This window comes from Acidomonas methanolica, from assembly GCF_004346035.1.
Lineage (GTDB): Bacteria > Pseudomonadota > Alphaproteobacteria > Acetobacterales > Acetobacteraceae > Acidomonas > Acidomonas methanolica.
Genome location: NZ_SLZN01000010.1, coordinates 56,192 through 107,184 on the forward strand (window position 1 = coordinate 56,192; position 50,993 = coordinate 107,184).

General features: G+C 67.4%; 52 protein-coding genes (1 of these 52 cut by a window edge). 31 read left to right on the forward strand and 21 right to left on the reverse strand.

Features of this window, described 5'->3' with window-relative positions:
- From EDC31_RS09325 to EDC31_RS09345, 5 genes are all read left to right on the forward strand, one after another.
- Positions 1-127: the final stretch of a class II 3-deoxy-7-phosphoheptulonate synthase gene (locus EDC31_RS09325; protein ID WP_042056296.1), read on the forward strand. The gene continues 1,265 nt to the left of window position 1, outside the view; only the last 127 of its 1,392 coding nucleotides appear in the window; its start codon lies beyond the left edge, outside the window; it ends in the stop codon at positions 125-127.
- A 32-nt stretch (positions 128-159) separates the two neighbouring features.
- A complete protein-coding gene (locus EDC31_RS09330) occupies positions 160-1,341 on the forward strand; it encodes a beta/alpha barrel domain-containing protein (protein ID WP_239641546.1) in 1,182 nt (393 codons plus the stop codon).
- Positions 1,338-1,778 carry a hypothetical protein gene (locus tag EDC31_RS09335; RefSeq protein ID WP_239641540.1) on the forward strand — a complete coding sequence of 147 codons (441 nt, stop codon included), beginning with the start codon at positions 1,338-1,340 and terminating at the stop codon, positions 1,776-1,778. Before EDC31_RS09330 ends, EDC31_RS09335 begins: the two co-directional genes overlap by 4 nt.
- 82 nt (positions 1,779-1,860) lie before the next feature.
- Positions 1,861-3,195 (forward strand): glutamate--tRNA ligase, encoded by a 1,335-nt coding sequence (gltX, locus tag EDC31_RS09340; RefSeq protein WP_042056294.1) that lies wholly within the window; start codon positions 1,861-1,863, stop codon positions 3,193-3,195.
- A gap of 36 nt (positions 3,196-3,231) precedes the next feature.
- On the forward strand, positions 3,232-4,197 hold the full coding sequence (locus EDC31_RS09345; protein ID WP_052511638.1) for an ion channel: 966 nt from the start codon (positions 3,232-3,234) through the stop codon (positions 4,195-4,197).
- Position 4,198: 1 nt separating this feature from the next.
- Here the strand turns inward: EDC31_RS09345 and EDC31_RS09350 are convergent, their stop codons facing one another.
- From EDC31_RS09350 to EDC31_RS09360, 3 genes are read right to left on the reverse strand one after another with little or no spacing between them, the layout of a single operon-like run.
- The gene (locus EDC31_RS09350) at positions 4,199-5,053 is read right to left on the reverse strand and encodes a CDP-alcohol phosphatidyltransferase family protein (protein WP_042056292.1); all 855 of its coding nucleotides are present in this window, start codon (positions 5,051-5,053) and stop codon (positions 4,199-4,201) included.
- A gap of 10 nt (positions 5,054-5,063) precedes the next feature.
- Entirely contained in the window at positions 5,064-5,741 is a 678-nt protein-coding gene (locus EDC31_RS09355; RefSeq protein WP_042056401.1) for a phosphatidylserine decarboxylase, read from the reverse strand.
- A 57-nt stretch (positions 5,742-5,798) separates the two neighbouring features.
- Complete coding sequence (locus EDC31_RS09360) at positions 5,799-6,560, reverse strand: class I SAM-dependent methyltransferase (protein WP_042056288.1); 762 nt, start codon at positions 6,558-6,560, stop codon at positions 5,799-5,801.
- Positions 6,561-6,630: 70 nt separating this feature from the next.
- Between EDC31_RS09360 and gloB the strand changes: the two genes are divergently transcribed.
- A complete protein-coding gene (gene gloB / locus EDC31_RS09365) occupies positions 6,631-7,347 on the forward strand; it encodes a hydroxyacylglutathione hydrolase (protein WP_042056286.1) in 717 nt (238 codons plus the stop codon).
- On the opposite strand, the gene EDC31_RS09370 is transcribed toward gloB, so the two are convergent.
- From EDC31_RS09370 to EDC31_RS09390, 5 genes are all read right to left on the reverse strand, one after another.
- Positions 7,331-8,317 (reverse strand): hypothetical protein, encoded by a 987-nt coding sequence (locus EDC31_RS09370; protein WP_042056283.1) that lies wholly within the window; start codon positions 8,315-8,317, stop codon positions 7,331-7,333. The genes gloB and EDC31_RS09370 overlap by 17 nt on opposite strands.
- 256 nt (positions 8,318-8,573) lie before the next feature.
- A complete protein-coding gene (locus EDC31_RS09375) occupies positions 8,574-9,320 on the reverse strand; it encodes a lysophospholipid acyltransferase family protein (RefSeq protein ID WP_042056281.1) in 747 nt (248 codons plus the stop codon).
- Between the two features lie 52 nt (positions 9,321-9,372).
- Positions 9,373-9,975, reverse strand: coding sequence for a YdcF family protein (locus tag EDC31_RS09380; protein ID WP_081797416.1), 603 nt, complete (start codon positions 9,973-9,975; stop codon positions 9,373-9,375).
- On the reverse strand, positions 9,972-10,898 hold the full coding sequence (locus EDC31_RS09385) for a cell division protein FtsX (protein ID WP_042056278.1): 927 nt from the start codon (positions 10,896-10,898) through the stop codon (positions 9,972-9,974). The genes EDC31_RS09380 and EDC31_RS09385 overlap by 4 nt, the downstream gene beginning before the upstream one ends.
- A complete protein-coding gene (locus EDC31_RS09390) occupies positions 10,895-11,578 on the reverse strand; it encodes a cell division ATP-binding protein FtsE (RefSeq protein ID WP_042056274.1) in 684 nt (227 codons plus the stop codon). The genes EDC31_RS09385 and EDC31_RS09390 overlap by 4 nt, the downstream gene beginning before the upstream one ends.
- A 134-nt stretch (positions 11,579-11,712) precedes the next feature.
- On the opposite strand from EDC31_RS09390, the gene EDC31_RS09395 reads away from it, so the two are divergent.
- Positions 11,713-12,249: a zinc-ribbon domain-containing protein gene (locus tag EDC31_RS09395; RefSeq protein WP_052511636.1), complete on the forward strand. Its 537-nt coding sequence runs from the start codon at positions 11,713-11,715 to the stop codon at positions 12,247-12,249.
- Here the strand turns inward: EDC31_RS09395 and EDC31_RS09400 are convergent.
- Positions 12,215-12,628 carry a hypothetical protein gene (locus EDC31_RS09400; protein WP_042056272.1) on the reverse strand — a complete coding sequence of 138 codons (414 nt, stop codon included), beginning with the start codon at positions 12,626-12,628 and terminating at the stop codon, positions 12,215-12,217. The genes EDC31_RS09395 and EDC31_RS09400 overlap by 35 nt on opposite strands.
- A 98-nt stretch (positions 12,629-12,726) precedes the next feature.
- Between EDC31_RS09400 and EDC31_RS09405 the strand changes: the two genes are divergently transcribed.
- The 5 genes from EDC31_RS09405 to EDC31_RS09425 all read left to right on the forward strand — a co-directional run bounded on the left by EDC31_RS09405 (position 12,727) and on the right by EDC31_RS09425 (position 19,128).
- Positions 12,727-14,679, forward strand: coding sequence for a response regulator (locus EDC31_RS09405; protein WP_239641538.1), 1,953 nt, complete (start codon positions 12,727-12,729; stop codon positions 14,677-14,679).
- Positions 14,680-14,695: 16 nt separating this feature from the next.
- Positions 14,696-16,681 (forward strand): response regulator, encoded by a 1,986-nt coding sequence (locus EDC31_RS09410; protein ID WP_042056267.1) that lies wholly within the window; start codon positions 14,696-14,698, stop codon positions 16,679-16,681.
- Between the two features lie 115 nt (positions 16,682-16,796).
- Positions 16,797-17,375 carry an ATP-dependent protease subunit HslV gene (gene hslV / locus EDC31_RS09415; protein ID WP_042056264.1) on the forward strand — a complete coding sequence of 193 codons (579 nt, stop codon included), beginning with the start codon at positions 16,797-16,799 and terminating at the stop codon, positions 17,373-17,375.
- The gene (gene hslU / locus EDC31_RS09420; protein WP_042056261.1) at positions 17,375-18,682 is read left to right on the forward strand and encodes an ATP-dependent protease ATPase subunit HslU; all 1,308 of its coding nucleotides are present in this window, start codon (positions 17,375-17,377) and stop codon (positions 18,680-18,682) included. The genes hslV and hslU overlap by 1 nt, the downstream gene beginning before the upstream one ends.
- Complete coding sequence (locus EDC31_RS09425; RefSeq protein ID WP_239641537.1) at positions 18,679-19,128, forward strand: SufE family protein; 450 nt, start codon at positions 18,679-18,681, stop codon at positions 19,126-19,128. Before hslU ends, EDC31_RS09425 begins: the two co-directional genes overlap by 4 nt.
- A gap of 30 nt (positions 19,129-19,158) precedes the next feature.
- Here EDC31_RS09425 and EDC31_RS09430 read toward each other — a convergent pair whose 3' ends face one another.
- Positions 19,159-19,395 (reverse strand): hypothetical protein, encoded by a 237-nt coding sequence (locus tag EDC31_RS09430; protein ID WP_042056258.1) that lies wholly within the window; start codon positions 19,393-19,395, stop codon positions 19,159-19,161.
- A gap of 355 nt (positions 19,396-19,750) precedes the next feature.
- On the opposite strand from EDC31_RS09430, the gene rpmI reads away from it, so the two are divergent.
- The 5 genes from rpmI (at position 19,751) to lpxB (ending at position 25,225) form a co-directional block, all read left to right on the forward strand.
- On the forward strand, positions 19,751-19,954 hold the full coding sequence (gene rpmI / locus EDC31_RS09435) for a 50S ribosomal protein L35 (RefSeq protein ID WP_026397856.1): 204 nt from the start codon (positions 19,751-19,753) through the stop codon (positions 19,952-19,954).
- An 11-nt stretch (positions 19,955-19,965) separates the two neighbouring features.
- Positions 19,966-20,337, forward strand: a complete 372-nt coding sequence (rplT, locus tag EDC31_RS09440) for a 50S ribosomal protein L20 (RefSeq protein ID WP_042056254.1) — start codon at positions 19,966-19,968, stop codon at positions 20,335-20,337.
- 151 nt (positions 20,338-20,488) lie between these two features.
- Positions 20,489-21,559: a phenylalanine--tRNA ligase subunit alpha gene (gene pheS / locus EDC31_RS09445; protein ID WP_042056252.1), complete on the forward strand. Its 1,071-nt coding sequence runs from the start codon at positions 20,489-20,491 to the stop codon at positions 21,557-21,559.
- A gap of 5 nt (positions 21,560-21,564) precedes the next feature.
- Entirely contained in the window at positions 21,565-24,027 is a 2,463-nt protein-coding gene (gene pheT, locus EDC31_RS09450) for a phenylalanine--tRNA ligase subunit beta (RefSeq protein ID WP_042056249.1), read from the forward strand.
- Between the two features lie 13 nt (positions 24,028-24,040).
- Entirely contained in the window at positions 24,041-25,225 is a 1,185-nt protein-coding gene (gene lpxB / locus EDC31_RS09455) for a lipid-A-disaccharide synthase (RefSeq protein WP_042056246.1), read from the forward strand.
- 46 nt (positions 25,226-25,271) lie between these two features.
- On the opposite strand, the gene hisI is transcribed toward lpxB, so the two are convergent.
- Both hisI and ygfZ read right to left on the reverse strand, forming a co-directional pair.
- Positions 25,272-25,685: a phosphoribosyl-AMP cyclohydrolase gene (gene hisI, locus EDC31_RS09460; RefSeq protein WP_042056244.1), complete on the reverse strand. Its 414-nt coding sequence runs from the start codon at positions 25,683-25,685 to the stop codon at positions 25,272-25,274.
- Positions 25,682-26,491 (reverse strand): CAF17-like 4Fe-4S cluster assembly/insertion protein YgfZ, encoded by an 810-nt coding sequence (ygfZ, locus tag EDC31_RS09465; protein ID WP_042056242.1) that lies wholly within the window; start codon positions 26,489-26,491, stop codon positions 25,682-25,684. Before ygfZ ends, hisI begins: the two co-directional genes overlap by 4 nt.
- 141 nt (positions 26,492-26,632) lie before the next feature.
- Between ygfZ and EDC31_RS09470 the strand changes: the two genes are divergently transcribed.
- From EDC31_RS09470 to EDC31_RS09490, 5 genes are read left to right on the forward strand one after another with little or no spacing between them, the layout of a single operon-like run.
- Positions 26,633-28,948: an adenylate/guanylate cyclase domain-containing protein gene (locus tag EDC31_RS09470; protein WP_042056239.1), complete on the forward strand. Its 2,316-nt coding sequence runs from the start codon at positions 26,633-26,635 to the stop codon at positions 28,946-28,948.
- A complete protein-coding gene (locus tag EDC31_RS09475) occupies positions 28,945-29,751 on the forward strand; it encodes an MlaE family ABC transporter permease (RefSeq protein ID WP_052511634.1) in 807 nt (268 codons plus the stop codon). The genes EDC31_RS09470 and EDC31_RS09475 overlap by 4 nt, the downstream gene beginning before the upstream one ends.
- 5 nt (positions 29,752-29,756) lie before the next feature.
- A complete protein-coding gene (locus EDC31_RS09480) occupies positions 29,757-30,458 on the forward strand; it encodes a P-loop NTPase family protein (RefSeq protein ID WP_042056237.1) in 702 nt (233 codons plus the stop codon).
- Complete coding sequence (locus EDC31_RS09485) at positions 30,458-31,411, forward strand: MlaD family protein (RefSeq protein ID WP_042056235.1); 954 nt, start codon at positions 30,458-30,460, stop codon at positions 31,409-31,411. Before EDC31_RS09480 ends, EDC31_RS09485 begins: the two co-directional genes overlap by 1 nt.
- Entirely contained in the window at positions 31,408-32,175 is a 768-nt protein-coding gene (locus EDC31_RS09490; protein ID WP_132127013.1) for a hypothetical protein, read from the forward strand. The genes EDC31_RS09485 and EDC31_RS09490 overlap by 4 nt, the downstream gene beginning before the upstream one ends.
- Here EDC31_RS09490 and EDC31_RS09495 read toward each other — a convergent pair.
- The 3 genes from EDC31_RS09495 to EDC31_RS17705 are packed head-to-tail and all read right to left on the reverse strand — an operon-like array spanning position 32,163 to position 34,185.
- Positions 32,163-32,429, reverse strand: coding sequence for a hypothetical protein (locus EDC31_RS09495; protein WP_042062558.1), 267 nt, complete (start codon positions 32,427-32,429; stop codon positions 32,163-32,165). The genes EDC31_RS09490 and EDC31_RS09495 overlap by 13 nt on opposite strands.
- Positions 32,426-33,865, reverse strand: coding sequence for a PepSY-associated TM helix domain-containing protein (locus tag EDC31_RS09500; protein WP_042062561.1), 1,440 nt, complete (start codon positions 33,863-33,865; stop codon positions 32,426-32,428). The genes EDC31_RS09495 and EDC31_RS09500 overlap by 4 nt, the downstream gene beginning before the upstream one ends.
- Positions 33,865-34,185: a hypothetical protein gene (locus EDC31_RS17705; protein WP_165920200.1), complete on the reverse strand. Its 321-nt coding sequence runs from the start codon at positions 34,183-34,185 to the stop codon at positions 33,865-33,867. The genes EDC31_RS09500 and EDC31_RS17705 overlap by 1 nt, the downstream gene beginning before the upstream one ends.
- Before the next feature lie 135 nt (positions 34,186-34,320).
- On the opposite strand from EDC31_RS17705, the gene EDC31_RS09505 reads away from it, so the two are divergent.
- The gene (locus EDC31_RS09505) at positions 34,321-36,561 is read left to right on the forward strand and encodes a TonB-dependent receptor (RefSeq protein ID WP_081797820.1); all 2,241 of its coding nucleotides are present in this window, start codon (positions 34,321-34,323) and stop codon (positions 36,559-36,561) included.
- Between the two features lie 21 nt (positions 36,562-36,582).
- On the opposite strand, the gene bioB is transcribed toward EDC31_RS09505, so the two are convergent.
- Complete coding sequence (gene bioB, locus EDC31_RS09510) at positions 36,583-37,596, reverse strand: biotin synthase BioB (RefSeq protein ID WP_042061162.1); 1,014 nt, start codon at positions 37,594-37,596, stop codon at positions 36,583-36,585.
- Between the two features lie 128 nt (positions 37,597-37,724).
- On the opposite strand from bioB, the gene EDC31_RS09515 reads away from it, so the two are divergent.
- From EDC31_RS09515 to EDC31_RS09540, 6 genes are all read left to right on the forward strand, one after another.
- Positions 37,725-38,546, forward strand: coding sequence for an acyl-ACP desaturase (locus EDC31_RS09515; protein ID WP_042061164.1), 822 nt, complete (start codon positions 37,725-37,727; stop codon positions 38,544-38,546).
- Between the two features lie 121 nt (positions 38,547-38,667).
- Positions 38,668-39,291 (forward strand): Dabb family protein, encoded by a 624-nt coding sequence (locus tag EDC31_RS09520; RefSeq protein ID WP_186819987.1) that lies wholly within the window; start codon positions 38,668-38,670, stop codon positions 39,289-39,291.
- Between the two features lie 106 nt (positions 39,292-39,397).
- Positions 39,398-41,476 (forward strand): M13 family metallopeptidase, encoded by a 2,079-nt coding sequence (locus EDC31_RS09525; RefSeq protein ID WP_042061165.1) that lies wholly within the window; start codon positions 39,398-39,400, stop codon positions 41,474-41,476.
- Between the two features lie 83 nt (positions 41,477-41,559).
- The gene (locus tag EDC31_RS09530; RefSeq protein WP_042061167.1) at positions 41,560-42,282 is read left to right on the forward strand and encodes a glycine betaine ABC transporter substrate-binding protein; all 723 of its coding nucleotides are present in this window, start codon (positions 41,560-41,562) and stop codon (positions 42,280-42,282) included.
- Between the two features lie 2 nt (positions 42,283-42,284).
- The gene (locus EDC31_RS09535) at positions 42,285-43,097 is read left to right on the forward strand and encodes an MBL fold metallo-hydrolase (RefSeq protein WP_042061169.1); all 813 of its coding nucleotides are present in this window, start codon (positions 42,285-42,287) and stop codon (positions 43,095-43,097) included.
- A gap of 86 nt (positions 43,098-43,183) precedes the next feature.
- Entirely contained in the window at positions 43,184-44,062 is an 879-nt protein-coding gene (locus EDC31_RS09540; protein ID WP_042061171.1) for a class I SAM-dependent methyltransferase, read from the forward strand.
- A 9-nt stretch (positions 44,063-44,071) separates the two neighbouring features.
- Here EDC31_RS09540 and EDC31_RS09545 read toward each other — a convergent pair whose 3' ends face one another.
- From EDC31_RS09545 to tsaD, 4 genes are all read right to left on the reverse strand, one after another.
- Positions 44,072-44,782, reverse strand: a complete 711-nt coding sequence (locus EDC31_RS09545) for a TylF/MycF/NovP-related O-methyltransferase (RefSeq protein ID WP_158310353.1) — start codon at positions 44,780-44,782, stop codon at positions 44,072-44,074.
- 162 nt (positions 44,783-44,944) lie between these two features.
- Positions 44,945-45,916: an NAD(P)H-dependent glycerol-3-phosphate dehydrogenase gene (locus tag EDC31_RS09550; RefSeq protein ID WP_042061173.1), complete on the reverse strand. Its 972-nt coding sequence runs from the start codon at positions 45,914-45,916 to the stop codon at positions 44,945-44,947.
- Positions 45,913-46,740, reverse strand: coding sequence for a 23S rRNA (adenine(2030)-N(6))-methyltransferase RlmJ (locus tag EDC31_RS09555; protein ID WP_042061175.1), 828 nt, complete (start codon positions 46,738-46,740; stop codon positions 45,913-45,915). Before EDC31_RS09555 ends, EDC31_RS09550 begins: the two co-directional genes overlap by 4 nt.
- Positions 46,737-47,852 (reverse strand): tRNA (adenosine(37)-N6)-threonylcarbamoyltransferase complex transferase subunit TsaD, encoded by a 1,116-nt coding sequence (gene tsaD, locus EDC31_RS09560; RefSeq protein WP_042061178.1) that lies wholly within the window; start codon positions 47,850-47,852, stop codon positions 46,737-46,739. Before tsaD ends, EDC31_RS09555 begins: the two co-directional genes overlap by 4 nt.
- A gap of 94 nt (positions 47,853-47,946) precedes the next feature.
- Between tsaD and hemC the strand changes: the two genes are divergently transcribed.
- Together hemC and EDC31_RS09570 are read left to right on the forward strand one after the other, a co-directional pair.
- Positions 47,947-49,068, forward strand: coding sequence for a hydroxymethylbilane synthase (gene hemC, locus EDC31_RS09565; RefSeq protein WP_042061180.1), 1,122 nt, complete (start codon positions 47,947-47,949; stop codon positions 49,066-49,068).
- A 28-nt stretch (positions 49,069-49,096) separates the two neighbouring features.
- Positions 49,097-49,813 (forward strand): uroporphyrinogen-III synthase, encoded by a 717-nt coding sequence (locus EDC31_RS09570; protein WP_165920201.1) that lies wholly within the window; start codon positions 49,097-49,099, stop codon positions 49,811-49,813.
- 120 nt (positions 49,814-49,933) lie between these two features.
- Here the strand turns inward: EDC31_RS09570 and bla are convergent, their stop codons facing one another.
- Positions 49,934-50,827 carry a class A beta-lactamase gene (gene bla / locus EDC31_RS09575; protein WP_158310369.1) on the reverse strand — a complete coding sequence of 298 codons (894 nt, stop codon included), beginning with the start codon at positions 50,825-50,827 and terminating at the stop codon, positions 49,934-49,936.
- Positions 50,828-50,993 lie beyond the last annotated feature (166 nt).

Consider the following 50,993-nt stretch of genomic DNA (forward strand, 5'->3'; position numbering starts at 1 on the left):
CGATCTGACCGGCCGTTACGAGACCTTCTGCGATCCGCGCCTGAACGCGGAACAGTCGCTGGAAATGGCCTTTCTCGTGGCCGAGGAACTCACCCGCCAGTTCCGCGCCGGGGCTGACGCCGCGTGACGGCGGGTCCGTTCGCCGCGATCGAGGCGGGGCTGGCGCGTGCCGCCGGGCCGAAACAGGCCCTCGGCCGCGAGGATGTCGCGCTGCGGACGGATGCCTATTTCAACCGCACGCAGGCGATCGTCGCGCATTTCGGCGATGCGCGCGTGACCTACGCGGTGTTCATCCGCCGGCCCGTCATCGCCGCGACGGGGCTGATGCGGCGATGGCTGGAGAACGTCACGCGCGAGCGCGGCATCGTCATCGAGTGCGAGCAGGTCTATCCCGACGGCGCCTGGGTCGGGGCGGGCGAGCCGCTGCTCTACCTGACCGGCTCCTTCATCGAACTGTCTCCGCTGGAAACCCTGCTGCTCCAGCGGCTGGGCGCGTGCTGCGTCGCCGCGCACCACGCCTACCAGATGGCGCTCACCCTGCCTCATGTCGCCTTTCTCGCGATGGAGGCGCGGCATTGCGCCGGTTTCGAGATGCAGGAGATGATGGATTACGCGGCGGCTGTGGGCTCCGCGGCGGCGCGGCAGGAGGGGGCGAAGGGCTTCGTCGGCTGCGCCAATGACGTGACGGCGCCGTTCTTCGGGATCGAAAAAGGACTGGGCACCATGCCGCACGCGCTGATCGGCTATGCGCGTGGCACGGTACGGGCGGCGGAGATGTATCACGAGGTCTATCCGCATGATCCGCTGACGGTGCTGGTGGATTATTACGGGCGGGAGGTTACGGATGGTCTGGCCGTATGCCGCCGCTTCCCCGAACTCGCGGCGGCCGGGCGTCTGAACCTGCGGCTGGACACGCATGGCGGGCGCTTCCTCGAAGGGCTCGACCCGCAATCCTCCTACGCCGTGCTGGAGCGCAACTGCCCGGCCGCCATCCGCCGTTATCGGTCGGACCAGGAACTGCGCGATCTCGTCGGCACCGGCGTCTCGGCGGCGGCGATCTGGCGGATGCGCGAGGTGCTGGACGAAGCCGGATTCCCGTCCGTGGGTCTCGTCGCCTCCTCCGGCTTCGGGCTGGAGAAATGCGCCGCCATGGCCGATGCGCGGGCCCCGGTCGATGTGATCGGCACCGGCTCCTTCATCCCTGCCCGCTGGAGCGAAACCTATGCGACCGCGGATATCGTGGCCTATGACGGGGAGTCGCGGGTGAAGGTCGGGCGGGAGTTCCTGCTCGCCAAATCTCGCATCGCCCCCTTGCCGCCTTCTGAAAGCGCCGAGCCATGACCGAGACGACCGAAACCGACGCCACGCCCGAGAAGGAATGGCCCGAGAAGGAATGGCCCGAGAAGGAATGGCCCGAGAAGGAATGGACGGTGCGGATCATCGACCATTCAGGCGCGTCGGAAGAGGATGACAACGTGGTCGAGACGATCGCGGGCTTCCTGGATCTGCCGCATGCCAACGCCTTCGCCCGCGCCTATGTGCGCGACAGCATCGAGCGGTGCCGCGAGGGCGGTGCGACGGGCCGCGCGGTGCTGGAGGCGTGGTACGCTTTCGGCGAGGATGCGACGGTCGCCGATTCGGGCGTGGAGGGCTGGACATCCGCCGACGAGCTGGACCATTTCTCCGAGGAACCGGCCACGCCGATGGAGCGGGACTGGCGCGCCCTCGATCCGCGCCGTCTGGTTCAGGATGACGAGGACGACGCGCCGGAGGAATGATCGGCGGAAGAGGGAGCGCCTCGCGAAGCGCGCCTGCCGATAACGCTGGAATCCATGCGTCCGCCGAGGCATATGGAGCGGCATGAAACTGCGCTTCGCTCCCAGCCCGACCGGGCATCTCCATGTCGGCAACGCCCGGCTCGCCATCGCCAACGCCCTGTTCGCGCGCCGTCATGGCGCGGTGTTTCTCCTACGGATCGACGACACGGATCGCGACCGTTCGCGCGAGGAGTATGAGACGGGAATAGAGACCGATTTGCGCTGGCTGGGAATCGGGTGGCAGGAAAAGGCGCATCAATCGGCGCGACTGGACCGTTACGCGGCGGCGGTCGAGGCGCTCAAGGCGTCCGGGCGGCTTTATCCGTGCTTCGAGAGCGAACTCGAACTGTCCGCCAAGCGCGAGGCGCGGCTGCGCGCGGGCAAGCCTCCGGTCTATGACCGCGCGATGTTGAAGATGACGCCGGAACAGCGCGCCCGGGCGGAGGCGAACGGCAAGGTGCCGTATTGGCGCTTCAGGCTGAGCGACACGACGCGGCGCTGGAACGACCTCGTCATGGGAGAGTGCAGCGTCAAGCTGACGGCGATTTCCGATCCCGTGCTCCTGCGCACGGACGGGACGGTGCTCTATACCCTAGCCTCCGTTGTGGACGATCTGGAGCTGGGCGTCACGCATATCGTGCGCGGCGAGGATCACCTCACCAATACCGGCGTGCAGATCGACCTGATCGAGGCGCTGGGCGGAAAGCCCGGACAGTTCGCCTTCGGCCACATGCCGCTCCTGCTGGATGAGGGGGGCGCCAAGCTCTCCAAGCGTCTCGACGGGCTGTCCCTGCGCTCCCTGCGTCATGACGGCATCGAGCCCGAGGCGATCGTCTCCTATCTCTCCCGCCTCGGCACGGCCGACGATCCGGCGGCGATGAGCTTCGACGAGGCGGCGGCGGGGTTCGACCTCTCCCGCGTCTCGCGCTCGGCCGCGCGCTTCGACATGCGGCAATTGCTGGGGCTGAACCGCAAGCTGCTGCACCAGAAGAGCTTCGCGGAAATTCAGGACCGTTTGCCCGAGGGCGCGACGGAAGATTTCTGGAATGTCATCCGCGGGAATGTGGACCTCACCGGCGAGATCGCCCATTGGTGGCAGGTTGTCGCAGGCGAGATCACGCCTCCCGGTTTGTCCGACGAGGCGTCGTTCCTCGAACAGGCGCGGGAGACGCTGCCGCCCGCGCCTTGGGACGAGGGGACATGGAAGGCATGGATGACGGCATTGCGCGCGGTTTCCGGCCGGAGCGGGCGGGCGCTGTTTCATCCGCTGCGCCTGGCGCTGACGGGGGAGGAAGCCGGGCCGGAACTGCACGCCCTGATCCGGCTGATGGGGCGCGAGCGCGTGCTCGCCCGGTTGCAGGACGCGGCGTTCGCCTGAGCGCATTCCGTCGCCCTTACGGTCGAGGGTGACGCGATGATGAAGACTCGTTGGCGGCGCGGGGGAAAAGGGCTTCGCCCGCCCGTCGCCCTGGACCCGGAGCGCCGCTTTCACGCCCATCTGATCCAGGAGCAGAGCGATGGCGACGTCCAGCGCATCGGGCTGGCGGACAGCATCTGGACCGACATCTACCACCACCTGCTGACCATGTCCTGGCCGGGCTTCATGCTCTGGTCCGTCGCGCTCTATTTTGTGGTGAATTTCATCTTCACCCTGCTTTACGCAGCGACCGGCGCGACGGTCGGCGGTGTGCGGCCGCACCGGCTGGACGATCTGTTCTTCTTCAGCGTGCAGACCTTCTCCACCGTCGGATATGGCGCGATGGCGCCCGAGGGCCCGACCGCCAATATCCTTTCCACCGTGGAGCTCTATGTCGGCATGCTGGTGAACGCGCTGGGCACGGGCGCGGTTTTCGCCCGGTTCGCCCGCCCGCGCGCGCGGGTCATTTTCTCGCGGCATGCGGTCATCAGTTCCGAACACGGCATGCCCGCCCTGTGCGTCCGCATCGCGAACTGCCGTCGCAGCGCGCTGCTCTCGGTCGGCGTGGAGGCGGCGCTGGCCCAATATGTGATGGGGGAGAACGGGCATCCCGTGCGGCGTTTCGTGCCTCTGCCGCTGCTGCAACCGCATATTCCGATTCTGCGGTTCGCCTTCGTGCTGGCTCATGTGATCGAGAAGGACAGCCCGCTGGCGGAGCATTTGTACAAGCACCTGCTGGGCGAGCAGGCGGAGGTGATGCTGACGCTCACCGGCACGGACGAGGTGACGGGCCAGACGATGCTCGCCCGTGCGTCCTATCGCTTCGAGCGGATCAAGGCGGGCCATCGTTTCGTCGATATTCTCGACCTGCGGGAAGGCGGCGGCATCGCGGTGGATTATCGCCGCTTCCACGACATCGAGGAAGACGCGCGCGGGAAAGGCCAGGAGGCGCGGACGGGGTGACCTACTCCACGAACTCCGATATCGCCTCCGCCTCACGCCGCAGGCGATGATAGGAGCGGCGGGAAAAGGGCAGCATCGCGAGATAGATCAACCCGGCCGCGGCGAGCGCGCCCCATGGATCGGCGATCAGCACCGCGGCGAAGCCGCACGTGCCCAGCATCACCGGCAGGACATAGGGCGTGGGGATCTTGAAGTTCTTGAAAGACCAGACCGGCAGGGTCGAAACCAGAAGCGCCGCCGTGACGACCAGACACAGCACGGTCGCCAGCGGCGCGTGGGAGAGGGCTTCCACCGTCGTCCATCCCATCTTGTTCGCCTCCAGCCCCAGGAAGACCGGGAAGAGCACCAGCCCTGCTCCAGCCGGCGCGGGAACGCCGGTAAAGAAGCTGGAGGAATAGGCGGGCTTGTCGTCGTCATCGAGGCTGGCGTTGAAGCGGGCCAGTCTCAACGCCATGCAGACGGTGAACATGATGCAGGGGATGAAGCTGTAGCGTCCGGTATGCTGCAACGCCCACATATAGAGCAGGATTGACGGCGCGACTCCGAAGCAGACGAAATCCGAGAGGCTGTCGAACTCCGCGCCGAAGCGCGACGTGCCGTGCAGGAGCCGCGCAATCCGCCCGTCCAGCCCGTCGATGCAGGCCGAGATGAGGAGCGCCGCCGCGGCGTAGGCGAATCGCCGCTCGATGGCGAACTGCATGCCGCTCAGCCCCGAGCAGAGGCCGAGCATGGTGAGGATGTTGGGGATCAGCCGGTTGAAGGACGGGCCGCGAACGCGGACGCGCCGCGGACGCCCGAGGCGGCGCAGGCGGCGGATGCGTCGTTTCGGGCGCGCCGGGGGAAGGGAGGGGTCCATCGTGCTCCGCTCAGAGATGGGCGATGACGGTTTCGCCGCCGATCATCGTCTGGCCCGCGAGCACCAGGGGTGCTACGCCCGGCGGCAGATAGAGATCGGTGCGCGAGCCGAAGCGGATCAGTCCGAAGCGGTCGCCCGCCAGCACCTCGTCCCCTTCCGCGACCTGGCAGACGATGCGCCGCGCGATCAGCCCGGCAATCTGCACGACGGCCATCCGTCGCCCGTCGGGCAGCGTCAGGGCGATCTCGTTGCGCTCGTTGAGTTCTGACGCCTTGTCGAGACTGGCGTTGACGAACTGCCCCGGATGGTAGGCGATTCGCGTCACGCGCCCTGCGGCGGGCATCCGGTTGATATGCACGTCCAGAACGGACAGGAACGTCGCCACGCGCCAGACCGGCTCCGTCCCCATGTCCAGCGCCGCCGGCGGCGTGGCCAGCTCGACGGAGACCACGCGCCCGTCCGCGGGCGCCAGGGCGACATCCGCGCGCGGGGGCGGAACGCGCCTGGGATCGCGGAAGAAATAGAGGCAGAAGCCGAAACCGGCCAGAGCGAGATTGCCGATCAGCCGTGTGGGCCGCCATGGCGTCGCGCGGCCCAGCAGGGCGATCCCTCCCGTCAGTGCGAGGAAGGGCGTCGCCGCGCGATGGGGCGGGGAGAGGACGGAGCGGAAGGACTGGATGATCGACATGCGCGGCAGTCTTACGACGCCCGCCTGCCGGGTCAAGCGTCCCTGTTCCGGTCTCCCTTATCCCAGCCCCGCTCCCATGACCGTCCGTGCGAGGCCGGCGGGTTCGGCCGTCAGCGGCAGGCCGGCGTAGAGATCCTTGCGGGCCACGACGATATGCACGCCGCCGAACTGCCGCCCCGGCCAGCAGGCGATCCGGTCCAGCCCGGCTGCCGCCCGTCGTCCCGTCCTCAGGGCCACAGGCGGCACGGCGAGCGCGGCGCGCGTCGCCTCGGGGCGGAACAGGGCGCGCGCCAGCAGCCGGTCGAGCTGTCCCGCAGAATAGGGAAGGCCATGCCCGAAGGGCGTCGATTCGTCATGCGCCCAGAAGCCGGTGCGATTCGGGACGATCAGCACCAGTTGCCCGTCATCGGCGAGCGCCTTCCAGATCGCGCGCAGCAGCGGGGCATTTCCGGCGAATTCGAGCCCGTGCAGCATGATGACGCAATCGAGGCTCAGATCGTCGAAAGGCAGCGCCTCGGCGCTGACGACGCAGTCCCGCCGCGAAAGGCCCTGCGGCTGGCTTCCGGACGGATCGACGGAGGGCGCGCGGCGCGTCAACGGGGCGTTCAGCCGCGCGGTGCCCACCCATCTGGCCTGGTCGAGGCCGGGCCAGCGATCGAGAATCGGGCGCGGGTAGCCGAGTCCGAGAATGCGCCGCCCTGCGGGGGAGGGGAGCAGGGGCGTCAGCCGCGCGGCCAGCAAATCGGCGGTGCGGCGGCCACGCCGCGTGGCGTAGAAGCTCGCGGCATCGTGTGGCGGCAGAGAGCGGGGAGAGAGCATAATGGAGACGGTAGCGTGTGGCCGCGCTCAAGGTAAGTTCCGGATTGTTTAGACGCAGGAAGGTTTCGGCATGCTTCGGATCAGCCCCATTCCCGTTCTGTCCGACAATTACGCCTGGCTGCTGGAGGACGGCGTGACGCGCTCGCGCGCCGTCGTCGATCCGGGGGAAGCCGCTCCGATCGAAGCCGTGTTGGGAGAGGATGGGCTCGACCTGATTCTCCTGACCCATCACCACGCGGATCACGTCGCCGGCGTCGAGGCCCTGCGGGAGCGCACAGGGGCGGAAGTCGCCGGAGCGGCGTCAGAGGCCGCGCGCCTGCCGCCTCTCGATCTGGCGCTGAAGGATGGCGATGTCGTGACGTTCGGGGCCGAGACCCTGGAGGTGATCGCCACGCCGGGTCACGCGGACGGGCATCTGGCGTATTACGCGCCCTCCGTTCCGGCCCTGTTCACGGGCGATGCGTTGTTCAGCCTCGGATGCGGACGGCTGCTGGAAGGCACGGCGGATGAGCTTTTCCACAGCCTGCGTCGCTTCGATGCGCTGCCCGACGAGACGCTCATCTGCTGCGGGCATGAATACACGCTCTCCAATGCCCGTTTCGCGCGGCATCTCGACCCGGATAACGAGGAACTGGCGGCCCGTCTGCTGGAGGTCGAACGTCTGCGCGACGAAGGAAAGCCCAGCGTTCCGACGACGCTCGGGGATGAGCGTCGTCTCAACCCGTTCCTGCGCGCGCCGGATGTCGCCGCCTTCGCCCGGATTCGCGCGCTCAAGGACCGCTTCTGACCGTATCCCTGTCGAGGAGCGTCGCAAGGCGCGACAGATCAATATCCGGCGCGCCCTGCCTGATCCGCAGTCCGAGATCGAAATGCTCAGGCAGGCGATCGATCCTGCCGCGCGCCGAGTCGAGCAGACGGGCGAGGGCGGCGGCCTGCCCCTGACGCAGGGCGGGAGGCGGGTGATCGAGTTCCTGGCGCAGTGTCGCGCGCACCCCCTCGCCATGCAGGGTGAGGTCGCCGTCTCCTGACGGCCAGTGCAACGTCCCGCCGGCGCGAATCGTCAGCGGGCCCAGCGTGGCCTCCGCTCTCTGCACCAGAATGCGCCGGTCGAGAGTCCGCGCCTGAACGGGCGCGAGCACGGCCAGCGTCAGGGAGACGTTCCGCGGCGGCCACGCGGGGGCGAAGGCGGCGAGCGGCGGCGGGGGGAGGAGGGAGAGCGTATCGGCGTGCAGATCGAGCCCGAACCTTGTATCGCCCGGCGGCGGATGAAGCCGGAGAACGACGCGGCCTGTGACGGTCTCGAACGATATGTTGCGACCCATGCCGATGGTGAGCGAGGGGGTGCGAAATCGTCCGGCAAGTGTTCCTGCGTGCCGCGTGAGACGTGCCTGGAGCGACACGGCGGCGAGGCTGCCCCATCCTTCGCGCAGAAGGCCATTTTCCGCGGAGAGCATCAGGCTGGCGGGATGCAGGAGGACGACGCCTGCGGTCAGCCGCTCCGCTTGCCAGACCGTTCCGTCCGGCCCGGTCAGCCTCGGCGCGCTCATCTCGACCCGTGCGCCGAGCAGCGTCCAGCGTCGCCTGGTGTCGGCATAGCCCAGCGTCGCCCCGTTTGCCGTGAGCGCCTCATGCAAGGCAGCAAGGCGGCGGTCGAGCAGTGCGGACGCCACGAGCGGGGCGGCGACGAGCGCGATGATCAATGTGACGCCTGCCAGGGCGAGACCCGTCCCCGCCGGCCGCCGCCGGACCGGTCTCATGCGGCGGCTCCCTGCATCATTCTGGGGAAAAAGCAACTTATCCCCATCTTGCCGGAGTCTTCGGCAACGCCCTGAATCCGCTCGAAATTCGTCGCGCGATGACGGGGCACTCGCGTGTCGAGGCATCGGGAGCGGGCTCTAAAGCCGAGCATTGGCGGCCTTTTCCGCGAATGATCCGCGTCGCGGCGGGATTCGGGGTGGGATGGGCGCGGGAGGGGAAGGGTCCGGGAAAAAACAAGGTTTCCCCAAGACGCCATCAGAAAACCCTCATATCGCTCACAGAGTTGTCCACAGGCAGCGGCAGGTTGTGGCGCGTGCACAGTTCCTCCCACTGGGCCGTGATGGCGGCGATCAGCGCGCTGCGCCCTTCGGTCGGGGGCAGAGGGTTGCCGATGGCCACCGTGATGATGCCGGGCGTCTTGCTCCAGCCGCTTCGCGGCCAGAAGAGCCCCGAATTGGTGGCCACCGGCACGACCGGGACCGGACTCTGCTTGGCCAGCGCGACGATTCCGGGCTGAAGCGGCACGCGCGCGCCGGGAATGGTGCGCGTGCCTTCTGGGAAGATGACGATCTGGCGCCCTTCGGCGAACGCCTCCTGTGTCGCGGCCATGAGACTGCGCAGGGCTCTCGCCCCGGCGTGGCGCATGACCGGAATCATGCCGGCCAGAAGGAGCATCGGCCCGACCAGCGGGACGCGCGTCAGCTCCTGCTTGATGATGTAGGCGGGCTTCGGGACGAGGTTCATCCAGACGAAGCCGTCGAAGAAGGACTGATGCTGGCTGGCGATCAGGCAGGGACCGGCGGGCAGACGCTCGAGCCCCTCCACCACGATGCGGATGCCGCAGAGACGCAATCCGGCCAGCACGAGGCGGGACCAGAGCTTCGCATAGGCCAGGGCCGTCCGCTCCTGACGCAGCACGCGGATCGGCAGCGCGCCCAGCCCCATGGCGAGCGTCAGCAAGAGGAAGTAGAGCTGGAACAGGGCGGAGCGGAACGCGGTCATGGCGTCTTTTCGCCCGAAGGACCGTCGCGGCGCAATATGGCGAGGGGCACGATCACGGGAGCAGTCCCGTGCCGCGGGAGAGCCCCAGTTTCGAGCCGAGCCATTTGTCATATTCGCGCGCAATGAGGAGCAGGCTCGCGCGGTTGAAGGGACGCCGCAGCGCGGGCGGGCGGACGCGGTAGGGATAGAGCTTCAGATCGGGCGCGGCGCGCTGGATCTCCGTCATCGCGCGGCGGATATGATAGCCGGCCGTGACGACGATCACGCTGTGAAGGGCGTAACGCCGCGCCCATTCGGCGGTCTCGACGCTGTTGCCGATCGTGGTGATGGCGCGCCGCCCCAGGGTGATGCGATCCTCCATTCCGGGCGGGATGGACGCGCTGAGCTGTCGCAACGTCGCGTGCGGGCCGACACCGGAGATGAGCAGCCGTTGCCCGTACCCCTCGCCCAGCAGACGCAGGGACGTCTCGATGCGATCCTGCCCGCCGGTCAGGGCGACGATGCCGTCGCAACGCGGCGGCGGCTTCGGCGGCTGGAGCGTATCGAGCCCGAACCAGACGAGTCCGAGCGTCCAGAGCAGTGCGCCCGCGCCGAGACAGAGGGCGGCCCAACGGACGCCCCGGACAATGGCCCGGCGGACGAGGCGGCGCGTCATGGCAGACGGCGGAGCCAGAGCCGCGCGCTGATCTGGCCGGCTATCCAGCCTGACAGGCTGATCAGCAGGGGTAGGGTGGCGAGGGTCCAGAGCAGCGGGGCGGGCAGGGTGACGACGCTCGCCGCCCAGTCCGCCAGTCCCGAAGGCCAATGCGTATCGGTCGTTCCCGCCGCGCCGAGGCGGAAAGGAGCGGTGGCCTGGAACAGGAAGACCAGCGCGGGAAAGGCGAGACTCGCGCCGCACAGCGCCCCGGCGAGGGCGGTCAGCCCGCCCTGCAACGCGATGCGTCCGGCGATGAGTCCGTCCGTCGCGCCGAGTTCATGCAGCAACACCACCGCGCGTCGGCGCGCGGCAAGTCCCGTCACCACCGAGACGGCCAGCACGAGCGCGCACGTCACCGCCGCCAGCGCCGTCGCGATCGCGGCGCAGAGTTGCAGGCTCGTGCCGAGCATGGCGAGGCGGTCGCCCCAGAGGGCGTTTTCTTCGATCACCGCGTCGGGCGCCTTGTCGTGCACGATCTGGCTGATCTGCTCCAGGGAGACGGACGGACTATGCGTCAGCGTGATGATGACGGGGAGAGAGAGCGCCAGATCGCTGCCGTTGCCCAGCCAGGGCTCCATCAGCCGTGTCGCCTCCCCGGCCGGGAGAAGGCTGACTTCGGCGAGGCCGGGCTGATGCGACAGGATTTCGATCAACGCCGGGACCGAATCGGCAGGGGCCGACCCGCTCGTCGACCGGGGGAGTTCGACCGTCACGACATTCGTGCCGTCCGTGCGCCAGGCCGTCGAGAGGGCGCTGGCGCCGAACCATCCGGCCAGGGTGAACACGCTCAGGGCGCTCATCGCGGCGATCACGGCGAGAACGGCGCCGCGCCCGGCGCCCGAGGCGGGAGAGAGCAGGCGGGCGGTAAAGGCGCGGCTCATGGGTCCGGCGTCTCCTCCCGGATATGGCCGCCGTCGAGCGCGAAGGTTCTGGCCGGGAAATCACGCAGCAGCGTCGCGTTATGCGTGGCGACGATCACGGTCGCGCCGGAATGGGCGAGATGCTGGAAGAGACCGATCAGGCCGCGCGCCTGCTCTTCGCCCAGCGCGTTGGTCGGCTCGTCGGCGAGCAGGAGATCGGGGCGGGTGACGAGCGCGCGCGCGATGGCGACGCGCTGGCGCTCTCCGCCGGACAGCCGGTCCGGCAGGACGTCTTCCCGCCCGTCCAGCCCGAGCCAGTCGAGAATGGCGCGCGCCTCGCGCAGGGAGTCGCGCTCCGATTGCCGAGCGATGCGCAGAGGCAGGACGACGTTGTCGAGGACGGAAAGTTCGCCGAGAAGCCGGTAATCCTGCGGGATCAGCCCGATGCGCCGGCGCATGCGGGCGAGGCGGCCACGGCTGGCGCGGTCGGGCGCGACGCCGAAGATTTCCATCCGCCCCGCGGCCGGACGCATCGAGAGGTGAAGCAGGCTGAGCAGGCTGGATTTCCCCGCGCCGGATGGGCCGGTCAGCCAGCGGAAGGCGCCGTCCGGCACGCTGAGGCTGACGTTCCTCAGGATCGTCGCACCCGGATTGCGCCGGGTTCCGCCGTGGCGGAGTTGAATATTCTCAAGGAAGATCACCGCGTCACCATGCGACTGGAAATGTATTTCGCCGATACTGCATGATGATTAATTCCTCATTAAGGAGTTCGCGCTAGTTTTTCCGGGCGGCGCGGTGTGACGCGCGTGACACAGAGTTTTCTTGGCGGGAATGGATGCGGATCGTCTGTCCGAAATGTGATGCGGTTTATGAAGTTCCCTCCGTGCTCGTGTCGACATCGCGTCGGCTGCAATGTTCCCGGTGCGGCGCGGGATGGTTCATAACGCCGGAAGAGAAAGCGGGAGGCCGGGAACCGGAGTCGCTCATCGCGGAGTCCGTGCCGCCCCAACTGGAAGAGCCGGGGCTGGAAGATCAATCCGGGGCCGAGGACGAGCCGGAATGGGCGGGGCCGATAGAGGCGGAAGAACATCCTGAGGAGCAGGAACCTCCGCCCGTCGCCGCGGCTGTGACGCCGCTTTTCGCGGAACGGCCGGTCTCGCCCGATTCCCGGCCGATCGCGCCGCCAGCCGCCCCGCCTTCGCGGCAGCCTCTTGGCGGCCCGGTCTTCTGGTCCGTCGCGTGGTCCGCCTCACTCGCCGGTGTCGCGGGAGGGCTGGCGCTGCTGTGGCACGCGCGGAACTGGATCGAGACGATCTGGCCGCCCGGGGCGCGGCTTTTCACATATTGCGCGCACTTATTGCCGACAACGTAGCGCCCAGTGCGGCCAGTCCCATGAGGAGGAACCCATCGAGAATCAGCCCGGTCGGCGTCAGCACGTGACCGGCCACCGTCAACTGGCTCGGGATCGCCGCCACCACATGCGACATGACGTCGCGCGCCTGCGGGTCGGCATTCGCGGCGCTGGTGGTCACGGCACGCACGATGGTGGGCAGCGCCGCCCAGCCGAGTCCGATCACCAGCAACAGCGGTGCGAGGATTTCCGCGATCTGTTGGGCGAGATAGAAAGCGAAATAGCAGACCGACCAGATGCCGGTGCGCAGAATCGCCCACTGGCGGGCCGTCGCGTCCGCCCGGTTGGCATCGCGCGAAGTCAGCAGACGCTGCGCGGCGGGGGGCGGTGGAAATTCCATCGTAAAGGGTTTCCTGATGCTGCTGCCGGGCCATGTTCGGGGATGCCGCGGGCCAAGTCTGGGCCTGTTTCCGGACAACCGCCTTGCATGAGGTAGCCGTGGAGCTCTCAAAATGCAATCTTGCCCTGTCTTCGGGATGCGGAGGGCGAGTAGGGGGCGTCACGGGAGCGATGGAAGCGAACAAGGGAACGCCGCGCGTTCTGCTCGTGGAAGGGTCGGACGTTCAGGCGATCCAGCTTCAGCGGATGCTGACGGAGAATGACTTCGTCGTGCAGCGGGTCGGGAGCGGCGAAGCGGCGCTCGCGACCCTCGAGGAGGCGCTGCCCGATCTTGTGGTCTCCGACTATCACCTGCCCGGCATGACCGGCGGGCAGATGGCGCGGCAATTCCGCATGAACACCAGCACGCGCTCCATTCCCGTGCTGATGCTGACCGAGGACGTCGCTCCGGGCCTCGAGCGCGAGGGGCTGGAAAGCGGGGCGGACGCCTATATTTCGAAATCGGCCCATCCCGATCTGCTGGTGCTGCGCATTCGCGCGTTGTTGCGGGAAGGCTCGACCCTGTCCTCCGACGAGGATGCCGGGCGCTTCCGCCGCGCGCGGATCGTCATTGTGACGGGGCCGCGTGACGACGATGATGAGAATGACGAACAATGGGCCGCCTGCCATGGCTGGGAGCGCGATTCCGAGGGGGCATCCCTCGGCGAGATGCTCTGGCGTGACGGCCATACGGTGACGACCGTCGCCGGGTCGGGCGAACTCGTGCAGGGGGGGTGGCTGGGCGGCGAGGACGGTCCGGATTGTCTCGTGCTCGATCTGACCTCGGCGCGGCTCGACGGCGTGGGCTTCTGCCGACGGCTGGATGCGCGGCGGCAGGATGTGGTCGATGCGGGCGGCTCGCCGTTCCGCATTCTGGGGATCGTCGATGCGGACCGTTTCCGGCGACGTTCGGCGGCGGATCTGTTCGACGCCGGGATCGACGATCTGGTGCCGAGCGATATCGGGCCGGACGTGCTGGCGCTGCGTATTCGTGTCATGGTGCGCCGCAAGCTCGCGCAGGACGAGGTGCGGCGGCAGGAAATCAAGCGGCAGGTGCGCGAGGTCGCCTTGCAGACGGCGCAGAGCGAGGCGCGGGCGATCGCCGCCAAGGCCAAGATGGCCGAGGCGCTGGCCCATGCGAACGCGGAACTCGCCGAGGCCAATGCCCGGCTGCTGGATACGCAGGCCAAACTGGTGCAGACCGCCAAGATGGCGTCGCTGGGCGAGCTCGTGGCCGGCATCGCGCATGAGATCAACAATCCGCTGGCCTTCACTCTCGCGCATGAGGAGACCGTCGCCCGGGCTCTGGGCGAGCTCTGCACGCTCGACGAATCGTCCGACGACTCGGCGGAAGCCTTGGTGAGGCGCGCGATACTGCTCGACAAATGCAGCAAACGCATCGGGTCCATGCGGCTCGGTCTGCAACGCATCCAGAATCTCGTGCTCAGCCTGCGGCGGTTTTCGCGGCTGGACGAAAGCGCCTTCCAGGATGTGGACATCGTCGAGACGATCGACACGGCACTGGCGCTGCTCGCGCATAAATTCGGGCAGGAGATCACGGTGGAACGCCATCTCGGCGCGCCACGGATGCTCGTCTGCCAGCCCGCGCTCGTGCATCAGGTCGTCATGAACATCGTCAGCAACGCGGCGGACGCCATTCGCGGCGACCGGCAGGGCGAGAAGGAAGCTCTGCCGGGGCGTATAGTGATCGAGACCGCGCTGGTTCAGGACGATCAGGGCTCGTTCTACGTTCTGAGCATTGCCGATGACGGTCCGGGCATTCCGCCCGAAATCCGCGCCCGCGTCTTCGAACCGTTTTTCACGACCAAGCCGGTCGGCGCGGGCACGGGACTCGGCCTGGCGATTGCATATGGCGTGATCGAGGCGCATGGAGGCAGCATCGAGATCCGTGACGCGTGGCTCCCCGGCGGCCATGGGCCGGGGGCGCGCTTCACCCTTTCGATCCCCGTCCGTATGACGATGACGGGACCAGTGACAATCGGACGCCAGTGACGATCGGACGCACGTCATGAGAGAGCATTTCGGATACGAGCCCAACGAGCGCAGCCGCATCCTGCTGCTGGATGACGAGGCGGAAATCCTCGTCGCCCTGACCGATTTGCTGGAGGATGAGTTCGACATCCTCAGTTCGACCGATCCGGTCGAGGCGCTGGAGACGCTGCGCCGGACTCCGGATGTCGCCGTGATCGTCTCCGACCAGCGGATGCCGGGCATGACGGGAGATCAGTTCCTGCATCAGGCGCGGGCCTTCTCCGATGCGCATGGCATCCTGCTGACGGGATACGCGGATCTCGCCGCCGTGGTGGCGGCCCTCAATCAGGGGCGTATCCGTTTCTACGCGCACAAGCCCTGGGATTCGGATGCCTTGCGGGCGATGATCCGGGAGGTGGCGTATAATTGCCGGGTGGAGCGCGCCCTGCTCACCGAACGCGCCCTGTTGCGCGGATTGATGGAGGCATCGCCGCTCGGCCTCAGTTTCAGCGATGCGAACGGTCGGTGCATCCGACGGAATATCGGCCCGGAACGGGGAGGCGATGCGCGGGCGACGGTGCATGAGCGCGATCTTTTCCCCCATATCTCGGACGAAACGTATCGGGAGATGTGTCGCCGCACGGTGGAAAGCGGGCATTACGAGCATCTCTGCGAGATCGAGCGCGGGGGCAGCCGGAGATGGCAGGAATTCATCCGGTCCACCCTGCCCTGGCCGCGACGTCCCGATGGTGAGATCGTGCCGCCCGCCGAACGCTGGCAGGTTTGCATGGTGCGTGACGTGACCGAGCGCATGGCGCTGGAAACCCGGCTGCGGCAGGACGACAAGATGCGTGCCCTCGGCACGTTGTCGGGCGGGATCGCGCATGATTTCAACAATCTGTTGACGGCCATCCTCGGGTCGCTGGAGCTTCTGGCCGATATGGTGCCGCCTGAGGGCGTGATGGCGGCGCGGCTGCTGGAGAACGCCAGCGAAGCCGCCAAACGCGGAACCCTGCTGACGCGCCGGCTGCTGGAATTCGGGCGGCCCAAATCCTCCGCCCTGCAACCCGTGGCGGTCGGCCCGCTCATCCGGGGGATGCAGGACCTGCTGGTGCAGAGTCTCAGCCGCCACATGACGGAGGACGGGCGGCCGACCGGGCGCTGCACGCTCGATATGTCCGGCGTCGCGGAGAACGGCACGCTGCCGATGGTGATGAGCGATCCCGGCCAACTCGAAATGGCGCTGCTCAATCTCTGCATCAATGCGCGCGACGCCATGCCGCAGGGTGGGAGCGTCGCCATTTCCTCGCGCGCCGAGCGGGCGGTGCCGGACGGGCCGGTCAATGTGGTCATCACCGTGGCCGATCAGGGGTGTGGCATGACGGCGGACACGACGGCGCGCATTTTCGAGCCGTTCTTCACCACCAAGGGGATCGGGAGCGGCACGGGGCTCGGGCTTTCGACGATCTACAGCTTCCTGCGTCGCTGCAACGGCGATGTGCGGGTGGACAGCAGGCCGGGCGAAGGCACGCGCATGTCTCTCTGGCTGCCGGTCTGCGAGTCCTGCCGCGCGCTGGACGCCGTGTCGGAGACGGTTCCGAGGGCCGTCCTGCCGCCGTGCCGCATTCTGGTGGTGGATGACGAGGATTCGGTGCGTCTGGTGACGGAACATTTCCTCCGTCAGGACGGTCATGAGGTCGTCACGGCAAGGGACGGGGCCGAGGCGCTGGCGCTGGTCGAGAACGGAGAGCGCTTCGATCTCGTCGTGCTGGATCTGATGATGCCGGGCATGAGCGGCCGGGAATGCGGCGAGGCTCTGGCGCGGGTCGCGCCGTCCCTGCCGGTGCTTTACGTGAGCGGCTATGCCGATCCCGGCAGCCTGCCGGGCGACGCCTTCGTGCTGGACAAGCCCTTCACGCCCCAGACCTTGCGCGCGGCCCTGGTCGAGACCCTGTCGGCGCCGGGCAGGGGGACACCGCACATGGCCGCCGCATCGTCTCCGGCGCGCATCGGGGCCGGTTGAAACGGACGGGCCCGGGATAAATCAATGTTCCGGCGGCCTGCGGATCTCCGAAATCTCGAAGACGGGACAGGAAGGCCACTTGCCGAAACCCGGCCGCGACCTATCTTCCATCTCCATGAACCTTGTATCGCAAAATCACGACCCGGTCGGCTGGCATGGCACGACCATCCTCTGTGTAAGGCGCGACGGGCAGGTCGCCATGGCCGGGGACGGTCAGGTGACGCTCGGTCAGACCGTCATCAAGGGCAATGCCCGCAAGGTGCGCCGCATCGGGCCGAAAAACACGATCCTCGCCGGTTTCGCGGGCGCGACGGCGGATGCCTTCACCCTGTTGGAGCGGCTGGAAAGCAAGCTCGAACGCTATCCCGACCAACTCGAACGGGCCTGCGTCGAACTGGCCAAGGACTGGCGGACGGACCGCTATCTGCGGCGACTGGAGGCCATGATGGCCGTTGCGGACCATGAGCGGTCTTTCACGCTGACCGGCAACGGCGATGTGCTGGAGCCTGAGGACGGCATCATCGCCATCGGCTCGGGCGGCAATTACGCGCTTTCCGCCGCGCGAGCCCTCATCGAGGTGCCGGGGCTGACGGCGGAGGAGATCGCGCGGCGCGCCATGAAGATCGCCGGGGACATCTGCGTTTACACGAACCATGCCCTGCGCGTGGAACTTCTCGGAGCGGAGGCGGTCTGATGGATGTGCCGAATTTCACGCCGAGGGAAATCGTCTCGGAACTGGACCGTTTCATCGTCGGGCAGGACGACGCCAAGCGCGCGGTCGCCATCGCGCTGCGCAACCGCTGGCGGCGCGCGCAGCTGGGCGAGATGATGCGCGAGGAGGTCGTGCCGAAGAACATCCTCATGATCGGCCCCACCGGCTGCGGCAAGACCGAGATCGCGCGCCGTCTGGCGAAACTCGCGCAATCGCCCTTCCTGAAGGTCGAGGCGACGAAGTTCACCGAGGTCGGTTATGTCGGGCGCGATGTGGAATCCATCGTGCGCGATCTGGTCGAGGTCTCCATCACCATGCTGCGCGATCTGCGGCGCAAGGACGTGCAGGCGCGCGCCGAGGCGGCGGCGGAAACGCGGCTGGTCGATGCGCTGGTGGGGGAGACGGCGTCCGCCGACACGAAGTCGAAGTTCCGCCAGATGCTCCGCAAGGGCGAGCTGGAGGACAAGGAGGTCGAGCTTCAGCTTTCGGGCGACGGCGCGCCGCCGGATCTGTCCGGCATGACGCCCGGCACCGTCATCAATTTCAACGACATGATGAAGGGGCTGATGAACCGCATGCCGCAGCGCAAGCGGCTGACGGTTGCCGCCGCCCGCGAGATGCTGGCGCGCGAGGAGGCGGACAAGCTGCTGGACACGGATGCGCTGACACGTGAGGCGGTGCAGCACGCGCAGGATCACGGCATCGTCTTCATCGACGAGATCGACAAGGTCTGCTCCCGCTCGGCCGAGGGCGGATTCCGGGGCGGAGACGTGTCCCGCGACGGGGTGCAGCGCGACCTGTTGCCGTTGATCGAAGGGACAACGGTTTCGACCAAATACGGGCCGGTGAAGACGGATCATATCCTCTTCATCGCCTCGGGCGCGTTCCACCTCGCCAAGCCCGCCGATCTGCTGCCGGAACTGCAAGGCCGCCTGCCGATCCGCGTGGAGCTGAACGGGCTCACGCGGCAGGATCTGCGGCGCATCCTCAGCGAGCCGGAGCATTCGCTTCTGCGTCAGTACGAGGCGCTGATGCGGACGGAGGGGCTGGATCTTTCCTTCACCGAGGACGCCGTGGATGCGCTGGCGGATGTGGCGACGGACATCAACGAGCGGGTCGAGAACATCGGCGCGCGGCGGCTGGCCACGGTGCTGGAACGGCTGCTGGAGGAGGTGTCCTTCAACGCCTCGGAGCGGGGCGGCGAGGCGATCACCATCCGGGCCGCCGATGTGCGCGAGAGGGTCGAGCCTCTGGCCCACAAGGGCGATCTGAGCCGGTTCATTCTGTGAGCGCCGCGGTGACGGCGGAGGCGGGTTTTGTCCAGCCGAGGGACGAAACCGCGGCGGCGGCGATCGAGGAGATCGGCGCCGAACTCGCCATGTTCGACGACTGGATGGACCGTTACCAGTATATCATCGAACTGGGACGTTCCCTGCCGGAGTTCCCGTCGGAATGGCGGAATGACGCGCATCGCGTGCCCGGCTGCCAGAGCCAGGTCTGGCTCGAGGCGCGGGAAGAGGGCGGCAGGATCTTTTTCGCCGGAGCGTCGGACGCGGCGATCGTCTCGGGCCTCGTGGCGTTGCTCATGCGCGTCTATTCGGGGCGCAGCAGGGAGGAAATCCGCGCGACGAGTCCGGTTTTCCTGCATGAACTGGGGCTGGTGAAGGCGCTCTCCACCAATCGCGGGAACGGCGTCGAGGCGATGGCCCGCGCCATGATCGCGCGGGCCGGGTAAGGACGCCTCGAAACGGCGGAGGTCGAGGGCTCAGTTCGGCGTGGCGGGAGCCTTGGTGGGTGCCGCTTTCGGGGCGGGAGCGCTCTTCGCCGCGTCACATGCGGTGAAACGGCCTTTCTCGTCGCGGCATTTCTTGGGCGCGGGGGCCTCGCATTTGGTGAAGCGGCCCTTGCCGTCGCGGCAGGGCGCCTTGGCATGGGCCAGGGGGGCGAGAGGGGAGAGCGTGAGGCCGAAAGCAAGCGCGGCGAGAGCGAATTTACGGATCATGACGATGCACTCCTCAGTGCGTCTGGAAACCGTGAGCGCGTTCCGGCGATGCGGCGGTCCGGGCTTTCGGCGGATTCATGCTTACCTATGAATCAAGGAAAAAAAAGGTCCGCCGGATGGCGGAACCGGCATAATTTTTCGCGTCGCGCCGCGTCCCGGCGCGGGTAAAATCCCGGCCCTCCGCAAAAGACGCTTGAGCGCGGGGGCGAGTTCGTCTAAAGCCGCCGCTTCATCGCGCGAGTCCGGGCCTGTAGGGCATGCCCGGCCGCGCGCCGTGCGGAGGCGGACATGCCGGCCCCACACGGCATCGGGCGTCCCGCTTGCCGGACGCCGTATCGAGGACAGGAGGACCGAAATGCCCAAGATGAAGACCAAGTCGTCGGTCAAGAAGCGGTTCAAGATCACCGCGACCGGCAAGGTGTTGTGCGGCCCGGGCAACAAGCGCCACGGCCTCATCAACCGCCCGCAGAAGATGAAGCGCACGAATCGCGGCCCGCAGACCATGACGGACATGGATGCGAAGACCGTGAAGCAGTGGGCCCCCTACGGGCTGGCGTGAGGAGATAGGCAATGGCACGAGTCAAGCGCGGCGTCACCACCCACGCCCGTCACAAGAAGGTTCTGGATCTGGCCAAGGGTTATCGCGGCCGGTCCTCGACGAATTACCGCATCGCGCTGGAGCGCGTCGAGAAGGCGCTGCGCTATGCGTATCGCGATCGCCGCAACAAGAAGCGCGACTTCCGCGCCCTGTGGATTCAGCGCATCAACGCCGCCGTGCGTGAGCACGGGCTGACCTACAGCAAGTTCATCAATGGTCTCTCCAAGGCCGGCATCGAGATCGACCGCAAGGTCCTCGCCGCCATCGCCTATGACGACGCCGCCACGTTCGGCGAGATCGTCAAGGCCGCCCGCGAGGCGCTGGACGCCGCTCCGGCCGTCTGAGCGCCGGTCGCGCGAGGGCGAAAACTTTTCCCTGCCGGTCGCGGCGGGGGTTTGATAGGAAGCGGGCCGTCCTGTATCAGGACGGCCCGTTTTCTTTTTTCGGCGTTGATGCGTCAGGGGACGGCAGGTCTGTGAGCAGGGAGCAGGGGTGATGAGCGACGATCTTGACGGTTTGCGCGAGGAGACGCTGGCGGCCTTGCGCGGGGCGCAGGATCATGCGGCCTGGGATGCCGTGCGAGTCGGCACGCTGGGCAAATCGGGCAGGCTGACGCTTCTGCTGAAGGAACTCGGGCGGATGGACCCCGAGACGCGCCGCCAGCGCGGCCAGGCGCTGAATCGCCTGCGTGACGAACTGACCGCCGCCGTCGAACGGCGCGGGGAGGAGATCGCCGCCGCCGCGCTCGACGCCCGGCTGCACGCCGAGCGCGTGGACGTGACCATGCCGCCGCCGCAGACGGAGTCGGGGCTGCTACACCCGATCATGCGCACGATCGACGAGATGACGGCGATCTTCGGCGCGATGGGCTTCTCCGTCGCCGAGGGGCCGGATATCGAGAGCCAATGGCATAATTTCTCCGCGCTGAACACGCCGGACCATCACCCCGCGCGCACGGAGCACGACACGTTCTACCTTCCGCCTGCCGTCGAAAGCGGGCCGGAGCGCGTGCTGCGCACGCAGACCTCCGGCGTGCAGATCCGTACGATGCTGACGCGTGAACCGCCCTTCCGCATCATCGCGCCCGGCCGCACCTATCGCGCCGACCACGATGCCACCCATTCGCCGATGTTCCATCAATGCGAGGGGCTGGTGATCGAGAAAGGCGTCACGCTCGGCCATCTCAAGGGCTGCCTGATCGAATTCCTGCGCGCATTCTTCGGCAAGCCCCAGCTTCCGGTGCGGTTCCGCGCTTCCTATTTCCCCTTCACCGAACCCTCGATGGAAGTCGATATCGGCTGGTCCCGCCAGACGGGCGAGATCGGCGGCGGCATGGACTGGCTGGAAGTGCTGGGGTCCGGCATGGTGCATCCGCGGGTGCTGGCCAATTGCGGGCTGGACCCGGCGGAGTGGCAGGGCTTCGCCTTCGGGATGGGGATCGAGCGCCTGACCATGCTCAAGCACGGCATTCCGGATTTGCGCTCCTTCTATGAGAGCGACCTGCGCTGGCTGCGTCATTACGGCTTCCCGGCGCTCTCCGCCGTCAGCCTCGCGGAAGGAGTCTGACTCCCATGAAGTTCACGCTCTCCTGGCTGCGCGATCATCTCGATTTCACCGCCTCTCTCGACGAGATCCTGGCGAAGCTGAACGGCATCGGGCTCGAGGTCGAAAGCGTTCACAATCCCGCCGACAGCCTCAAGGGCTTCCGGGTCGCGAAAATTCTTGAGGCGCATCGTCATCCGGATGCCGACAGGTTGCAGGTCTGCGTCGTCGCGGCGGGCGGCGGTTTCGAGAAGGTGCAGGTGGTCTGCGGCGCGCCGAACGCGCGGGCGGGGCTGCATGTGATCTTCGCGCCGCCGGGCACCCATATTCCGGGCTCGGACATCACCATCAAGGCCGGAAAGATTCGCGGGCAGGAGAGCAACGGAATGCTCTGCTCCTATCGCGAGTTGGCTCTGGGCGAGGAGGCGGACGGCATCGCCGAACTGGCGGAGAACGTCGTGCTGGGTCAGGCCTTCGCCGAATATGCGAAGGTGGACGATCCGGTGATCGAGATTTCCATCACCCCCAATCGCGGCGACGCGCTGAGCGTGCGCGGCATCGCGCGCGATCTCGCGGCAGCGGGGATCGGCCGTCTCAGGCCCTGGCTGGTGGAGACGGTCGAGGGGACCTTCCCCAGCCCCGTCTCCTGGCGGATTGATTATCCCGAGGCGTGCCCCTATGTGGCCGGACGGCTGGTGCGCGGTGTAAGGAACGGGCCGAGCCCGGACTGGCTGCGGCGGCGGCTGGAGGCGATCGGCCTCAAGCCGATCTCCGCCCTGGTCGATGTGACCAACTACCTGACCCATGATCTGGGCCGTCCGCTGCATGTCTTCGATGCGGCGAAGATCGCGGGCGGGACGCTGACCCTCGCCCGCGCCGCGCGCGAGAGTTTCACGGCGCTGGACGGCCGCGACCACGTGCTGGGCACGGATGATCTGGTGATCGTCGATCATGCGGGCGTGCAGTCGCTGGCCGGGATCATGGGCGGTGCCGCGACGGGCGTTTCAGAGGAGACGACCGACGTCTTCCTCGAGGCCGCGCTGTTCGATCCCGTCCGCATTGCGCTGACCGGGCGGCGGCTCGGCATCCATTCCGACGCGCGCCAGCGATTCGAGCGCGGGGTCGATCCGGCCCTCGTCCTGCCGGGGTTGGAGGCGGCCACGCGGCTGATCCTCGATCTCTGCGGCGGCGTCGCCAGTGAGATCGTGCAGGCGGGGGAGCCGCCCGGCTGGCAGCGCGACGCCTGGCTGCGCTTCGGGCGCATCGCGGGGCTCGGCGGGGTGGAGATCGCGCCGGACGATGCCGTGCGGACGCTGGAGCATCTCGGCTTCGAGGTTCTGGACCGCGAGGAGACCCGCGCGCGCTTCGCCGTGCCGTCATGGCGCAACGACATCGCCATGACGGTCACGCTCGATCAGGCGCCGCATCTCGATCCCGAGCGCGCGCAGACGGCCGCGGCGGAAGTGCATGCGATCGAGGCGGAATGCGATCTGATCGAGGAGGTTCTGCGCCTGCACGGGGTGGACGCCGTTCCGCCGGTGATGCTGCCGCGTGCCGCGATGGTTCCGGCGGCGACCGTCGCGCCGGGTCAGGCCCGCAACGGGCTGGTGCGGCGTCTCTGCGCCGCGCGCGGATTGATGGAGACGGTCGGATTCTCCTTCGTCGCGCATGAGGACGCCGCCCTGTTCGGCACGGCCACGGACGGCCTGCGTCTGCTCAACCCGATCGCCAGCGATCTCGACCAGCTTCGCCCGTCGCCCCTGCCCAATCTCGTGCGGGCCTGGCAGCGCAATGTCGCGCGCGGGCTGGAGGGGGCCGGGCTGTTCGAGATCGGTCCCTCGTTCAGCCCGACCGGACAGACTCTGATCCTCGCCGGTCTGCGCGGTGGGCTGACGCCGCGTTTTCCGGGCGTTCCGGCGCGCGAGGCGACTCTGTGGGACGCGAAGGCCGATCTGGACGCCGCGCTGGCGGCGCTGGGCGTGCCGGGCGAGGCCGTGAGTGTGACGGCGGATGCGGCGGGGCATTATCATCCGGGCCGCTCGGGGCAGGTGCGTCAGGGGCCGAAGATCGTGCTGGGCGCGTTCGGCGAGTTGCATCCCGCCGTGTTGCGGGAGATGGGCGCGGACGGGCCGCTCGTGGCATTCGAGCTGTTTCTCGATGCCGTGGCGTTGCCGAAGAACCGCCGCCGGGCCGCGCTGGCCCTTTCGCCGTTCCAGCCGGTACGGCGCGATTTCGCCTTTCTCGCCGGGCCGGAGGTCGAGGTGGGCGCGGTGTTGCGTGCCGCGCGGGGAGCGGAGCGCGGGCTGATCGGCGAGGCGCGGCTGTTCGATGTTTACGAGGGCACGCCTCTGGAGCCCGGTTTCCGTTCGCTCGGCGTCGAGATCGTCTTGCAACCGGCCCATGCCAGTCTCACGGATGCGGAGATCGAAACGGTCTGCGCCAAGGTGGTCGCGGCGGTGGAAAAAGCGACGGGCGCGCGGCTGCGGCGCTGAGGCGGCACGGGCCATGAGCGGGACGGAAGGAGTCGGCGCCGGGCGAGTGGTCTGGCTGCTGGCCGGCGAGGCGAGCGGCGACATTCTCGGCGCGCGGCTGATGGAGGCGTTGCGCCGCGCCGACCCTGCTCTCGCTTTTGTCGGGGTGGGCGGCGCGCGGATGGAGGCGTTGGGATTGCGGAGCCTCTTCCCCATGCAGGATCTCGCCGTGATGGGGCTGGTCGAGGTGCTGCCGCGCCTTCAGTTGCTGTCGCGGCGGTTGGACGAGGTGGTGCAGGATATCGAGCGTCGCCGTCCGGACATGATCGTGACGGTGGACAGTCCCGGTTTCTCCCTGCGCCTGCTCAGGCGCACCGGGGCGATGGGCATCAGGCGGGTGCATTTCGTCGCGCCGCAGGTCTGGGCCTGGCATCAGGAGCGGGTCAAGGATTTCCCCGGCCTCTGGGACAGGCTGCTCTGCCTGTTGCCTTTCGAGGTGGAATGGTACGCGCGGCACGGGCTGGATGCGACGTTCGTGGGGCATCCCGTGCTGCAATCGGGCGCGGATCGCGGAGACGCGGCGCGATTCAGGATGCGGCACGGTCTGGCGCCGGACGCGCCCGTCGTGGTGCTGATGCCGGGGAGTCGCCGCTCCGAGGTGCCGCGCCTGCTGCCAATCTTCGGGGCCATGTTGCAGGTGTTGAAGGCGCGCATTCCGGACATTCATCCCGTGATCCCGATTTCGTCGCTCGTCGCGGCGCGGGTGCGGAAGGGGGTGGCGCGCTGGCCGGTCCCGCCGCATATCGTCACGGATCTGAACGACAAGCACGATGCCTTCGCGGCGGCGGGCGCGGCGTTGACCAAGTCCGGCACCTCAACGCTCGAACTCGCGCTGGCCGGCGTGCCGATGGCCGTGACCTATCGCGTCAATCCGCTGACGGCGTTCTTCGCGCGCAGGATGATCAAGGTGCCTTATGTCGCCATGGTGAACCTGCTGGCGGGACGGGAGGTCGTGCCGGAACTGCTGCAACAGGATTGCGCGCCGGAGAAATTGGCCGACGCCGTGCAGGGGCTGCTTTTCGATCCTTCAGCCGCTGCTCGCCAGCGCGCGGCGTTTCGCGAGGTGATCGACAGCCTCCGGCCCCCTCCCGGCTTTCCCACGGCGGCGGACGCGGCGGCGGCGGACATTCTGGAGGTGATGTCGCGGCCGGTGGGGTAGGGGCGTTTCCTCCTTCCAGGAAAGGAGCCGGGACGCGCTCGGGGCGTCAGGGTGTCGGCGTTTTCCGGCCGTAAAGCTCGTCCGGGCTCACGCGGGGCGCTTCGGTGTCCCGGAACCCGTCGGGGCGCATCTCGCGATAGAAGCAGCTCAGCCGCCCGGTGTGGCAGGCGACGCCGGTCTGGCGCACGAGGAGGAGCACGGCGTCGCCGTCGCAGTCGAGGCGGGCTGAGACGAGTTCCTGTCGCTGACCCGATGTTTCCCCCTTGCGCCAGAGCTTGCCCCGGCTGCGCGAGTAATAGCAGACCTTCCCCGTCGAGAGCGTTTCGGCCAGCGCCTCGCGGTTCATCCAGGCGAGCATCAGGACCGTCCCATCCTCGGCGGACTGGGCGATCGCGGCGATCAGCCCGTCGGCGTCGAAAGCGACGTCGTCGAGCATGGAGGCCAGGGAAGCGGCGCTCATGCGGGCTCTCCCATGTTCAGCCAGGAGGGAGGGACGGCGCGCAGGGATACGCCGTCCGCAAGGAGCGGGACTGCTTCCCACACCTCGCGCCGCAGAAGGGCGAGGCCGCGCGTTCCGCTGACCGAGCGCAGTTCGCCGACATCCTGCCCGTCGCGCGTGACCGGCGTGCCGAAAGGCGGCAGATCGGACTCGCCCTCGACTGGAAGCAGGCGGCGCTTGAGCAGCGCGCGGTAATGGGTGCGGGCGGTCACTTCCTGCCCCATATAGCAGCCCTTGGTGAAGGAGACGCCGTGCAGCGCGTCGAAATCCGCTTCCAGCAGCAGCGTCTTTTCCACGTCGCAATCGACGGGAGAGGGGAGGCCGAGGGCGATGCGATGCGCTTCATAGGCCGCGAACTCGTCCAACTCCGCCTCCGGCATGGCGACGAGCGCGCGCCAGCCCGCTCCGGGCAGGCGCGGATCGGGCGCGGCGAGGGGGTCGGAGGGCTGGGGCGTCCCGCCCCATCCGGCGGTCACGCCCAGATCGGCGGGCGCGATCGTCACCTCCGCCCGGAGGCGGAACCGGGCGAGTTTCGTCGTGAGCATCTCGGCCTGTCTCGCATCGCAATCGAGGAAAAGCCGCTCTCCGTCTGAAAAGATGAAGAAATCCGCCAGGTATCGTCCCTGCGGTGTCAGGAATCCGGCCCAGACGGCGTGTCCGGGCGCGGCCTCGGCCACGCTGTTGGACACGAGTCCGTCCAGAAACCCCACGCGGTCCTTGCCGCCGAGGGCGAGAACCCGCCGGTCGGGCAGGATGGTGCCGGGCATGGTCGTTCTCCCCCGCTCGCTCAGAAATGACGTTCCGATGAGCAAGCATGTCCGTCAGTCGGAGGCAAGACGGGAACTTTGCATCTCGCGGCGCGCCGTGACAGAACCGTAAGACGTGACGCTTCGTAACGAGGACTGACTTTGCGTTCTGTCGAGATCGTCGATCCTACTGGAACGAAACCGCGCCAGCGCCGCCGGACGCTCGTCCAGGTGGGCGGCCCCATTCTCGGCGTGCTGCTTGTGGTGGTGGTCATCCTGGTCGTGGCGCTGCGCTCCTATGTAACGAATCGCGACGGTGTGCTGAGTCTGACGCGGCAGATGTTCCTGATTCAGGAAGACGAGATTTCCCTCCGCGTCTCGAATTATCTCAGTCCCGCCCCGGCGACGGCGATCATCGCGCATGACCTGCTGGCCACGGAGTCGCTGGTCTCTCCGCCGAAGATCTTCCAGGCCTATGCGCGTTCGATGCTGGTGCATGTGCCGCAGATCGAGAGTTTCTATCTCGCGGACGATACCGGCGCGTTCTGGTATGTCGGGCGCAACCCGCATCTGCATTTCGCCGGGATCGAATATGCCCATTTCGAGACGATCGGCGGGCGCGACGTGTTCCACCATTGGTATTACGACGCCAGCGGCAAGCTGACGGGCGAGAACGACACCGACGCCGCCGGTTACGATCCGCGCACTCACGCCTGGTACCGAGGGGCGATCAGGCTCGACCATCTGCTCTGGACCGATCCCTACGCCTTCCGCGACACCGGCAATTTCGTGGTCACGGCCGCGACGAGCATGACGTACACCAACGGCCATGCCGGCGTGTTCGCGATCAACATCTCGCTCAACCGGCTGACGGCGTTTCTGGAAAGCGTTCATCTGGGCAAGTCGGGCCGGGCCATCATTGTGGACGGCGACGGGCATCTCGTCGCGGGCGCGGGGATCGAGCTGGCGGCGAAGGCGGCCGACTGGGATTTCGCCCGGATGAAGCTGACCGCCGCGCGCGAGCCCGTCTTCGCCCGCGCCTTCGCGATGTACAACGTCTTCGGGCCGGGGCCGCAGATCATTCATGCCGACGGCCGGGATTACGTGACCGTCGCAGCGCCGCTGGATCACGGGAAACAGAAGAAATGGATGGTGATCCTCGAGGCGCAGGAGAGCGATTTCGCGGCGTTTACCCGTGCGGCCGGATGGCAGAACCTGATGTTCTCGCTGGTCGTCGTGCTGCTCGCGGCCCTGCTCGCGGGGTTCCTGGTGCGCCAGAACCGCATGACGGAAAAGGCGCGGCGAATTCTCATCGCCGAGCGGGCGCGGCGCGAGGAGGAGACGGAGGTGCTCGCGCGGCTCGCCGGCGAGCCCGATCTCTTCGAGGCGGAGCACGAGGTGCCCGCCCTGACCGAGATTCTGGCCGAGGCGACGGAAGCGCGGGCCGTCAGTCTCTGGCGTCTGGTCGAGGACGGTGATCGCCTGTTGTGCGAGGATGCCTATGATCGTGGCGAGGACGCTCACAGCACCGGGCTGGAGCTGGGGCGCGACGATGTGGCCGGGTTGTTCGGCGTGATCGAGACGGGCGAGTCCGTGGCGGTCGCGGAGGCGGCGACGGATGATCGCACGCGCTCCTTCCACCGGCTCTTTCTGCGCAACCATGGCGGGATCGGCGTGTTGCTCGTGCCGATCATGATCAGGGGGCGGCCTTTGGGCCTCGTGGTTCTGGAGGATGTGCGGCGGCCCGGTTCGGCTGCGGTTCTGGGCGAATTCGTGGCCGGAATCGCGGCGGTGCGCTTCACCGCGTCCAGTCATGTCGCCAGCGGCGAGGTGCATGACAGGCGGAGCGAGGGAGCGGCCGGGGCGCTGCGGGTGGAGGAGGTCTTTCTCCTCGCTCCGGGCGGCGATGCCGACGCGCCCCTGCCCGCGGGGCGCTATCCGCTCGTTTCTGCGGCCATGGTGGTGTTTGGCTTCACCTCATCGCCCACCATCGACAGCGATGTCGATCTTCTTCCCGTCGTGCAGCGTCTTGCCGCCCAGATGCAGACCATCGCGCGCGAGCACGGCCTGTTCTCGGTGCAGGCGCTGGGCAACCGCATTCTGCTGGTGGGCGGATGCGGGAAAGAGGAGGACCGCGCCGCCGCCCTGCGTCTGGCGGATGCGGTTCTGGCGGTGCGCGAGCTTTGCATGGTGACGCTGGCCGAAGCCGAGCTGATGACGAATTTCCGCATAGGGCTGCATATCGGTCCCGCACTCGGCGCGGTGCTGGGCGACGAGCCGGGCGTGTTCAACCTCTGGGGCGAGGCCGTGCAGTTCGCGGAACTGCTGGCCGAGACGATGCCGGACGCCGCGACCATTCAGGTTTCGGAAAGTGCCTATGCGGTGCTCAAGGAGGCGTTTCTTTTTCGCCCGCGCGGCGAATTCTACCTGCCGCGCACCGGCATCACCCGCAGTTTCGTTCTGGCGGGGCACAGATGAGCGCGCTGGCGGCCTACCCGCTGACCGCGCTGCGCTGGATCGGGGCGGGTGCCCGGCGGCAATTGCGCTTCACGCTCATGCTGGTCGGCGCGGGCTGGGGGGTGGTGCGTGACGGGGTGCGCCCCAATTCCTGGCGGCGCACGGTGCGGATGGAATATCGCAATGCCTTGCGGGACGCCGCGGGAGGCGGCTTCCTCTCGACGCTCGTGGTGGCGGCGCTCGTCGGGTTCGGCATCGTCGCGCAGACGGTGTACTGGCTCAGCGTGCTGGGGATGCAGGCGACGACCGATTCGCTGCTGGCGACCGTGCTGGTGCGCGAGATCGCGCCGGTTCTGGTGGGCGTCATCCTTCTCGGGCGGAACGGGATGCTGGCGCTGACCGAGATCGGACTGCTCACGCTCGGCGGGCAGATGCGCGCCTTCGAGGCGGAAGGGGTGGACCCGTTCCTCTTTTTCGTCGTGCCCCGCGCGCTCGCCACGACGGTGGCGTCCTTCACGCTCGGCATCCTGTTCAGCGTGGTGTCGCTCTCGGTCGGCTATATCGTCTGCTGGGTGGAGGCCATCGTCACCCAGCCGATCTGGGCGTTTCTCTATGATGTCGTGGGGGCGCTGCGGCCGATCGACTATGCCGGCGTGCCGCTGAAATTCCTCCTGACCGGATTCTTCGTCAGCCTGTCCTCCACCCTGACCGGGATGGACGTGACGCGTGACGACGACATGGCCCGGCTGATGCCGCGCGGTTTCGTCCGGGGGATGATGGTGCTCATGGTCATCAACGTCGCGCTCACGGTCGCCATGTCATGAGGCGCATGACGACCCCCAGGGACGTGCCGGTGCTGGAGCTGCGCGAGGCGCGTCCGGCGCTGGAGAGCGAGGGGCTGCTTTCCAGCGCCTATGATTTGCGGCTGATGCCGGGGGAATGCGCGCTCATCCGCTCGCGCGACACGGTGCGCGCCGGCCTCTTCGCCGATCTCTGCACCGGGATGGTCGGGCTGCGCGACGGCAGCGTGCGCTGTCAGGGGCTCGACTGGGCGACGATGGACGAGCGTGAGCGCTGGGCTCTGCGCGGACGGATCGGGCGCGTGTCGCAGGTGGGATCGTGGGTCGATCTCTTCGGCACGCATTTCAACATTCTCACCCCCGTTCTGCATCATACCCGCATCCCGACGGAACAACTGATCGCCGAGGCGACGGAGCTTGCCGTGCGCTTCGGCCTGCCGGGCCTGCCGGTTCAGGCGCCCGGCAGGCTTTCCCCTCTGGATCTGCGCCGCGCCGCGCTGGTGCGGGCCTTTCTGGGGGAGCCGGCCCTGCTCATTCTCGAAGATCCGGTGGAGGTCGATATGACCGATCTGCTCACGCCCTTTCTCGGCATGCTGACCCAGGCGCGCGATCAGGGCGCCGCCGTGCTGTGGATCACGCGCAGCGCCGCGCTGTGGGGCGGCTATCGCGACGCGGCGACGAGCCGCTATCGTCTGATCGACGAAGGTCTCTTTCCGATGCGAGGTGCGTGATGCTGCGTCTGCGCCACCGTGAAACCCAGGCTCCCCTTCTGCGCGTGCGCTATGCCGACGAGCTGGTCGGCGCGCTCGTGCTGGCCTGTCTTGCGCTCTTCATCGCCGCCGTGGTCGAGGCCGGGGTGCTGCATGAGTGGCTGACTCCGGCGGCCCGGTTGCGCCTCATCCTGCCGGAATCGGGCATTGCGGGGCTGGCCGTGGGGAACGACGTCGAACTGATGGGCACGCGGATCGGCGCCATTCGGGCCGTCCATCTCAACCAGAACAGCCAGATCTACGCGGTCGCCGATATCGACCCGCAGTTCAAGAACTTCATCCGGCAGGATTCCACGGCGACGATCAAGCGGCGTTTCGTCGTCGCGGGCGCGTCCTATATCGATCTCTCGCGCGGCAAGGGCGAGAAGATGGATTGGGAGTTCGCCGAACTTCCGGCCAAACCCGAGCCCAACCCGGCGGACATGATCACCCACATGCTCGCGGAGATGCAGAAATCGATCGTCCCGGTGATGAAAAACGCCGAGGCGATGACGGCGGATCTCAAGTCCGTGGTGGCGGGACTCAAGGCCGGGCACGGCACGGTCGGCCGGCTTCTCGTGGATGACACGCTGATCCGCCAGGCGGATGCGACGGTGGCGCAGCTCAACGAAGTGATCCAGGCGTTGAAGCCGATGGAGGCGCAGGTCGCCGGCGTGGTGAAGAAAGCGGATGGCGCGATGGGCAATGTCCGCATCATCAGCGGGGATTTGAGAAAGATGACCCCGACGGCGCGTGAGACGATGGCGCATCTCGACACGGCGTCGGCGGAGCTTCCCGGATTGCTGGTGCAGGCTCAGGCGACGGCGGACAGTCTGAAAAAACTCTCCGACCAGCTCCGCGGATTGTGGATTCTCGGCGGCAAGGGCCAGCACGGGGAGTCCCGTCGTCTGCCGGAGCAGGCGGTGACGCCATGAGACGCGCGGCGGCGCTCCTTCTGCTTCTCGCCGGATGTTCCTCATCCGCGCCGTCCCGCCCGCAGGCCGATCCGGCGATGGCGGAAGCGATGGATCTCGGGCGGAGCGCCTTCGGTCTCGCGCGGTTCGACCAGTCGCAGACGCAGTACGAGACGGCGTATCGCCGCGCTCTGCTCAGCAATGACGCGGCCGGGCTGCATGATTCGGCCTATGACCTCGCCGTCGCGCGGCTGGCGCGCGAGGATGCGAAGGGCGCGCTGGTCGCGCTCGACCGGGCGCGGGCCGATCTCGCCTTGCGCGGGACGCATGATCTTCCGGATTTCGATGTGGTCGAGGCGGCGGCATTCTATCGTCTCGGCGACTATGGCCGCGCATTCGATCTCGCGGCGCGGCGAACGGATCAGGGCGGCCTGTTGGGCGAGCGCGCGGTCTTTCTCACCGGGATGGCGGCGGATGGGCTGGGGCGCGGGGATGTGCTGGCCCGCTGCGTCGGTCGTCTGGGCGATGCGCCCCGGACGCCTCTGGTCGAACGCGCCGATCATGCGGAACTCGCCGCGCGCCTGCATCTGCGCGCGGGCGAGGCGTCCGAGGCGCTGACCCAGGCGGTCGCGGCGTCCGAGCGGCGCCGCGCGGCGGGAGAGTATCGCGGCATGGCGCGGGCCCTGCGGCTGGCGGCGCAGGCCGCGCGGGCGGGGGGGCAGCCGGGCGTCGCGGCGTCTTATGAGCGGATCGCGGCCCAAAGTGAGGCGGCTCAACGCAAGTGATGGCGTTGCATCGTGCGGGTAAGTCCGGCGGTGACGAGCAGCCCCGCCAGTGAGGCCGTGCCGAACCAGCCGACGAGCCCGCGCCAGCCTTCCGCCCCGACCGCCAGGGCGAGGGCGGTGAGGATCGGCAGGATGACGGCGAGACGGGGCGGCGGCGCGCCGGTGAAGTGCAGCAGGCGGCGGAACTTGACCTGACGCAGCGCATGGGCGAGCAGCGCCGCGCTCCAGAGCAGGGTTTCGGCCAGCAGGATCATGCCGCCTCCCTGAGTCTGCGCTGCGTTAGGAAGGCTGCGGCGGCAAGGGCGAGGGCGACGCCGTCCACGGCGATGAAGGCGTTCGCGCCGAGATGCCGGGTCCAGCCGGGCCGGGTGGCGAGGTCGAGCAAGGGAAGCGCCGCGCCGAGTGCGGCGATCCAGCCCAGTTGCTGGCGCCAGCCGCGCCGGGCCCGGCCTGTCAGCGCGCTCGCCAGCGCATGGAGCAGCGCGAACAGCCAGAGCGCGAAGAAGCCGTCCGTTTCCCATGCGATCCTGTCCGCCAGGCGGGCGGGGACGAGTCGGTTCAGCCAGAGGAGGCCCAGTGCCGCGGCGGTGAATCCCGTCGTCGCGGCGAGCGTCAGCGCCTCGGCCAGACGGAAAATCCACGCCTGTGCATGATGCCGCCGGTAACGCATGAGGAACAGCACCAGCCCGGCGGCGATCAGCGCGGTGCCTGCCGCGCCGGAGAGAAAATAGAGCCAGCGGAGGCCCGGCGGCGCCCATCGCGCGAAATGCACGCCGTCAAAGACCTGCTTCGTCTGCGCGATCGTCCCGTCATGACGCGTGACGCCGAGGAACCGGCCGTCGCCATAGGCGAAGCGTGCTTCGTCGCGGGTGAGAAGAAAGCTCGCCCCGTCCGCGCGCACGACGCTGATGCCGTCGGGGTTGAGCAGCAGGAAGCCGAGCTTCCCGGCGCCGAACTCCGCCTCCCCCCGGCTGATGAGCGGTGCGACGGGCGGCAGGGGCGGGAGGCGCTGCGCCGGTCGTGCATGACCATGACGGTCATGCGGTCCTTCGGGGAAGATCGATCCGGCGTGAATGATCACGCCCGTGAGCGCCATGGTCAGGAGGAAGGGAAGGAACAGGACGCCCGCCAGCACATGCGCGTCCATCCATGCCCGGGCGTGGGCGGCGAAGGGGCGGAAGAGCAGCAGGTCCGGCAGGAGTGAGCGCAGATGGATGAGGATGCCCGAGCCGAGCGTCACCAGAAGGGCGAGGCCCAGCAGGCTCACCACCTGCCGTCCCCGGTCGCGGCCGAGGCGCAGGGTGAAATGCAGCGTGTAGAAGAATTCCCGTCCGACGGTCGGGCGCGCGTTCAGCGCCGCGCCGGTGCGCGGGTCGAAGGCGGGGCCGACGAATTCATGTCCGTCGTAATGAAGCAGGCGGATGACCGGATCGCGCGCGAAGGGCAGGTTGAGAAAGGGCGTGACCGTCGGACTCCGCAACCCGGCCCAGGCCGCTCCCACTTTCTCCAGGGCCTGCGGCGTGGGCGCGACGAGGGGACGAGGGGCGATTTCCGGCTCCATCCAGCGCCCCAGTTCGACGTCGAACACGCTGATCGTGCCGGTGATGAAGATCAGGAAGAGGGGAATTCCCGCGAGAAATCCCACCCAGCCATGCAGCCAGCCCATCCGTGCGCGCAATGTGTCCCGCATCAGGCGAGACGGCTCCCGGCCAGCAGCAGGGCTGCCGTCACGGCGAGCACGATCGTCCCCGCCCAGCCGCTCCGCCATCCGAAGGCCAGCAACAGAGACAGCGGAAAGAGCACGACGCCCGCGATCTGGCCGACGAGAAACCCGTCTTGCGGCCGGGTGGTCGGCAACAACCTTCCGCAGAGCGTCACCGTGGCCTCGCTCACGCCCCATGAGCAGGCCGCGCAGAGCAGCAATCGGAAGATCCACCGGGCATGCGGCCACCGCGCGGAGAGAGTCGCCGGAGAGAGGTCGTATCGGGTGGAGACTGTATTGCGACCCATTCGCAAGTCTATACGCTGCCGGGGTGTTGCTGTAAAGCGACGCAGCGGAGAGGAAAGCGCCGCGGTATATTGCGACCGCATCGCAGTTGCGTGTAAGCGGGGACACCCTTCCCGCTTTCCTCCCGAGGTTCTCCGATGAGCCAGTTCCGTTTGCATCGATCCCGTTCGTGCCGGCGCCGTTTCCATTCCGGACTGTTTCTTCTCCTGGCTGGATGCAGCCTGTCCACGCCTCTTCTCGCGCAGCAGACGAAGAAGGCGGACACGGCCCCCAGTGTGAAAGCGGCTTCCGGCGCGAAAGCGGCTCCCAGTGTCGAGGCGCAAAAGGACGAGGAGATTCTGGTGCGCGCCGAGCGGCGCGACCGCATGGAGGTCACGTCCGGTGGTCAGCTCGGGGCGCTGGGGACGAAGAAGGGGCTGGACGTGCCCTTCAACATCCGCAGCTACAATTCCAGCCTCATCCTGAACCAGCAGTCCCAGACGCTCGGGCAGGTGTTGCAGAACGATCCCTCCGTCCGCACCACCTATGGCTACGGCAATTTCTCGGAGCTGTTCATCATCCGCGGCTTCCCCGTCTATAGCGACGACGTGGCGATTGACGGGTTGTACGGCATCGTGCCGCGCCAGCTCGTCTCACCGCAGCTTTACGATCAGGTGCAGGTCCTGAACGGCGCGAGCGCGTTTCTCAACGGGTCCGCGCCGGGCGGCACGGCGATCGGCGGCAATATCAATCTGATCTTCAAGAAGGCGGGGAACACGCCGCTCACGCGGGTCACCGGGGATTACACGAGCACCGGGCAGGGCGGCGGCGCGGTCGATTTCGGCAGGCGCTTCGGGCGCGACAAGGCGTTCGGCGTGCGGATCAACGTCGCGGGCATGTCGGGCCAGACCTCCGTCGATCATGAGACGCGCCACTCGGCGGTGGTTGGCGGCGCGTTCGACTGGCATAACGACACCACGCGCGTGGTGGTGGATATGAACTATCAGAACCAGGGCGTCGATTGGGGCCGCCCGGCGATCTTTCTGGGAAGCGGCCTGAGGCGTGTGCCGCGCCCGCCCGCGCCGTCGCGCAATTTCGGCCAGCCCTGGACCTATGTGGATCTGAACTACATCTTCGGCAAGCTCAGCATCGAGCACGATTTCTCCAGCAATGTTCTCGGCTATGTCGATTTCGGCGGGCTGGGCAGCAACGAGAAGGGCATGTATTCGACGCTGACGGTCAATGACGTCGCGACGGGCGCGGCCACGAACGCCAATCTCTACGTTCCCTATGGACAGACCAACGAGAGCACGCGCGGCGGCTTGCGCATTCACGTCCGCACCGGCCCGGTGAAGCATGAGATCAATCTCGGCGGCACGTCGGTCTGGGAAACCACGCGCACGGCCTATTCCTTCGGCTTCCCCTATTATGCAAGCAATCTTTATGCTCCGACCTATTACAGATCGGCCCCGCCGCAGACATTTGCCAGCGCCTATGTCAACGATCCGAAGCGCCAAGCCTATGTGCGGATGTACAGCCTCTTCTTCTCGGACACGATGTCCTTCTTCGACGATCGCGTGGCGCTGACGGCGGGATTCCGTTACCAGAATCTGACGGTCAACGGGTACAGCTACAATACGGCCGCGCGCACCACGCATTACAGTCAGGGAGTGATCACGCCGGTCGTGGGGCTCGTCGTGCATCCGACACGGCGCACCTCGATCTATTTCAACCGGATCGAGGGATTGTCGCAGGGGCCGCAGGCTTCGGGAGCCGTGGTGAATGTGGGGCAGATCTTCCCGCCCTATCGCACGCTGCAATATGAGATCGGCGCGAAATACGACATCGGCACGCTGAGCGCGTCCATCGCCCTGTATCAGATGTCCCAGCCGAACGCCATGAACGTGGCCGACGGCTCCAGCGGGCAGCAGATCTTCACCGTGAACGGCCTGCAGAAAAACCGCGGCATCGAGTTCAATCTCAATGGCCAGATCGTCCCCGGCCTGCGTTTCAACGGCGGCACGGCGATCATCGACGCCGACCAGAAACGCACCGCCCGAGGCGCGTATAACGGCAACCGTGCCATCGGCATTCCGGGTTACACCATCAACGGCAACCTCGAATACGACCTGCCCTTCCTCAAGGGGGCGACGGTCGTCGGCCGCGTGATCCAGACAGGCCATCAATGGGCGAATGCGGCCAATACGCTGCGTGTGCCGAACTGGACGCGCTGGGATCTTGCCGCGCGCTACACCTTCCTCGCCGGACACAAGCCGATGACCGTGCGCTTCGGCGTCAACAACCTCGCCAACAGCCGCTACTGGGCCTCGGCCTATGGCGGCTATCTGATGGAAGGTCTGCCGCGCACCTTCCAGTTCTCGCTCACGACGGAGTTCTGACCGCCGGGAGGGCGAGGGCGGTCAATGCCCCGCCACCATCGGCGTCATCCCCAGCGCCGCGAGCAGCTTCCGGTCACGGTGCTCGGCGGGGTTGGGCGTGGTCAGCAGCTTGTCGCCGCAGAAGATCGAGTTCGCGCCCGCGAGGAAGGCCAGGGCGTGGGTCTCGTCGCTCATCTGCTCGCGCCCGGCGGCCAGACGCACATGGCTGGCAGGCATGGTGATGCGCGCGGCGGCGATGACGCGCACGAAGGTGAGGGGATCGACCGATTCCGCCTCGGCCAGCGGCGTGCCCGCGACGCGGACGAGCAGGTTGATCGGCACGCTCTCCGGATGGTGCGGCAGGGAGGCGAGGGTGGCGATCAGCCCGGCGCGGTCGCTCTCGTCCTCGCCCATGCCGACGATCCCGCCGCAGCAGACGTTGATGCCCGCGTTGCGCACGTTCTCCAGCGTGTCCAGCCGCTCCTGATAGGTGCGCGTGGTGATGATCTCGCCGTAATATTCGGGCGAGGTGTCGAGATTATGGTTGTAGTAGTCCAGCCCCGCGTCCCGCAGGCGCCGGGACTGATGCGCGTCCAGCATGCCCAGGGTCACGCAGGTTTCCAGCCCGAGCGCCTTCACGCCCTCGATCATGGTGCAGACGGAGTCCAGATCGCGCTCCCTGGGCGAACGCCAGGCGGCGCCCATGCAGAAGCGCCCGGCGCCGGCGGCCTTCGCGGCGCGCGCTTCCTTCAGAACCGCCTCGACCGCCATCAGCTTCTCGGCCTTCACGCCCTGCTCGTGCCGGGCGCTCTGCGGGCAATAGGCGCAGTCTTCCGGGCAGCCGCCGGTCTTGATGGACAGCAGCGTCGAGATCTGCACGCGCGTCGGGTCGAACCAGGCGCGATGCGCCGTCTGGGCGCGCCAGATGAGTTCGGGGAAGGGCAGGGCGATGAGATCGGCCACCTCGTCGCGCGTCCAGTCATGACGCAGTTCCGGCTGCCATGCGGCGGCGCGGCGCGGGGAAGGAACGGACGTGCGGGTCAGGAGGTCGGACATGCGGAATCGCTCCGGAAAGGGAAAAAAATCATTCGGGCGAGGCAGCGATGCCACATTGCCGCGCTATTTGTCACCTCCATGACGCGAGGCCGCTCCCAAATCCACCTGGATCGTGTATCAGAACAGTCATGAAGCACTGGCGTATCGAACAGATGGACTGGGACGCGTTCGACGCGACGAAGGTCGATCCGGACATCATTCCCGTGGTCAAGGCGGCCTCCGTGGTCGAGCGCAACGGGCTGGATTATGCCGCCTATCTCGGCAACGTGTTCATCGGCGACCCGGATTTCCGCGCGGCGGCGGAGAACTGGGCGGTCGAGGAAGTCCAGCACGGGGACGCGCTCGGCAGATGGGCGATGCTGGCCGATCCGGGCTGGGACTACATGGAGGCGTTCGAGCGGTATCGCCGGAGCTTCCACATCGAGTTGCAGGTCGACGCCTCCGTCCGTGGCTCGCGCACGGGCGAGCTGATCGCCCGATGCATGGTCGAGACCGGCACGTCCTCCTTCTACACCGCGCTGGCCGATGCGACGGAGGAGCCGGTGCTCAAGGCCATCTGCAGGCAGATCGCCGCCGACGAGTTCCGTCACTTCAAGCTGTTCTACGACCACATGCACCGCTATCTGGCGCGCGAGAAGCTCGGCGTCTGGGCGCGGACGCGGATCGCGCTCGGGCGGGTGACGGAGAGCGAGGACGACGAACTCGCCACCGCCTATCACACGACCAACGAGCCGCAGGAGATGCCGTACGACCATGAGCGCTGCATCGCCGCCTACATGTCCCGTGCGATGGGATTCTATCAGCAGAAACACATCAACCGCGTCACCAGCATGATCTTCAAGACCATCGGTTTCGCGCCGCATTCGACATTGCAGGGCTGGACGGCGCGGGCGATGTATTGGCTGATCCGCAACCGGGCGCGGAAATTCCGGAAGCTCGCCGTTCTGTAACGAGCGGTTGCAGGACGCTACCGGGATTTTAAGGCACGGGGCCGTGTCTCGCGCTAGAATGCCGTCGTTCGTGTTGACATGAGACTGTTCTGTTTTCCTTCCGGCTGAGGAAATGCGTCCGATGATCTTCTCCCGTTCCGTCGACAAGCTGGCTGCCCTGACGGGTTTCGCCACTCTCGCGCTCTCCGGTTTCGCGGTTCCCGGCATGGCGCTGGCTGATCCCTATTCCCTTCCCATCGCAAGCTACGGTCCCGTCAAGGTTGAGGCGGGGGTGTCGCCTGAAACCCGGTCCCTGCAGGAACTGGCGGCGCAGGTGGGGCTGGCGACCTTCACCGCGGCGGACTGGCATCCCGGCCCGGTGCGGCATATCGTGCTCATCACGTGGAAGGCGTCCGCCACGGCGGCGCAGCGGACGGAGGTGACGGCGCGATTCCTGCATCTTGCCCAGGATTCCCGCCGCCCGAACGGCGCGCATGTCGTGCAGTCGATCGAAATGGGAATGCAGAACAGCGGCGAAGGGCAGGCTGAAGGGCTGCAACAGGCATTCGTGGTGAATTTCCGCTCGGAGGGCGACCGGAACTTCTATGTCGGCAAGCCGGTCGTCAACGATGCGGCTTTTTTCGATCCGGCCCATGAAGCGTTCAAGGAATTTGCCGCTCCGTACATCGAACGGATGGTCGTGTTCGATTTCGACGTGCTGGCGATCGCCTCGCCGGTGCCGGCGAAGAAATCCCGGCACGGCTAAAGTTCATTTCACGTGTGGTCTCTGTAGGCAAATCCGCGACTCCCTGTATGGTGTTCGTAACAGCCTCGCATCGGAGGCCAAAACATTTGCAGGGAGCTTTTCGGACGTGGCGCTGATTTCCAGAACATATGTGCGGGCCGCGCGGGTGGCCGGTATTCTTCTCGCGGCGGGAGGGACGTCGCCCTCTTTCGCCGCGAATGCTCGTGAGACGGTGCAGCCCTATGATCCGGGCTGGGGGTTCGACACCTCCGGCATGGACACGAAAATCAAGCCGGGCGACAATTTCTTTCGCTACGCCAACGGCACCTATCTCGACCATCTGACCATTCCGCCGGATAAATCCGCTTTCGGGCCGTTCACGATTCTTGCCGACGTGGCGCGCGAGCGCGTGCAGGGCATCCTGACGACGGCGGCGAAGAAATCCGTCGCGACCCCCACGACGATCGAGGAGAAGCTGGGCGCGTATTACACCACCTTCCTCGACGAGGCGGCGGTGGAGAAGCTCGGCGCGCAGCCGCTTCAGCCGGATCTCGCGGCGGTCAAGGCGGTGCATGACGCGCAATCCCTCGCCATTCTCTTCGGCAAGGGGACGACGACGTTCCAGTTCCTGCCGTTCGGCGTCGGTATCGACGCGGACGCCAAGGATCCCACGTCCTACGCGCTGATGCTCGATCAGGGCAGTCTGGGCCTGCCCGATCGCGAGTATTACCTGAAGCCGGAATTCGCGAAGAAGGTGACGGCCTATCGCGCCTATATCGGCAAGATGCTCGGCCTGATCGGCTGGCCCGACGCCGCGGCCCAGGCGGACAGGATCGTCGCGCTGGAAACGGAGCTGGCCAAGGTCCAGTGGACGCGGACCGAGCGGCGCGATCCGGTCAAGACCTACAACCCCATGACCATCTCCGATCTGGAGCAGAAGGCGCCGGGGATCGACTGGCTGGCGATGTTCGCTGCCGCGGGTATTCCGTCGGACGGGCTGGCCACGCGACGCCTCGTCGTCTCCGAGCCGAGCGCGATCACCGGCATGGCGAAGATCATCGGTTCCACGGATTTCAACACGTTGCGCGCTTGGATGGCGTTCCATCTCGCCGACGGGGCCGCGCCTTACCTGTCGACGGATTTCGTGCAGGCGTCGTTCGAGTTCAACCAGCATGAGCTGAACGGACAGCCGCAACTCTCGGAACGCTGGAAGCGCGCCGTCCGCGCGACGAGCGGCGCGATGGGCTTCGCGATCGGCAAGATCTATGTCGCGAAATATTTCCCTCCCGCCGCCAAGGCGCGCATCACCGAGTTGACGCATGAGGTGAAGTCCGCCTTCGCCGTGCGGCTCGCACATGTGGAATGGATGGCGCCGGAAACCCGCAAGGCGGCGGCGCAGAAGCTCGCGAATTTCGAGATTCAGGTCGGCTATCCCAATACATGGCGCGATTACGGGCCTCTGGTCGTCAAACCGGGCGATCTTTACGGCAATGTCGCGCGCGCCAACGCCTTCAACTGGGGGCATGATCTGAGCCATCTCGGCCAGAAGGTGGACCGCAACGAGTGGTTCATGACGCCGCAGACGGTGAACGCCTATAACGATCCGACGCAGGTCGAGGTCGTGTTCCCGGCGGCGATTCTCCAGCCGCCCTTCTTCGATCCGAAGGGCGACGACGCGGTCAATTACGGGGCGATCGGCGCCGTGATCGGCCATGAGATGACGCATTCCTTCGATGACGAGGGGCGTCAGTTCGACGAGCATGGCCGCCTGCACCAGTGGTGGACGGACGAGGACGTCAAGCGTTTCCAGGCGCTGGCGGACAGGTATGGCAAGCAGTTCGACGCCTTCGAGGTGCTGCCCGGCACGCATCTCAACGGCAAGCTGACCATGGGCGAGAACATCGCCGATCTCGGCGGCCTCACACTGGCGCTGGACGCCTATCACGCCTCGCTGCACGGCAAGCCCGCGCCGGTCGTTCACGGCTTGACCGGGGACCAACGCGTGTTCCTCGGCTGGGCGCAGGTCTGGCGCGAGAAGGTGCGCGACGACGCCGCGCGCAACTCCGCCGTCACCGATCCGCATTCCGCGCCCGAAGCGCGCGTCGATCTGCCGACGCATAATATCGACGCCTGGTACAAGGCGTTCGACGTCCAGCCGGGGCAGAAATACTACCTGCCGCCCGAGCAGCGCGTGAAGATCTGGTAATGCGCTCTCCGGCCGCTCCCGCCTTGCCAAAATGAAGCGGGAGTGGTCAGAGACAGGCGGCCTGTTTTTTCGGGGAGAAGATCATGACCGCCATCACGCTCGGGCATCTGCGCGACCCGCTGCATGCCGGCTGCGCCGCCGCCGTCGCGCGGGTGCTGGATGCTCATGAAGTCGAGGTCGATTTTGTCGACGTCACCGCGCGCGAACTGCCGGACATGCTGGCGGCGGGAGAGATCGACCTGCTCGTCTCCGCCTGGCTGCCGCGCGACGAGGCGCTGCTGCGGCCGGGGCTGCGGGCGATCGGCGAACTTTACCTCCCCGTCTATAGCTGGGCGGCCACCGCGCCGCTCGGGCCCGTGGCGTCGCTCGGGCGCGGCGACGTGGCGGAAATCGTCACGCTTCCGGAAGAGGAACAGCGCCTGCGGGCCGCTCTCGCGCATCTTCCCGGTCTGGCCGATATTCCGGTGAGGCTGGTTGCCGATGAGGCGTTGTGGGACGATGTCGCCGCGAAAGCCGCCGATGCGCCACGACTTCTGATGCTCGCCCAGCCGCATGCGCTGTTCCATGGCGATCTGCTGCATGTGCTGGAGGAGCCGCGGGGCCTGCTCGGCGGCGAGATGCGCGCGCGGATGCTCGTTCTCGACAAGGTGGCAGCCTGCGCCGATCCGGACATGATCGACGAACTCTCGGAGATGATGCTCGGCAACAGGGTCATGAGCGCGCTGGATTACGCCATTCGCGTCGAAGGGGCGGAGCCGGAGGATGCGGCTGAGTCCTGGCAGCGCGGACGGTTGATTCCGCGCTGAACATGACGGGGCAGAGACGCAGGCTCTATCACGAGGCGATTCCCGATTATGGCGTCCCGCTCACCGAGGCGGCGGGGTTGCGGCGCGTGGTGGCGCGCAATCCCGGGCCGATGACCGGCCACGGCACCAATAGCTGGCTGGTCGAAAGCGAGGGCGGCTGGGTCGTCGTCGATCCCGGTCCCGACGACGCGACGCATCGCCGCGCCGTGCTCGACGCGTGCGACGGGCGTCTGCGCGCGATTCTGCTCACGCATCACCACAAGGACCATGACGGCGGCACCGTCGCTCTGGCCGCCGCGGCGGGCGCGCCTGTGCATGGCGGGCATGTCGGCGCGCCGATGACGGATGGCGAGACGCTTTATGGGCTGCGCGTGGTCGCCACTCCCGGCCATACGATGGATCATGTCTGCTTCGATCTCGGGGAAGGCCGCCTGCTGTCCGGCGATCATGTGATGGGCTGGTCCACCTCCGTGGTGATGGCGCCGCCCCGGGGAAGTATGGGGGCCTATCTCGCCAGTCTGGAGACGCTGCGGAGGAGCGCATATCGCACGCTGTTCAGCGCCCATGGCGCGGCCATCACCGAGCCTGACCCCTTTCTCGACGGGCTGTTGCACGGAAGGCGACGCAAGATCGAGCAGGCGGCGACGGCGCTGACGCCGGACTGGCAATCCGCCGAAATGCTGTGCGACCGCCTCTATTCCGCCCTGCCGGAGGGGTTGCGTCTCGCCGCGATGGAAATGACGCTTGCGACGTTGGCGGAGCTTGAGGCGCAGGGACGTGCGATCGGCGGCGATCAGGGGTGGAAAGTGGCGTGAGGCGGCGGCTGGGCGGGTCGTTCCACTTGTTTCGTCGTTGACGATATTTTATCGTTTCGGACGGAACAGGCGTCAGGATCGTCATCATGTATCAGGGGCCCGGCGCCGCTGCGGTTTTCGAGACTTTTCATGACAAGAGTGACGAGGACTGGCTCTCCGTCCTCGTGTCCTCGCTGCGTGTGCCGGAGATTTCCGGCGCGCGGATGCCGGATTTTCCGTCCGATCAGCTTCAGAGCGAAATTCATGGCCATAGCGGGGAGGTTTCCCTGCATGAGGCGCATGTGTTTTATCGCGAGATCAAGGCCTATTGCGCCTATGCCGGGCGGCCGGTGCGCCCCGAGACGGCGGTGCTGGATTTCGGCTGCGGCTGGGGACGGATGGCGCGGCTGTTCATGAAGGACGTGCGGCCGGACACGCTTTACGGCGTCGATTCGACGTCGCGCTTTCTCATGGAGGCGCGACGCTGCAATCCGGCGCTCAATTTCCTGTCATGCGGTCTGGTGCCCCCGTTGATGATGGGGCCGGAAAGTTTCGATCTCATCATATCCTGGTCTGTCTTCTCGCATCTGGACGAATTTCTGGCGGGGCACTGGATCCGGGAGTTCCATCGTCTGCTGAAGCCGGACGGTCTGGCGATCATCACCACGCAGAGCCGCCGTTTCATCGCGTTCTGCGCGGAAATGCGGGCGCGGCGGGCCTCGGGCATGAAGCTGGAACATGGCTGGTACGAGGCCTGCGCGGACAGTTTCACGGATGAGGCTGGGGCCAACACGCGGTACGAGGCCGGCCAGTTCCTCCATGCCGCGGGGGTGCGCGCGCCCTGCCCGGAGGCGCATTATGGCGAGGCGATCATCCCGCGCAATTACGTCATCAAGGCCTGGGGGCATCTCTTCCGGCTGGTCGAGTTTCTCGACAATCCCGTGCGCCTGCCCCAGGTGATGATCGTGTTGCAGAAGATCGGATAAAGCGTCGCGTCAGGCGGCGGCGCTGTCCGGCGCGGCATGCAGGATGGCCCGGTCGTTCCGCTGTTCTGCCGCGTGTGCGCCCGGCTGGCAGACGACCATCGCCTGGGTGGTGGACAGTTCGATCACGCGTTCCGGCTTGTCGGCCATGAATCGGGTGAAGGCGCGCGACACACCTTCGATGATCGAATAGTCATGGGTCAGGATGATCCCGCCCGGGACCATGCGGGGATAGAAGAACGCCAGCCCCGCGAGGGTCGCGTCATGCAGATCGACATCGAGATGCACGAAGCTGAAGCGCAGCGAGTCCAGCCCTTCCGTGCTCGCGGGGAAGATTCCCGGATGGTAATGCACTTCCGGAAATTCGGCGAGCGCCTGTTTGACGGAGGCCAGCGTGCCTGGAAACTGGCCTTTGGAGAAGACCTGTTCCTCATGATCGGCGGGGGCCGGCAGCCCTTCGAACGTGTCGAAGAGATGGAGAGGCGTCTCGCCCTTCACCTGGCAGATCAGCGCCGCGGACGCGCCCCGATAGACGCCGAATTCCGCCATGACGCCGGGGAGCACCGCTTGGGCGTTGGCGAGTTCATGGAGCAGGAACGCCTCATCGGCGCTCAACAGCGAATGGCTGTCGCGCGCGGCGGCGCGCAGGCGGAACAGTGTGAGCGGGTTCTTGTGGCCGGCGAGCAGGCGCATCTGGATTTTGTTTTGAATCCCGAACGTCATGGCCCGGGCAAACCTGTTTGCGCCAATGAAGCGGCGCATCTTCTCATTCCGCATCCACATGAGTGAGGTAAGCTTCCTTCCGACCCTTCAGGCCGACTGCCGGCCCGAGTTGATTGTAACGCCGCATGGGCTGTCCAGTTTAGGGACGAAAGGGCGGTGCGTCTATTCGGTGGTCGGAGGGCGGTCCAGCAGCAGCGCGCGCGCCCGCTTCGCATCGACCGAGCCGGCGAGGAGACGGGTGACGGTCTCGACGATGGGCATGGCGACGCCGTGGCGACGCGCCAGGGCGAGCAGCGCGGGCGCGGTGGCGACGCCCTCGGCGACGGTCGTGCGGCGGGAGAGGATTTCTTCCAGCGTTTCGCCGCGCCCGAGGGCGAGGCCGAGGCTGAAATTGCGCGATCCGGGGCCGGTGCAGGTCAGGATGAGGTCGCCCATGCCGCTGAGGCCCGCAATCGTGGCCGCGCGGCCGCCCATGGCTTCCGCCAGTCGGGCGATCTCCACGCCGCCACGCGTGATCAGGGCGGCGCGGGCGTTCTCGCCCAGCTCCGCGCCGATGGCGATGCCCGCGCCGATGGCGATGACGTTCTTGGCCGCGGCGCCGGTCTGCACGCCGATCGGATCGTCACTGGCATAAAGGCGGAAGGATGGTGTGGCGAGGCCGGCGCAATAGGCCCGCGCCTCGTCGAGGTCGGGGGCGGCGATCGTGGCGGCGGCGGGGAGGTCGCGGGCGATTTCGACGGCGAAATTCGGCCCCGACAGCATGGCGGCCGCGCGGCCGGGTTGCGTCTCCGCGAGAATCTGGAGCGGGAGGGCGCCGGTCGCGGTTTCGACGCCCTTGCAGCAGGCGATGAGCGGCGAGGCGCCGGGAAGCCTGGCCGAGATGTCGCGCAGGGATTGCAGGGGAACGGTCAGGAGCGTGAGATCGGCCTCGGCAGGAAAGCTGTTGGTCAACGTGACCAACGGCGGAAGTTCGATATCCGGCAGGCGCGGCAGTGTCCGCGTCCGATCGAAGTCGGGAGCCGGGATGGGCCGGCGCATCCAGAGCGAGACCTGCGCGCCCGCGCGGGCCTGGGCGCAGGCGAGCGCGATGCCCCATGCGCCCGCGCCGATGACGGCAATATGACGCGCGCTCATTCTTCGGCGATCCAGTCGACCGAGACCGCGCCTTCGCCTTCGGGGGCGAGAAGGGGGAGAAGGGCGGTCAGAAGGGTGTTCGCCGTTTCCGCGAATGGCCAGGGCGGGTTGGCGATCAGCAGGCCGCTGCCGTTGAGGCGCTCCGGGTCCAGCGGCGGACGCAGGGTCAGTTCGCAGGCGAGGAGCGCCCGCAACCCCCGGTCGCGCAGGGCGTCGTGAAAGGCGCGGACGGGCGCGCGGTGCTTGATCGGATACCACGCCGCCACGATCCCTGTCGAAAACCGTGCGCGCGCCATGGCGACGGCGTCCGCGAGGCGGGCGAATTCATCGGGCTGTTCGAAAGGCGGATCGAGCAGCACGAGGCCGCGCGTCTGGGGCCGGGGGGGCAGCAGGGCGCGGATGGCCTCGTACCCGTCGCGGCGGTGAATGGCGGCTTGCGGCGTGACGCGGAAGACCCGATGCAGTCGGCTGGCGTCCTCCGGATGAAGCTCGCAGGCCATGAGCCGGTCCTGCGGACGCAGCAACTCGGCGACGATGCGGGGCGAGCCGGGATAGAGACCGGGCGCGCCCAACCGGCGCATCAGGGTCAGATAATCCGCGAGGGCGGCATCGTCCGAATCGAGCAGGCGACCGATCCCGCCGCGCCATTCCTGCGTTCTGGAAGGTTCCGGCGCGTCGAGCGCATAGACGCCGCAGCCCGCATGGGTGTCGAGCACCGCGATGCCGCCCTCCTTCCTTTGCAAGGCGCGAATCAGCGCGACGAGCAGCGCGTGCTTCGTCACATCGGCGAAATTCCCGGCGTGATAGGCGTGGCGGTAATTCATCTTTGCGCCTCTCCGGTTCGTGCCTCTCCCGGCGGGCGGACGTCGTCCAGCGGCCAGCGCGGGCGGGGGGCGACGGCGATGTCGTCGGGCGGACCGAGCCCGGCTTCCGCGCGGGCGCGCAGGGTTTCCAGCGCCGCCCAGCCGACCATCACGGCATTGTCCGTGCAGAGCCGGAGCGGCGGGGCGACGAATGGCAGGGCATGTTCGGCGGCGACGGCTTCGAGCCGTGCGCGCAGCGTGGCATTCGCCGCGACGCCGCCCGCCACCACAAGCGCGGTCGCGTCCGGCAGGAGGGCGAGGGCGTTGCGGGCGCGGTCCGCCATCAGATCGGCGACGCAGAGCTGGAAGCTGGCGGCGATGTCGGCAGCGGCGCGCCGGGGCAGAGCGGCGTTCCCATAAGGGGCGACCAGTCGCGCGACGGCGGTTTTCAACCCGGAGAAGGAAAAATCGCAGCCGGGCCGCCCCATGAGCGGGCGGGGCAGGGCATAGGCGCGCGGATCGCCCTCCATGGCGAGACGTTCGAGCGCCGGACCGCCGGGCCAGCCCAGCCCGAGCAGCTTGGCCACCTTGTCGAAGGCCTCGCCCGCCGCGTCGTCGATCGTGCCACCCAGCCGCCTGTAGCGTCCGATTCCCTCGACCGCGACGCATTGACAGTGGCCGCCGGAGACGAGGAGCACGAGATAGGGGAAGGCGAGGCTGCCGGAAGGGGCGCTGCCAGAAGGGGCGTTATCAGCCGTGCGCCGGGGCAGGCGCGGGGTGAGGGCGTGCGCCTCGATATGGTTCACGGCGATGAAGGGCTTGCCGCGCGCGAGGGCAAGGCCCTTGGCCAGCGTGCTGCCGACGATCAGGCCGCCGATCAGCCCCGGCCCGGTGCTGGCGGCGAAGGCGGAGACGTTCTCCAGCGTCACCCCGGCCTGCGCCAGAGTCGCCTCGATCAGTCCGGGCAGCGCCGCGAGATGGGCGCGCGCCGCGATCTCCGGTACCACGCCGCCCAGCGCGGCATGGCCGGTCTGGGTCAGGACGGATTCGGCCAGCACGGCGCCGTCCGGCGCGAGGAGGGCGCAGGCGGTGTCGTCGCAGGAGGATTCGATTGCGAGAAGAGGGCCGGTCATGCGCCTGCTATAATGCGCCGCGCCCGCACGCGCGAGCGTCAGTGACGCTGTTCGCTCTTTTCTTGCGGGACGGGGTAGGATACCAGAAGCCGTCATGAACGCCAGCCCGCCGCGCGAGGTTGCCCCCGATCTCGCCCTTTCCTTGCAGTCCGTTGCCGCCGAGGCGATGCGCCGGCAAGCCGCGACCCGTCCGTCCCCGCATCGCCGGACGCTGCCGTTGCGCGTCGGCACGCGCGCCTCGCCGCTTGCCCTGGTGCAGACGCGGGCCTTCCTGACGCGCTTGACGCGGTTTTGTCCGGTCCTGCGCGACATGGGCGCGTTTCAGGAGCACCAGATGACCACGACGGGCGATCAGGTCCAGTCGCGCCGTCTGGCGGAGATCGGCGGCAAGGGGTTGTTCGCCAAGGAAATCCACGAGGCGCTGGCGGAAGGGCGGATCGATTTCGCCGTGCACAGCCTCAAGGATCTGGAGACGACGCTGCCGGACGGGCTCGAACTGGCCTGCACCCTGCGGCGCGAGGACGAGCGGGATGTGCTGATCCTCCATCCGCGCCTTCGGGCGGAGGCGGCCCGTCATGCGGACCCGCTGGACGTGCTGCCGGAAGGCGCGGTGATCGGCTGTTCCTCCGTGCGGCGTCAGGCGCAGTTGCTGCATCGCCGTCCGGATCTGCGTTTCACCCTGCTGCGCGGCAACGTGCAGACGCGGCTGGACAAGCTGGCGGGCGGCGCGTGTGACGCGACGATGCTCGCTCTGGCGGGGCTCCGGCGTCTGGGTATGGAGGATCGCGCGGATATCGTGCTCGATCCGGAAAAGATGGTTCCGGCGGCGGGTCAGGGAATCGTCGGGGTGACGGTGCGGTCGTCGGATACCGAGTTGCTCGACCTTCTTTCCGCCATCGAGGACCCCGAGGCGCGGGTGGTGGCGACGGCGGAGCGCGCCCTGCTCGCGGTGCTGGACGGCTCCTGCCGCACCCCGATCGGCGGTTACGCGCGGCTGGTGGAGAATGGTCGGGCGGGTCACGAAACGGGTCATGGGCCGCTGGCCGGGCGCGACCTCGTCCTGACCGGGCTGGTGGCGCGCGAGGATGGCAGCTTCTATCTGAAGCGCGAGATCCGGGGCGCGCCCGCCGATGCGCGGCGACTCGGCGAGGAACTCGGGGCCTCGCTCCGGGCGGATTCGCCTGCCGATATCTTCGAGGATTCCGCTGCGGGCTGAGTTCCTTCAGTCCGGGCGGCGGGGCGCGGTGCTCGTCACGCGGCCCGAGCCCGGCCTGTCGGAGACGATGGCGCGTCTCGCGGCCTCGGGATGGTGCGGGATTGCCTGTCCGGCCCTGAATGTGGAGTCGCGCCCGTTGCGGCTGAGCGAAGCACGGTTCGACGGGGTTCTCGTGAGTTCCGGTCAGGCGCTGCCCTCCCTGTGTGGGGCTGTCACGCCCGATCTGCCGCTTTTCGCTGTAGGTGAGGCAACGGCGGCGCGCGCGCGGGCGGCCGGATTCCGGGACGTGCGTGCGGCGGAGGGCGATGCGGCCGCCCTGCTGGCGGCGCTTGGCCCCGCGCCCGGAGGCGGGGGGCACCTGCTTCTCCCGACCGGCGAAGGGGTGGGGCAGGCGCTGGCCGAAGGCGCGCGGCGGCTGGGCTGGCGCGTGACACGGCGGGTGGCCTATGTGGCGCGTCCGGCGGCGACGCTCGCGAAGGACGGGCTGGCGGCCTTGGCGGCTGGCCGGGTCGAGGCCGTGCTGTTTTTTTCGGCGGCGACGGCGCGTGCCTTTCGGCGGGCGCTGCCGCCCCTTCTCGTGCGAAGCCTCTCCGACATTCATGCCATTGTGCTGGCTCCGAAGATCGCCGCCGCGCTCGACCCTGCCGAATGGGCGCGCATTTCCATGGCGATGCGCCCGCATCAGGACGCCATGCTGGAATGTCTGGCGCGCCGGGAGGATGGGGACGCCGTCATCCGTTCATGATGAAGTCCCGGAGGCGTCAGAGCCCGTCCACGTCAATCCGGTTTTCCAATCTTTCTGCCTGACAGCCGGATATTCCGTTTCCCTCGCACTCCCGCTCTCGGCGCCCCGGCAAGCGGGCAGTCAGACCTTCCATGCCGCGGCAACCTCGCCCAGCCTTTTGAGAACGGCTTCATCTGCGGGCCGTATTGCTTCTGAGAAAACGGGATTCTCGAAATAGCCGATCACCACCAGAGGGCTGCGCCCGCCGGGGGGCACCAGAACCGCGAGATCGTTTGTTTTGTTGCCGAGGCCTGGTCGCATGCCTGTTCCGGTCTTGTCATAGCCGCGCCAGTCAGCCGGTATTCCCGCCCGTATCCGATTCTGTCCGCTCCGCGTCGCGGCCATCCATGCCTGCAATCGCTCGCGACTGCCCTTGCTGAGGACGTCGCCGAGCACGATCCGATGCACGGTGTCGGCCATGGCGTGAGGCGTCGTGCTGTTCGCTTCAGTGCCGGGCGGAATCACGTTGACGCTCGGTTCGTAGCCGTCGAGGCGACTTGTATCGTCGCCGATCTCACGCCAGAAGCGCGTCACGGCTTCCGGCCCTCCGAGCCGGCGCATGAGCACGTTCGCGGCCGCATTGTCGCTCGTGATCTGCACGGCCTTGGCCAGCGCCAGAATTGACAGGCCTCCTGCGGCAAGATTCTCTTCGACAACAGGCGAGTAACCGACGATATCGGCCTTGCTGAAGGACAGCGTCTCCGTCAGATCGAGACGTCCGACATCGCTTTCACGCAACACCATGGCCGCCAACGAAAGTTTGAAGGTCGAACAATGGCAAAAGCGCTCGTCGGCGCGCCAGCCGAAACTGCGCCCGCTGCCAATATCCAGCACAAACGCTCCCAGCCTGCCGCCGGAAGTTTGCTCCACGGCGCGAAGGCGTGCGACCGGGTTTGGAGTTGATGCCAGCGCAGTCGAGGCGGCGGGCAGGAGAAGGCTTGCGCCAAGGGCGAGAGTAAAATCACGTCGGTCCATTATCGAGTCCCGATATCGTTCGTTTGTCGATTTTATCATCCCGACCGGCGCAGTCACGGCGTCCTGAAGTAGCCCCTGGAAATGGGACCACAGGTTAAGTTGGAGATATCTGGCTCTGTCGTATGAAGGAGCGATGATGACGAAGAAGACGAGACGGAAGCTGGAC

Excerpts from the sequence above, each read along its gene's own strand:
- EDC31_RS09335 (WP_239641540.1), top strand. The coding sequence starts at position 1,338 with ATGACCGAGACGACCGAAACCGACGCCACGCCCGAGAAGGAATGGCCC.
- gltX (WP_042056294.1), top strand. The coding sequence starts at position 1,861 with ATGAAACTGCGCTTCGCTCCCAGCCCGACCGGGCATCTCCATGTCGGC.
- EDC31_RS09345 (WP_052511638.1), top strand. The coding sequence starts at position 3,232 with ATGATGAAGACTCGTTGGCGGCGCGGGGGAAAAGGGCTTCGCCCGCCC.
- EDC31_RS09350 (WP_042056292.1), bottom strand. The coding sequence starts at position 5,053 with ATGGACCCCTCCCTTCCCCCGGCGCGCCCGAAACGACGCATCCGCCGC.
- EDC31_RS09355 (WP_042056401.1), bottom strand. The coding sequence starts at position 5,741 with ATGTCGATCATCCAGTCCTTCCGCTCCGTCCTCTCCCCGCCCCATCGC.
- EDC31_RS09360 (WP_042056288.1), bottom strand. The coding sequence starts at position 6,560 with ATGCTCTCTCCCCGCTCTCTGCCGCCACACGATGCCGCGAGCTTCTAC.
- gloB (WP_042056286.1), top strand. The coding sequence starts at position 6,631 with ATGCTTCGGATCAGCCCCATTCCCGTTCTGTCCGACAATTACGCCTGG.
- EDC31_RS09370 (WP_042056283.1), bottom strand. The coding sequence starts at position 8,317 with ATGAGACCGGTCCGGCGGCGGCCGGCGGGGACGGGTCTCGCCCTGGCA.
- EDC31_RS09375 (WP_042056281.1), bottom strand. The coding sequence starts at position 9,320 with ATGACCGCGTTCCGCTCCGCCCTGTTCCAGCTCTACTTCCTCTTGCTG.
- EDC31_RS09380 (WP_081797416.1), bottom strand. The coding sequence starts at position 9,975 with ATGACGCGCCGCCTCGTCCGCCGGGCCATTGTCCGGGGCGTCCGTTGG.
- EDC31_RS09385 (WP_042056278.1), bottom strand. The coding sequence starts at position 10,898 with ATGAGCCGCGCCTTTACCGCCCGCCTGCTCTCTCCCGCCTCGGGCGCC.
- EDC31_RS09395 (WP_052511636.1), top strand. The coding sequence starts at position 11,713 with ATGCGGATCGTCTGTCCGAAATGTGATGCGGTTTATGAAGTTCCCTCC.
- EDC31_RS09400 (WP_042056272.1), bottom strand. The coding sequence starts at position 12,628 with ATGGAATTTCCACCGCCCCCCGCCGCGCAGCGTCTGCTGACTTCGCGC.
- EDC31_RS09410 (WP_042056267.1), top strand. The coding sequence starts at position 14,696 with ATGAGAGAGCATTTCGGATACGAGCCCAACGAGCGCAGCCGCATCCTG.
- hslV (WP_042056264.1), top strand. The coding sequence starts at position 16,797 with ATGAACCTTGTATCGCAAAATCACGACCCGGTCGGCTGGCATGGCACG.
- hslU (WP_042056261.1), top strand. The coding sequence starts at position 17,375 with ATGGATGTGCCGAATTTCACGCCGAGGGAAATCGTCTCGGAACTGGAC.
- EDC31_RS09430 (WP_042056258.1), bottom strand. The coding sequence starts at position 19,395 with ATGATCCGTAAATTCGCTCTCGCCGCGCTTGCTTTCGGCCTCACGCTC.
- rpmI (WP_026397856.1), top strand. The coding sequence starts at position 19,751 with ATGCCCAAGATGAAGACCAAGTCGTCGGTCAAGAAGCGGTTCAAGATC.
- rplT (WP_042056254.1), top strand. The coding sequence starts at position 19,966 with ATGGCACGAGTCAAGCGCGGCGTCACCACCCACGCCCGTCACAAGAAG.
- pheS (WP_042056252.1), top strand. The coding sequence starts at position 20,489 with ATGAGCGACGATCTTGACGGTTTGCGCGAGGAGACGCTGGCGGCCTTG.
- pheT (WP_042056249.1), top strand. The coding sequence starts at position 21,565 with ATGAAGTTCACGCTCTCCTGGCTGCGCGATCATCTCGATTTCACCGCC.
- lpxB (WP_042056246.1), top strand. The coding sequence starts at position 24,041 with ATGAGCGGGACGGAAGGAGTCGGCGCCGGGCGAGTGGTCTGGCTGCTG.
- hisI (WP_042056244.1), bottom strand. The coding sequence starts at position 25,685 with ATGAGCGCCGCTTCCCTGGCCTCCATGCTCGACGACGTCGCTTTCGAC.
- ygfZ (WP_042056242.1), bottom strand. The coding sequence starts at position 26,491 with ATGCCCGGCACCATCCTGCCCGACCGGCGGGTTCTCGCCCTCGGCGGC.
- EDC31_RS09475 (WP_052511634.1), top strand. The coding sequence starts at position 28,945 with ATGAGCGCGCTGGCGGCCTACCCGCTGACCGCGCTGCGCTGGATCGGG.
- EDC31_RS09480 (WP_042056237.1), top strand. The coding sequence starts at position 29,757 with ATGACGACCCCCAGGGACGTGCCGGTGCTGGAGCTGCGCGAGGCGCGT.
- EDC31_RS09485 (WP_042056235.1), top strand. The coding sequence starts at position 30,458 with ATGCTGCGTCTGCGCCACCGTGAAACCCAGGCTCCCCTTCTGCGCGTG.
- EDC31_RS09490 (WP_132127013.1), top strand. The coding sequence starts at position 31,408 with ATGAGACGCGCGGCGGCGCTCCTTCTGCTTCTCGCCGGATGTTCCTCA.
- EDC31_RS09495 (WP_042062558.1), bottom strand. The coding sequence starts at position 32,429 with ATGATCCTGCTGGCCGAAACCCTGCTCTGGAGCGCGGCGCTGCTCGCC.
- EDC31_RS09500 (WP_042062561.1), bottom strand. The coding sequence starts at position 33,865 with ATGCGGGACACATTGCGCGCACGGATGGGCTGGCTGCATGGCTGGGTG.
- EDC31_RS17705 (WP_165920200.1), bottom strand. The coding sequence starts at position 34,185 with ATGGGTCGCAATACAGTCTCCACCCGATACGACCTCTCTCCGGCGACT.
- EDC31_RS09505 (WP_081797820.1), top strand. The coding sequence starts at position 34,321 with ATGAGCCAGTTCCGTTTGCATCGATCCCGTTCGTGCCGGCGCCGTTTC.
- bioB (WP_042061162.1), bottom strand. The coding sequence starts at position 37,596 with ATGTCCGACCTCCTGACCCGCACGTCCGTTCCTTCCCCGCGCCGCGCC.
- EDC31_RS09515 (WP_042061164.1), top strand. The coding sequence starts at position 37,725 with ATGAAGCACTGGCGTATCGAACAGATGGACTGGGACGCGTTCGACGCG.
- EDC31_RS09520 (WP_186819987.1), top strand. The coding sequence starts at position 38,668 with ATGATCTTCTCCCGTTCCGTCGACAAGCTGGCTGCCCTGACGGGTTTC.
- EDC31_RS09530 (WP_042061167.1), top strand. The coding sequence starts at position 41,560 with ATGACCGCCATCACGCTCGGGCATCTGCGCGACCCGCTGCATGCCGGC.
- EDC31_RS09535 (WP_042061169.1), top strand. The coding sequence starts at position 42,285 with ATGACGGGGCAGAGACGCAGGCTCTATCACGAGGCGATTCCCGATTAT.
- EDC31_RS09540 (WP_042061171.1), top strand. The coding sequence starts at position 43,184 with ATGTATCAGGGGCCCGGCGCCGCTGCGGTTTTCGAGACTTTTCATGAC.
- EDC31_RS09545 (WP_158310353.1), bottom strand. The coding sequence starts at position 44,782 with ATGACGTTCGGGATTCAAAACAAAATCCAGATGCGCCTGCTCGCCGGC.
- EDC31_RS09550 (WP_042061173.1), bottom strand. The coding sequence starts at position 45,916 with ATGAGCGCGCGTCATATTGCCGTCATCGGCGCGGGCGCATGGGGCATC.
- EDC31_RS09555 (WP_042061175.1), bottom strand. The coding sequence starts at position 46,740 with ATGAATTACCGCCACGCCTATCACGCCGGGAATTTCGCCGATGTGACG.
- tsaD (WP_042061178.1), bottom strand. The coding sequence starts at position 47,852 with ATGACCGGCCCTCTTCTCGCAATCGAATCCTCCTGCGACGACACCGCC.
- hemC (WP_042061180.1), top strand. The coding sequence starts at position 47,947 with ATGAACGCCAGCCCGCCGCGCGAGGTTGCCCCCGATCTCGCCCTTTCC.
- bla (WP_158310369.1), bottom strand. The coding sequence starts at position 50,827 with ATGGACCGACGTGATTTTACTCTCGCCCTTGGCGCAAGCCTTCTCCTG.